General features: G+C 72.7%; 54 protein-coding genes and 4 tRNA genes (2 of these 58 cut by a window edge). 38 read left to right on the forward strand and 20 right to left on the reverse strand.

Features of this window, described 5'->3' with window-relative positions; translation table 11 throughout:
- Window positions 1-549: the final stretch of a hypothetical protein gene (locus tag CP977_RS20265; protein ID WP_062752889.1), read on the forward strand. 762 nt of this gene lie to the left of the window's left edge; only the last 549 of its 1,311 coding nucleotides appear in the window; the start codon falls outside the window, past its left edge; its stop codon occupies window positions 547-549.
- Between the two features lie 31 nt (window positions 550-580).
- On the opposite strand, the gene CP977_RS20270 is transcribed toward CP977_RS20265, so the two are convergent.
- Window positions 581-2,521, reverse strand: a complete 1,941-nt coding sequence (locus tag CP977_RS20270; RefSeq protein ID WP_062752887.1) for a CocE/NonD family hydrolase — start codon at window positions 2,519-2,521, stop codon at window positions 581-583.
- A 262-nt stretch (window positions 2,522-2,783) separates the two neighbouring features.
- Between CP977_RS20270 and CP977_RS20275 the strand changes: the two genes are divergently transcribed.
- Window positions 2,784-3,794, forward strand: a complete 1,011-nt coding sequence (locus CP977_RS20275; protein ID WP_062752885.1) for a polyprenyl synthetase family protein — start codon at window positions 2,784-2,786, stop codon at window positions 3,792-3,794.
- Here the strand turns inward: CP977_RS20275 and CP977_RS20280 are convergent.
- On the reverse strand, window positions 3,737-5,938 hold the full coding sequence (locus tag CP977_RS20280; RefSeq protein WP_229991406.1) for an FUSC family protein: 2,202 nt from the start codon (window positions 5,936-5,938) through the stop codon (window positions 3,737-3,739). The genes CP977_RS20275 and CP977_RS20280 overlap by 58 nt on opposite strands.
- Before the next feature lie 298 nt (window positions 5,939-6,236).
- Here CP977_RS20280 and CP977_RS20285 point away from each other — a divergent pair, with 298 nt between their 5' ends.
- On the forward strand, window positions 6,237-7,448 hold the full coding sequence (locus CP977_RS20285) for a LolA family protein (RefSeq protein ID WP_152370613.1): 1,212 nt from the start codon (window positions 6,237-6,239) through the stop codon (window positions 7,446-7,448).
- A gap of 80 nt (window positions 7,449-7,528) precedes the next feature.
- Here the strand turns inward: CP977_RS20285 and CP977_RS20290 are convergent, their stop codons facing one another.
- A complete protein-coding gene (locus CP977_RS20290) occupies window positions 7,529-8,845 on the reverse strand; it encodes a M28 family peptidase (protein WP_062752877.1) in 1,317 nt (438 codons plus the stop codon).
- A 360-nt stretch (window positions 8,846-9,205) separates the two neighbouring features.
- Between CP977_RS20290 and CP977_RS20295 the strand changes: the two genes are divergently transcribed.
- Entirely contained in the window at window positions 9,206-9,715 is a 510-nt protein-coding gene (locus tag CP977_RS20295; RefSeq protein ID WP_152370614.1) for a DUF1203 domain-containing protein, read from the forward strand.
- A gap of 52 nt (window positions 9,716-9,767) precedes the next feature.
- On the opposite strand, the gene CP977_RS20300 is transcribed toward CP977_RS20295, so the two are convergent.
- The 5 genes from CP977_RS20300 to CP977_RS20320 form a co-directional block, all read right to left on the reverse strand.
- Window positions 9,768-10,235, reverse strand: coding sequence for a VOC family protein (locus CP977_RS20300; RefSeq protein WP_152370615.1), 468 nt, complete (start codon window positions 10,233-10,235; stop codon window positions 9,768-9,770).
- Between the two features lie 54 nt (window positions 10,236-10,289).
- Entirely contained in the window at window positions 10,290-10,901 is a 612-nt protein-coding gene (locus CP977_RS20305; RefSeq protein ID WP_152370616.1) for a DUF4291 domain-containing protein, read from the reverse strand.
- Window positions 10,902-10,941: 40 nt separating this feature from the next.
- Window positions 10,942-11,772 (reverse strand): nucleotidyltransferase domain-containing protein, encoded by an 831-nt coding sequence (locus CP977_RS20310; RefSeq protein ID WP_109185593.1) that lies wholly within the window; start codon window positions 11,770-11,772, stop codon window positions 10,942-10,944.
- Window positions 11,773-11,844: 72 nt separating this feature from the next.
- Entirely contained in the window at window positions 11,845-12,867 is a 1,023-nt protein-coding gene (rarD, locus tag CP977_RS20315) for an EamA family transporter RarD (RefSeq protein ID WP_152370617.1), read from the reverse strand.
- Window positions 12,868-13,014: 147 nt separating this feature from the next.
- Window positions 13,015-13,899, reverse strand: a complete 885-nt coding sequence (locus tag CP977_RS20320) for an NmrA family NAD(P)-binding protein (protein WP_062752866.1) — start codon at window positions 13,897-13,899, stop codon at window positions 13,015-13,017.
- Window positions 13,900-13,995: 96 nt separating this feature from the next.
- Here CP977_RS20320 and CP977_RS20325 point away from each other — a divergent pair, with 96 nt between their 5' ends.
- From CP977_RS20325 to CP977_RS20340, 4 genes are all read left to right on the forward strand, one after another.
- On the forward strand, window positions 13,996-14,412 hold the full coding sequence (locus CP977_RS20325; protein ID WP_152370618.1) for a winged helix-turn-helix transcriptional regulator: 417 nt from the start codon (window positions 13,996-13,998) through the stop codon (window positions 14,410-14,412).
- A 141-nt stretch (window positions 14,413-14,553) separates the two neighbouring features.
- The gene (locus CP977_RS20330) at window positions 14,554-15,366 is read left to right on the forward strand and encodes a hypothetical protein (RefSeq protein ID WP_229991405.1); all 813 of its coding nucleotides are present in this window, start codon (window positions 14,554-14,556) and stop codon (window positions 15,364-15,366) included.
- Window positions 15,363-18,047: a bifunctional serine/threonine-protein kinase/ABC transporter substrate-binding protein gene (locus tag CP977_RS20335; RefSeq protein ID WP_152370619.1), complete on the forward strand. Its 2,685-nt coding sequence runs from the start codon at window positions 15,363-15,365 to the stop codon at window positions 18,045-18,047. The genes CP977_RS20330 and CP977_RS20335 overlap by 4 nt, the downstream gene beginning before the upstream one ends.
- A gap of 5 nt (window positions 18,048-18,052) precedes the next feature.
- Entirely contained in the window at window positions 18,053-20,263 is a 2,211-nt protein-coding gene (locus tag CP977_RS20340; RefSeq protein WP_062752853.1) for a bifunctional serine/threonine-protein kinase/ABC transporter substrate-binding protein, read from the forward strand.
- A 46-nt stretch (window positions 20,264-20,309) separates the two neighbouring features.
- Here the strand turns inward: CP977_RS20340 and CP977_RS20345 are convergent, their stop codons facing one another.
- The 5 genes from CP977_RS20345 to CP977_RS20365 form a co-directional block, all read right to left on the reverse strand.
- Complete coding sequence (locus CP977_RS20345) at window positions 20,310-21,386, reverse strand: 2-oxoacid:ferredoxin oxidoreductase subunit beta (RefSeq protein WP_062752851.1); 1,077 nt, start codon at window positions 21,384-21,386, stop codon at window positions 20,310-20,312.
- Complete coding sequence (locus tag CP977_RS20350) at window positions 21,379-23,316, reverse strand: 2-oxoacid:acceptor oxidoreductase subunit alpha (protein ID WP_152370620.1); 1,938 nt, start codon at window positions 23,314-23,316, stop codon at window positions 21,379-21,381. The genes CP977_RS20345 and CP977_RS20350 overlap by 8 nt, the downstream gene beginning before the upstream one ends.
- A gap of 354 nt (window positions 23,317-23,670) precedes the next feature.
- Window positions 23,671-24,330 (reverse strand): response regulator transcription factor, encoded by a 660-nt coding sequence (locus CP977_RS20355; RefSeq protein ID WP_062756928.1) that lies wholly within the window; start codon window positions 24,328-24,330, stop codon window positions 23,671-23,673.
- A gap of 102 nt (window positions 24,331-24,432) precedes the next feature.
- Window positions 24,433-25,719: a sensor histidine kinase gene (locus CP977_RS20360; RefSeq protein WP_062752847.1), complete on the reverse strand. Its 1,287-nt coding sequence runs from the start codon at window positions 25,717-25,719 to the stop codon at window positions 24,433-24,435.
- Between the two features lie 343 nt (window positions 25,720-26,062).
- Complete coding sequence (locus CP977_RS20365; protein WP_062752845.1) at window positions 26,063-27,241, reverse strand: sensor histidine kinase; 1,179 nt, start codon at window positions 27,239-27,241, stop codon at window positions 26,063-26,065.
- Between the two features lie 153 nt (window positions 27,242-27,394).
- Here CP977_RS20365 and CP977_RS20370 point away from each other — a divergent pair, with 153 nt between their 5' ends.
- The 13 genes from CP977_RS20370 to CP977_RS20430 all read left to right on the forward strand — a co-directional run bounded on the left by CP977_RS20370 (window position 27,395) and on the right by CP977_RS20430 (window position 39,382).
- Window positions 27,395-27,823 carry an NADH-quinone oxidoreductase subunit A gene (locus CP977_RS20370; protein WP_183953222.1) on the forward strand — a complete coding sequence of 143 codons (429 nt, stop codon included), beginning with the start codon at window positions 27,395-27,397 and terminating at the stop codon, window positions 27,821-27,823.
- Entirely contained in the window at window positions 27,814-28,410 is a 597-nt protein-coding gene (locus CP977_RS20375; RefSeq protein ID WP_152370621.1) for an NADH-quinone oxidoreductase subunit B, read from the forward strand. The genes CP977_RS20370 and CP977_RS20375 overlap by 10 nt, the downstream gene beginning before the upstream one ends.
- Complete coding sequence (locus CP977_RS20380) at window positions 28,407-29,846, forward strand: NADH-quinone oxidoreductase subunit C (RefSeq protein WP_152370622.1); 1,440 nt, start codon at window positions 28,407-28,409, stop codon at window positions 29,844-29,846. The genes CP977_RS20375 and CP977_RS20380 overlap by 4 nt, the downstream gene beginning before the upstream one ends.
- Window positions 29,843-30,811 carry a complex I subunit 1/NuoH family protein gene (locus CP977_RS20385; RefSeq protein ID WP_109185152.1) on the forward strand — a complete coding sequence of 323 codons (969 nt, stop codon included), beginning with the start codon at window positions 29,843-29,845 and terminating at the stop codon, window positions 30,809-30,811. The genes CP977_RS20380 and CP977_RS20385 overlap by 4 nt, the downstream gene beginning before the upstream one ends.
- Window positions 30,811-31,386, forward strand: coding sequence for a NuoI/complex I 23 kDa subunit family protein (locus CP977_RS20390; protein WP_152370623.1), 576 nt, complete (start codon window positions 30,811-30,813; stop codon window positions 31,384-31,386). The genes CP977_RS20385 and CP977_RS20390 overlap by 1 nt, the downstream gene beginning before the upstream one ends.
- Before the next feature lie 2 nt (window positions 31,387-31,388).
- A complete protein-coding gene (locus tag CP977_RS20395) occupies window positions 31,389-31,994 on the forward strand; it encodes an NADH-quinone oxidoreductase subunit J family protein (protein WP_167308946.1) in 606 nt (201 codons plus the stop codon).
- Window positions 31,994-32,374 (forward strand): NADH-quinone oxidoreductase subunit NuoK, encoded by a 381-nt coding sequence (gene nuoK, locus CP977_RS20400; protein ID WP_152370624.1) that lies wholly within the window; start codon window positions 31,994-31,996, stop codon window positions 32,372-32,374. Before CP977_RS20395 ends, nuoK begins: the two co-directional genes overlap by 1 nt.
- Entirely contained in the window at window positions 32,371-34,347 is a 1,977-nt protein-coding gene (locus CP977_RS20405) for an NADH-quinone oxidoreductase subunit 5 family protein (protein ID WP_152370625.1), read from the forward strand. Before nuoK ends, CP977_RS20405 begins: the two co-directional genes overlap by 4 nt.
- Window positions 34,348-34,374: 27 nt before the next feature.
- Window positions 34,375-35,928 (forward strand): complex I subunit 4 family protein, encoded by a 1,554-nt coding sequence (locus CP977_RS20410; RefSeq protein ID WP_104860434.1) that lies wholly within the window; start codon window positions 34,375-34,377, stop codon window positions 35,926-35,928.
- A complete protein-coding gene (locus tag CP977_RS20415) occupies window positions 35,925-37,478 on the forward strand; it encodes an NADH-quinone oxidoreductase subunit N (protein ID WP_062752827.1) in 1,554 nt (517 codons plus the stop codon). Before CP977_RS20410 ends, CP977_RS20415 begins: the two co-directional genes overlap by 4 nt.
- Window positions 37,479-37,511: 33 nt before the next feature.
- Window positions 37,512-37,967, forward strand: coding sequence for a large conductance mechanosensitive channel protein MscL (gene mscL, locus CP977_RS20420; RefSeq protein ID WP_109185156.1), 456 nt, complete (start codon window positions 37,512-37,514; stop codon window positions 37,965-37,967).
- Between the two features lie 147 nt (window positions 37,968-38,114).
- A complete protein-coding gene (htpX, locus tag CP977_RS20425) occupies window positions 38,115-38,978 on the forward strand; it encodes a zinc metalloprotease HtpX (protein WP_152370626.1) in 864 nt (287 codons plus the stop codon).
- On the forward strand, window positions 38,975-39,382 hold the full coding sequence (locus tag CP977_RS20430) for a YccF domain-containing protein (RefSeq protein ID WP_062752820.1): 408 nt from the start codon (window positions 38,975-38,977) through the stop codon (window positions 39,380-39,382). Before htpX ends, CP977_RS20430 begins: the two co-directional genes overlap by 4 nt.
- Here the strand turns inward: CP977_RS20430 and CP977_RS20435 are convergent.
- From CP977_RS20435 to CP977_RS20445, 3 genes are all read right to left on the reverse strand, one after another.
- Window positions 39,379-40,005 carry an alpha-ketoglutarate-dependent dioxygenase AlkB family protein gene (locus CP977_RS20435; RefSeq protein ID WP_062752817.1) on the reverse strand — a complete coding sequence of 209 codons (627 nt, stop codon included), beginning with the start codon at window positions 40,003-40,005 and terminating at the stop codon, window positions 39,379-39,381. The two genes, CP977_RS20430 and CP977_RS20435, sit on opposite strands and share 4 nt — an antisense overlap.
- Window positions 40,002-40,499, reverse strand: a complete 498-nt coding sequence (locus CP977_RS20440; RefSeq protein ID WP_062752815.1) for a methylated-DNA--[protein]-cysteine S-methyltransferase — start codon at window positions 40,497-40,499, stop codon at window positions 40,002-40,004. The genes CP977_RS20435 and CP977_RS20440 overlap by 4 nt, the downstream gene beginning before the upstream one ends.
- Before the next feature lie 96 nt (window positions 40,500-40,595).
- Entirely contained in the window at window positions 40,596-41,087 is a 492-nt protein-coding gene (locus CP977_RS20445; protein WP_062752813.1) for a YajQ family cyclic di-GMP-binding protein, read from the reverse strand.
- 173 nt (window positions 41,088-41,260) lie between these two features.
- Here CP977_RS20445 and CP977_RS20450 point away from each other — a divergent pair.
- Together CP977_RS20450 and CP977_RS34170 are read left to right on the forward strand one after the other, a co-directional pair.
- A tRNA-Tyr gene (locus CP977_RS20450) sits at window positions 41,261-41,342 on the forward strand.
- A gap of 93 nt (window positions 41,343-41,435) precedes the next feature.
- The gene (locus tag CP977_RS34170; protein ID WP_158708643.1) at window positions 41,436-41,603 is read left to right on the forward strand and encodes a hypothetical protein; all 168 of its coding nucleotides are present in this window, start codon (window positions 41,436-41,438) and stop codon (window positions 41,601-41,603) included.
- A 25-nt stretch (window positions 41,604-41,628) separates the two neighbouring features.
- Here the strand turns inward: CP977_RS34170 and CP977_RS20455 are convergent, their stop codons facing one another.
- Window positions 41,629-42,285, reverse strand: coding sequence for an SDR family oxidoreductase (locus CP977_RS20455; protein WP_062752811.1), 657 nt, complete (start codon window positions 42,283-42,285; stop codon window positions 41,629-41,631).
- A gap of 2 nt (window positions 42,286-42,287) precedes the next feature.
- Complete coding sequence (locus tag CP977_RS20460; protein ID WP_109185159.1) at window positions 42,288-43,586, reverse strand: amidohydrolase family protein; 1,299 nt, start codon at window positions 43,584-43,586, stop codon at window positions 42,288-42,290.
- Window positions 43,587-43,793: 207 nt separating this feature from the next.
- On the opposite strand from CP977_RS20460, the gene CP977_RS20465 reads away from it, so the two are divergent.
- The 6 genes from CP977_RS20465 (at window position 43,794) to CP977_RS20490 (ending at window position 46,325) form a co-directional block, all read left to right on the forward strand.
- Window positions 43,794-43,866, forward strand: a tRNA-Thr gene (locus CP977_RS20465).
- A gap of 43 nt (window positions 43,867-43,909) precedes the next feature.
- Window positions 43,910-43,982 (forward strand) — tRNA-Met (locus tag CP977_RS20470).
- Between the two features lie 89 nt (window positions 43,983-44,071).
- Entirely contained in the window at window positions 44,072-44,236 is a 165-nt protein-coding gene (rpmG, locus tag CP977_RS20475) for a 50S ribosomal protein L33 (protein WP_003956487.1), read from the forward strand.
- Window positions 44,237-44,319: 83 nt separating this feature from the next.
- Window positions 44,320-44,772 (forward strand): MaoC family dehydratase N-terminal domain-containing protein, encoded by a 453-nt coding sequence (locus CP977_RS20480; RefSeq protein ID WP_062752807.1) that lies wholly within the window; start codon window positions 44,320-44,322, stop codon window positions 44,770-44,772.
- A 2-nt stretch (window positions 44,773-44,774) separates the two neighbouring features.
- Window positions 44,775-45,203, forward strand: a complete 429-nt coding sequence (locus tag CP977_RS20485) for a MaoC family dehydratase (protein WP_109185160.1) — start codon at window positions 44,775-44,777, stop codon at window positions 45,201-45,203.
- A 63-nt stretch (window positions 45,204-45,266) separates the two neighbouring features.
- A complete protein-coding gene (locus tag CP977_RS20490) occupies window positions 45,267-46,325 on the forward strand; it encodes a UDP-N-acetylmuramate dehydrogenase (RefSeq protein ID WP_152370627.1) in 1,059 nt (352 codons plus the stop codon).
- Here CP977_RS20490 and CP977_RS20495 read toward each other — a convergent pair.
- The gene (locus CP977_RS20495) at window positions 46,322-47,365 is read right to left on the reverse strand and encodes an adenosine deaminase (RefSeq protein WP_062752801.1); all 1,044 of its coding nucleotides are present in this window, start codon (window positions 47,363-47,365) and stop codon (window positions 46,322-46,324) included. The two genes, CP977_RS20490 and CP977_RS20495, sit on opposite strands and share 4 nt — an antisense overlap.
- A 116-nt stretch (window positions 47,366-47,481) precedes the next feature.
- Window positions 47,482-48,708 (reverse strand): pyridoxal phosphate-dependent aminotransferase, encoded by a 1,227-nt coding sequence (locus CP977_RS20500; RefSeq protein WP_152370628.1) that lies wholly within the window; start codon window positions 48,706-48,708, stop codon window positions 47,482-47,484.
- A gap of 203 nt (window positions 48,709-48,911) precedes the next feature.
- On the opposite strand from CP977_RS20500, the gene CP977_RS20505 reads away from it, so the two are divergent.
- The 9 genes from CP977_RS20505 to rpoB form a co-directional block, all read left to right on the forward strand.
- A tRNA-Trp gene (locus tag CP977_RS20505) sits at window positions 48,912-48,984 on the forward strand.
- Between the two features lie 103 nt (window positions 48,985-49,087).
- Window positions 49,088-49,375: a preprotein translocase subunit SecE gene (secE, locus tag CP977_RS20510; protein WP_062752799.1), complete on the forward strand. Its 288-nt coding sequence runs from the start codon at window positions 49,088-49,090 to the stop codon at window positions 49,373-49,375.
- Window positions 49,376-49,419: 44 nt separating this feature from the next.
- Window positions 49,420-50,256, forward strand: coding sequence for a transcription termination/antitermination protein NusG (gene nusG, locus CP977_RS20515; RefSeq protein ID WP_152370629.1), 837 nt, complete (start codon window positions 49,420-49,422; stop codon window positions 50,254-50,256).
- A 158-nt stretch (window positions 50,257-50,414) separates the two neighbouring features.
- Window positions 50,415-50,849, forward strand: coding sequence for a 50S ribosomal protein L11 (gene rplK / locus CP977_RS20520; RefSeq protein WP_030208950.1), 435 nt, complete (start codon window positions 50,415-50,417; stop codon window positions 50,847-50,849).
- A 79-nt stretch (window positions 50,850-50,928) separates the two neighbouring features.
- A complete protein-coding gene (rplA, locus tag CP977_RS20525; protein ID WP_015035537.1) occupies window positions 50,929-51,657 on the forward strand; it encodes a 50S ribosomal protein L1 in 729 nt (242 codons plus the stop codon).
- A 126-nt stretch (window positions 51,658-51,783) separates the two neighbouring features.
- Window positions 51,784-52,758: an SCO4651 family lipoprotein gene (locus tag CP977_RS20530; protein WP_152370630.1), complete on the forward strand. Its 975-nt coding sequence runs from the start codon at window positions 51,784-51,786 to the stop codon at window positions 52,756-52,758.
- A gap of 249 nt (window positions 52,759-53,007) precedes the next feature.
- A complete protein-coding gene (gene rplJ / locus CP977_RS20535; RefSeq protein ID WP_062752794.1) occupies window positions 53,008-53,538 on the forward strand; it encodes a 50S ribosomal protein L10 in 531 nt (176 codons plus the stop codon).
- 113 nt (window positions 53,539-53,651) lie between these two features.
- Window positions 53,652-54,038, forward strand: coding sequence for a 50S ribosomal protein L7/L12 (gene rplL / locus CP977_RS20540; RefSeq protein WP_062752792.1), 387 nt, complete (start codon window positions 53,652-53,654; stop codon window positions 54,036-54,038).
- A 548-nt stretch (window positions 54,039-54,586) separates the two neighbouring features.
- Window positions 54,587-55,977, forward strand: the start of a protein-coding gene (gene rpoB, locus CP977_RS20550) for a DNA-directed RNA polymerase subunit beta (protein WP_062752790.1). Its footprint extends 2,092 nt past the window's final position; the window shows 1,391 of its 3,483 coding nt (coding positions 1-1,391); the start codon lies at window positions 54,587-54,589; its stop codon lies off the right edge, out of view.

Raw genomic sequence — 55,977 nt, forward strand, 5'->3', positions numbered from 1 at the left:
TTCGCCGCCGCGCTCCCCGACAGCATCGAGGAGGACGACTTCTTCGAGGAGTACATCACCGTCGAGTGGTCCTCCGCCGCCCACCCGAAGTGGACGGAGGTCACCGAGGAGAACGACGCCGTCCGGGTCGGCAGCCTCGTCAAGGGCGGCCACGCCGACGTGAAGCTGCGCCTCACGCTCGACAGCAAGACCCCGGCCGGCCCCGGTGTCGTCTTCGCCGTCGGCGCGTACGAGAACAACGACGGCTCCTGCGGGTTCGGCGAGGAGTTCGCGACCGCCGACTTCGAGATCCTCGCCGCCAAGGGCGACAAGCCGACGCCGGCCCCGTCGCCGTCGACCACGACGCCCGCCCCGGCGCCCACCGCCGGCAACACCGGCACCACCCAGCAGGGCGGCTCGTCCGGCACTCCGGTGACCGGCGGGACCCTCGCCGCCACCGGCTCGAACGACGTCCTGCCGCAGCTCGGCCTCGCGGCCGGTGCCGCCGTCGTCCTCGGCGCCGGCGCGGTGTTCGCCGTCCGCCGCCGCAAGGCCGGCGCGCAGGCGTAACCAGCGGTTCCGGATCCCCCGTACAGCGCGCTCAGCCCGCCGTGCGGGGGATCCGCTTCTCCCAGGTGCGGTGGAAGACGACCTCGTCGCCCTCCCGGCACACCACCTCGTTCGAGGTGTGGAAGGCCTCCGCGTCGCAGGTGATCTCCGAGCGGGTCTCCACGCCGACGTCCCAGCCCCGGTCGGGGCGGCGCAGCCGGATCGTCCAGTCCGAGCGGGTGCGGGCGGTCAGCGGGCCGCTCTCCTCGATCGTGTAGGTCTCCAGGGCGTCCTCGGTGAACTCCAGGCCGTCCGGGTACACGCGCGTGCCCCCGTACTTCGGGTCGACTTCGAGCCGCCACTCGCCCTTGGCCACGTCCCGGACCACCACCCGCTCCGGGCGCCGCTCCTCCGGGGAGGCCGGGTGCACGACCTCCAGGGGCTCGGCCTGCTCCGGCTCCTCCCACACGACCGCGTCCTCGGTGCGGCGGCGGACCGGCAGGGTGAGGGAGGAGCCCGCCGGGTCGAGCGTGAAGCCCGCCGCGTCGGGCCGGGGCCAGATCCACGGCCAGTACGTGGAGGAGACCGCGAGCCGCACCCGGTGGCCGGGCGCGAAGGCGTGCCCGATGCCGTTCAGTTCGAAGGTGAAGCCCTCCGTCTCCCCGATCCGGGCCGGTTCGGCCCGGTCGCGACCGTGGCGGGCGGAGAAGTTCAGGGCGCCCCGGGTGACCAGGGTGGAGGAGCCGTCCGGGGCGATGTCGCAGAGCCGGGCGATCACCTGCCCGGTGGGCGCGGCCGTGCGCAGGGACAGCGTCACCGACGGGCGGCCCAGGATCTCGACGGGCCCGCCGTCCTCGGGCACGGGGAAGTCGAAGCAGGCCGAGTGGGCGTCCTCCTCGCGCTGGTCGGGCGGCAGGTCGGCGTCGTTGCCGAAGGGGAAGAAGCGGCCCGCGTCGATCCCGGTCTGCTGGGGCGAGTCGACCACCACCGGGGAGCCCTGGAAGCCGTACGTGACGGGGGTGACGTGCGGGGACGGCCAGGCGGGGTCGGCGACCCAGCGGCCCGGCAGCTCCTCGTACACGGTGGCCGGCGGGTGCGAGTCGCTGATCCAGGAGCGCAGCAGCGGCTCGTCCATCACGCCGTTCGCGGCCCCCTTGAGGTGGTGGTCCCACCAGCGCAGGGTCTCCTGGAGGAAGCCGATCGCGGGCCCCGGCGGAAGCCCCCGGTCCGGGTACTGGTGCGACCAGGGCCCGACGATCCCGCGCACCCGGTCCGCCGGCAGGTGCCGGACCAGCCGCAGGACGGTGTCCCGGTACGGGTCGTGCCAGCCCCCCACGGCGAGGACGGCGGCCCCGATCGCCCCGTAGTCCTCGCAGACGCTGCCGTGCTTCCAGTACGCGTCCCGGGTCTGGTGCGAGAGCCAGGTGTCCACGAGCGGTTCCACGGCCTCCAGGCGCCGCAGCCACGTCGCGCGCCACTCGTCGCCGACGTGCTCCGGGTCCGGCGGGCGGCAGGAGAAGGCGAGCATGGCGGCGCCCCAGGCGTGCATGTCGACGCCGAGGACCGAGCCGCCCATGTAGTGCACGTCGTTGTCGTACCGGTCGTCGGTGGAGCAGACGGTGACGAGCGCCTTCAGGGGTTCGGGGGCGAGGGCGGCGACCTGGAGCGCGTTGCAGCCGCCCCAGGAGATCCCGAACATGCCGACGTTCCCCGTGCACCAGGGCTGCTCGGCCAGCCAGTTCACGACGGCGACGCCGTCCGCCAGCTCGGCCGCGTCGTACTCGTCGCCGGGCAGGCCCCCGCTGTTGCCGTGGCCGCGCACGTCCACCCGTACGGAGGCGTAGCCGTGGCCCGCGTACCAGGGGTGGCGTTGGTGGTCGCGGGGCGCGGTCCAGTCGGTCAGGCGGTACGGCAGGTACTCCAGGAGGGCCGGTACGGGCTCCTCGGTGACCGGGCGCCACACGCGCGCGTACAGCAGGACGCCGTCCGGCATCGGGATGCGGACGTCCTCGCGGCGGGTCTCGTACGGGAAGTCGGTGCGGATGCTTGTTCTAGACAAAGCGCCTACTCCTGCTCGTATCGTCTGATCACGAACATACCGGGGGTGACGGGAAGGCGCCCACGGTGATCGAAAGGTGACCGGATACGCTGGCTTGAGTGAATCCAGCGACACATCGACAATCCGCGTGATCGTCCCGTGTGATCGCTGCCGACCGTGTAGCGACAGCAGGCGTCAGCAGACAGGAGACTCCCTCGTGACCGTCGTCGGGCCGTTCGGCCTCAGCGTGCGGGACCAGGCTCTTGAGGCCGATGTCCAGACCGGTCTGGCGGCCGTGGAGGCGGGCCTCCTGGACGCCACCAAGAGCGACGTCCCCTTCATCACGGAGGCCGCGCAGCACCTCGTCCTGGCCGGCGGGAAGCGCTTCCGCCCGCTGCTCGTGATGCTCGCCGCCCAGTTCGGCGACCCCTACGCGCCCGGCATCGTGCCCGCCGCCGTGGTCGTCGAGCTGACCCACCTCGCCACGCTCTACCACGACGACGTCATGGACGAGGCCGACGTCCGGCGCGGCGTCCCCAGCGCCAACACCCGCTGGGGCAACTCGATCGCGGTCCTCACCGGCGACTTCCTCTTCGCCCGCGCCTCCCACACGCTCGCGGACCTCGGCCCGGAGGCCGTCCGCATCCAGTCCGAGGCGTTCGAGCGCCTGGTGACCGGCCAGATCCTGGAGACCGCCGGACCCACCGACGGCCGCGACCCCGTCGACCACTACCTCGACGTCCTCGGCGGCAAGACCGGCTCCCTCGTCGCCGTCGCCTGCCGCTTCGGCGCCATGATGGCCGGCGCCGACGAGAGCGTCGTGGACACCCTCACCCAGTACGGCGAGCGGCTCGGCGTCGCCTTCCAGCTCGCCGACGACGTCCTCGACATCGCCTCCGACTCCCACGAGTCCGGCAAGACCCCCGGCACCGACCTGCGCGAGGGCATCCCGACCCTGCCCGTCCTGCACCTGCGGGCCGCGGCCGCCGCGCACGGGCGCCCCGAGGACGTCGAACTGGTCGCCCTCGTGGACGGCGACCTCACCGACGACGCCCGGCACGCCGAGGTCCTGCGCCGGCTCCGCGCCCACCCGGCCCTGGAACAGGCCCGCCGGGACACCGTCCGCTACGCGGAGGAGGCCCGCGCGATGCTGGCCCCCCTCCCCGACGGCTACGCCAAGTCGGCGCTCGCGGAGCTGTGCGACGCGGTGGTGTACCGGGCGGGCTGATCCCCCGGCTCCGGGGGCGAGCCCGCCTCCAGGTCCCGGGCGAGCGCCCGGAGCCAGACCTCCACGTCCGTGAGCGGGGCCAGCAGCGGCGCGGGGACCCGCTCGGCCACCTCCGGGGGCAGGGGCGCGGGCCGGACCCGTACGCCGTCCGGGGGGAAGCCCGCCGCCCGTACGGTCGCCGCGGCCACCTCCTCGGCCGCCTCCCGCGCCCAGCGCCGGACCTCCGGCGGCAGGCCGGGCATGCCGTCCGTACGGGGCAGCCAGTAGGCGCCGACCAGCGTGCGCGACCCGTGGTCGAGCACCGCGAGCCAGTCGCGGGCGGCGTCGGGGGCGGGCTCCGTCCGGTACTGCGCGTAGGCCGCCTCGGCGATCCGGAGCCGGTGGAGGGTGAGGCGTACGCCGGGGGAGGGGGAGCCGTCCGCGGCGGTGCTCCTCCCGGCCCCGCTTCTTACGGTCCCGTTCTCCCCGGCCCCGCCCTTTCCGGACCCGGCCCCCTCCGTCACCGCCGTCGCCGTGGCCCGTACCAGTGGTGCCGCGGCCCGCAGCAGGCCCGACATCGCGTACCGGATCTCGGCGCGGGCCCCGGCCGGCCAGGCCAGGAGGCCGCACAGCAGGCCGATCGCGCTGCCGGTGAGCACGTCGACCAGACGCGCCTCCGCGAGCCGCCAGGTCACCGGCGCGATCTGCGCGAACGCCGTGGCGACGACCAGCGTGAAGAGCCCCTGGCCCCACGCCGGGCCGCCGAGCGGGCCCAGCGTGAACGCCACCAGCATCATCGGCACGAGCAGCGCCGCGTACACGGCGGAGGAGCCCCCGGCCCCCACGATCAGCAGCCCGGCCGCGAACGCCCCCGCCAGCGTCCCGGCCGCGGCCGCCCGTACGGCCGACCAGGTGGCGCCCGCCGTGGTCCGCCCCAGGGTCAGGACGGCGAGCAGCACCCAGAAGCCGTGCGACAGGTCGAGCGAACCGGCCACCAGCCGGGCCAGCGCCAGGCCGAGCGCGGTGCGCAGGGCGTTCTGGAAGACGACGGAGCGCCGGGTCAGATTGCCCCTGATCCGGACGGCCGTCAGCCGGGCCGGGCCCTCCGCCGCGTACCAGAACTGCTCGCGGGGCAGCCCGTACAGCCGCTCCCGGCCGCCGAGCGCGAGGGAGGCGGCCGTGCGGACGGTCACCGCCGACACCGCCGCCGTCAGGACCGTCGAGCGCCGGACCAGGACGCCGCGCGGGGCGGGGGCGCCGGCCCGCGACTTCAGGAAGTCCGCGACCAGCTCTTCGAGGAGCTGCGGCCCGGCGAGGACCCGCCCCGCACGCCTCCGCCGCCCCCGGCGCAGGGCCGCGGCCGTCTCCGCACAGCTCGCCGCGATGCCCCGCAGCAGCTCCGCCGAGGCCGTGTCCCCGGGCGCCGGGGCGTGCCCGGCGAGCAGGGCCAGCTGGTCGAGGAGCCGGCGGGTCGCGGCCCCCGCCTGGGCCAGGGCCCGGTCCGTCCGGCCCGCGCCCGTCGGCCGCGCCCCGGCGGGCAGCCGCGACAGGCGCAGCTCCCGCCCGGCCGCCCCGAGCCGCGCGGCGGTCCCCGGGTCCGGCCCCTCCCCGCGGACGACTCCGGAGGCGGCGCGGGCCGCCAGGTCCAGGGCGTCGGCGATCCGCGTACGGTACGGGGGCTCCGGCGCGTCCGGGAAGAGCACCGCCTCGGCCAGGGCCAGGAACGCCCCGCCGACGGCGAGTCCGACGAGCCGCTGCGGCAGCGTCCCCGGCTCGTACGGGGGGAAGCAGGCCAGGATGTAGAAGAGCTGGAGCCCGGGGGCGGCGCCCGCGATCCGGGGCCCGCACGCCGACCCGAAGGCCAGCGCGAACCCCACCGCCAGCATGCCCGCGACGGCCGGCCAGGTCCCGACCGCGAGGACGGTCCCGAGGACGACGAGCACGGCCGCGGCGGGCACCGCCCGCAGGACGGTGGCGGCCCGCTCCCGGCCCGCTCCGGGCAGCGGGGAGAGGATGCCGAAGGCGATGGGGGTGAACAGGGCGTAGATCCCGGCCACCGGCCGGTCCAGGAGGTGGAGGGCCGGGTAGAACCCGGCGGCCGTCGCGGCCGTGACGTGCGCGGCGTGGCGCCCGGTGCGCGCCATCGCGGAGAGCCCCTCGGCCATGCCGGCTCCTCTCGGACCGCCTCCCTCCAGTCTCGCCCGGGAGCCCGCGCCCCGCCTTCGCGGAACCGGGCGTTCCGGCCGCGCGGGGCCCGGTGCCGGTCCGTGCCGGTCCCTGCCCCGGGGCGTACGGGCCCCGGCGTCGGGTCGTACCGGTCTCGGGGTCGGGTCATCCCCGAGGGGTACGCGAGGTTGATCCCCCGGGCTGACGCTTCCCGTTGCCCCGTTTGGTGAGATGGAGTACATCGACCACATGGGGCCGTTCGAGGCCCCTTCAGGGCGCACGGAGGTAGCGGAGACCATGGCACCGAACGAAGTCCCCGGCGAGACCGCCGGCGAGATCCGCGGCGAGGCTCGTGGCGAGACCCGTCGCCGGGCGAGCCGGTACGTCGTCCCCGTCGCGGTGGCCGGTGTGGCCGCGGCGACCATCGGCCTGGTCCCGGCGCTCGCCGCGTCCGGCGACCCGGACCTGCCGGAGATCACGGCCCAGCAGCTCATCGAGAAGATCGCGGCCTCGGAGACCCAGACCCTCTCCGGCACCTTCAGGTTCTCCACCGACCTGGGCCTGCCGGCCCTCGACGGTCTGGCGTCCGGCCTCGGGGGCCTGGGCGGCGGGGAGGGCTCCTCCACGGCGGACCCCTCGCAGAAGCTCACCGAACTCGCCTCGGGCACCCACACGCTGCGCCTGGCGGCGGACGGCCCCGAGCGCCAGAGGCTCACCCTGCTCGACGGCTCCGACGAGTACAGCCTGATCCACAACGGCGACGACGTCTGGGCCTACGACAGCAAGTCGAACGAGGTCTTCCACGAGAAGGGCGCGTCGGAGGGGCCGAAGGCCGAGGAGAAGGAACTGCCCGCGACGCCCAAGGAGCTCGCGGACGAGGTCCTGAAGGCGGCCGGCGACACGACGTCGATCACGGTCGACGGCACGGCGAAGGTGGCGGGCCGGGACGCGTACCAGCTGGTGATCAAGCCGAAGCAGGCCGGTTCGACGGTCGCGTCGGTGAAGATCGCGGTGGACGCGGCGAACGGCACCCCGCTGAAGTTCACCCTCTCCTCGGTCGAGGGCGGCAAGCCGGTCGTGGACGCGGGCTTCACGAAGGTCGACTTCGCCCGCCCGGACGCGTCGGTCTTCGCCTTCGAGGTGCCGAAGGGCGCGAAGGTGACGGAGGGCGCGGAGGAGGCGCGGAAGTCGGAGAAGCTCCCGGAGGACTTCGAGAAGGAGTTCGGGAAGGAGTTCGGGGGCTTCGGCAAGGGCCTGAACGTCATCGGCGAGGGCTGGACGACCATCGCGAAGCTCGACACCGGCGCCCCGGCGCCGAAGACGGACGAGGCGCCGAAGGAGATCCAGGGCCTCCTGGACTCCTTCGGCGACGAGGTCACCGGCAAGTTCGGCTCGGGCACCCTCTTCAAGACGAAGCTGGTGAACGCGCTGCTCACCGACGACGGCAAGGTCTACGTCGGCGCGGTGACGAAGGACGCGCTGGTGGACGCGGCGAACGCCGGCAAGTAGGCGCCGACTCGATTGGGACCCCGGGCGGGTCGGGGGCTGTGGTCACCGACCCGCCCGGGCGTTTCTCGGGTGCGCCGGCCTTACGGGAAGGTCAGCTTGAAGCCGTTGACGTAGCCGGTGTCGTAGGTGGCCCTGTCCTGGACGCGGAGCTTCCAGGCGCCGTTGGCGACCTCCGAGGAGGCGTTCACGGTGAAGGTCTGCACGATGTTGTCGGCGCTGCCGCCCGCGCGGTTGTGCAGGTTGTAGACCGAGCCGTCGGGGGCGACGAGGTCCACGACCAGGTCGCCCTTGTAGGTGTGGACGATGTCCACGCCGACCGAGAGGTTGCTGGGGGCGTTGCCGGTGACGCCGGTGACGTTGACCGTCGAGGTGACCGCGGCGCCGTTGTCCGGGATCGAGACGTCGGCGGTGTTCTCGAAGACCTTGCCGGGGGGCGGCGTGGTGGAGCCGGCGGACAGCGTCCAGATCGCGTGCGCGACGGCGTCGCTGTTGCGGTCGAGGGCGGTGTCGTTGATGTTCGACGTGGTGTCGCAGGAGGAGTGGTAGCAGCGGTCGAACGCCGTCGCCGTACCGCCCCACTTGGAGACCTGCGCGCTGGTCTTCACGCGGCTCGCGCCGGTGAAGAGGCCGCCGACGGGGACGCCCGCGCTCTTGAAGGGGGCGTGGTCGGAGCGCCCGTCGCCCTCGGTCTCGATCTCGGTCGGGACGCCGAGGCCGGCGAAGTAGCTCTTGAAGGTCTGCTCGATCGTCGGGTCGTCGTCGTAGACGAAGTAGCCCGGGTTCGGCGAGCCGATCATGTCGAAGTTCAGGTAACCCTTGATCTTCGAACGCTCGGTCGACGGAAGGTTGTTGACGTAGTACTTGGAGCCGACGAGGCCCAGCTCCTCGGCGCCCCACCAGGCGAACCGCAGGTGCTTGGAGGGCTGGTAGCCCGCGCGGGAGACGGCGAGGGCGGTCTCCAGGATCGCGGCGGAGCCGGAGCCGTTGTCGTTGATGCCGGGGCCGGAGGAGACCGAGTCGAGGTGCGAGCCGGCCATCAGGACCTGGTTGGGGTCGCCGCCCGGCCAGTCGGCTATCAGGTTGTAGCCGGTGGCGCCGCTGGTGGTGAAGGTCTGGAGGCTGGTGGTGTATCCGGCGGCGTCCAGCTTCGCCTTCACGAAGTCGATCGAGGCCTTGTAGCCGGCGCGGCCGTGGGCCCGGTTGCCGCCGTTGGCGGTGGCGATGGACTGGAGGTCCGTCAAGTGCTGCTTGACGGCGGTGAGCGAGATGTCGGGCGCGGCGGCGGCCCCGGCGGCCTCGGCGGGCCGGGCGGTGGCGCTGGTCCCGGTGAGACCGCCGAGCGCGAGCGCCGCGAGGGCGGCGACCGCGGTGACGCGTCTGGGCACGGAGAGGTTCATGTGGGGGCTCCGGATTCCGAACGGGGATGGGACGGAACGTGCGAGACGCCCCGGGCGTGGGAGGCCGCGAGGCGTTGGAGCTGTACGAATGCGTGCGTGCTGTTCAGTTGTTGTTGCGCGAGTGTTCTGCTGTGCGTGCTGAATGTTCAGTGACAGGATGTGTCCACGTCAAGAGCGGAAACCGGTCAGGTCCGTCCGCTCAGCGGACGAACGCGTCGACCGCGGCCTTCCGCGCGCCGGAATCGGCGTTCTCCCTCAACTCCCCGAGCGGGGAGGCCACTTCGGATGTCCCGCCCCGCCCCCGACCGTCGCGTCCGAATCCCGCCGGTGCGCGGGGCGGGGAAGGGCGACGCTGGAGTCATGCGTACCGCCGAGACCTCTTACGTCCCCCGGGCCGTCGCGCCCGCCGCCCTCGCCGCACTGCGCGTCGTCGACGACGCCGGGCGCCCCTGCGTGCCCCACGAGGCCACCGGGGGAGGGGAGCCCCTCCGCTGCTGTCTGCGTCCCGCCGCCCCCGGCGAGCGGATCGCGCTCGTCTCGTACGCGCCGCTGCGCCGCTGGGCGGCGGAGACGGGGGCCGAGCCCGGCGCGTACGACGAGCAGGGCCCCGTCTTCGTGCACGCCGCGGAGTGCGGCGGGCCCGCGCCCTCGGAGGAGTACCCCTTCGCACGGCCCGGGGCCCTGCGGGCCCTCCGCCGGTACGACGCGGAGGGCCGGATCGTCGGCGGCCGGCTCCTGGAGCTCCCGGAGGTCCCGGCGGAGGGCTTCGACCGGGCCCTCGCGGAGGCCTTCGCGGATCCCGCCGTGGTCCTGGTCCACGTCCGGGCCGTCGAGTACGGCTGCTTCCACTTCGAGGTCCGCCGCCCCTGACCCCTCCTGCGGGACCCCTCCTCCTACGGGCCCCTCCTGCGGACCGCCCGCGTCACTGCACGCAGAACTCGTTCCGCTCCGGGTCCGCCATGACCACCCACGAGCCCGACGGCTCGTTCACCTCGTGCAGGACCGTCGCGCCGAGGTCGATCAGGCGGGCGACCTCCTTGTCCCGGGCGCCCTCCTCCGCGTGGAGGTCCAGGTGGATGCGGTTCTTGACGCTCTTCGCCTCCGGGACCCGCTGGAAGAGGATCCGGTGGCCCAGGCCCGCGTCGGTGGCCTCGTCGTACGGCTCGTCCGGGTGCCGCACGGCGGCGAGGTCCCGCCAGCCGAGCCGCTCGTCCTCCGTCCCGGCGTGCACGGTGGTCGTCACCTCGTCGGGGACGGCCCCCATTCCGAGGAGCCGGCGGACGAGCGGGCTGTGGTCCTCCTCCCGGTAGCGCAGGGCGGCGGCCCAGAAGGCGGCCTGCGCGTGCGGGTCCGAGGCGTCGACGACGAGCTTCCAGTGCAGGGGTTTCATGCCACCGGTTCTAGCGCCCCCTCCCCGCCCGTGCCACCGGAACGTTTCTTTCCGCTAAAGCGGGCGGTCCTGCCCGGCCCGCAGGTGGTCCAGGAGCCCCTCCGGCTCCGGGTACGGCTCCTCCCGGGGGAGCAGCTCCCGGGCGCCGTCCACGTCGCCGGCCCGGACCAGGGCGTGGACGCGGTGGGCGAGCGGGGTCACGTCGGTGATCGACACCGTCCACTCGTCCGCGTACCGGCGGGACGCCTCGCCCGCCAGACCGAGCTGGAGCGAGCGGTACGGGAGGGGGGTCAGGCGCGGGTCGCGCTCCGGGTCCCACTGGACCCGGGCCGGGGACTCCCGCAGCCGCCGCTGCCACGCGTCCCGGTCGGGGTGGAAGCCGCGCGCGTAGTGGGAGAGGCAGGCGTTCCGCAGGGCCCACTCGAACCCCTCGCGGGTGATCTCCACGGCGAGGACGGTCTCCTGCCCCTCCTTCAGGCCCCAGCCCGAGCGGTACATCATCCACAGGAACGACGGCTTGATCCACGTCATCCGGTCCCGCTTCCAGGCGGCCGGAAACCGGCCCTCCCGCGCCGCCGGGAGCCCGATCGCGGGGGTGTACGCCTGGTAGACGGTGACCGTGCGGTCCGTGTGGAGCGCGCGGACGCGGTACTTCGGTTCTTCCATGCGACCAGGGTGGGGGAGGCCCCCACCCCGTCACCACCGCTTATTCCGGGGTCGGCCGGTCCGTGAGCGCCCCGCACACCTCGGCGGTCAGGGCGTCGGCCTCGTCCAGGGCCGCCGCGAGGCCGGCCGGGTCCTCGCCGAGGGCGGAGAACAGCCCCTGGGCCCGGGACGCGAAGTCCGGCGGCGAGGAAGGGAGCTCCCCGGCCTCCCGCACCGCCCCCTTCTCGTTGAGCACCCAGCTCCCCGCGTGCGCGTGCAGCGCCTGTACGAGGAGGCCGACCGCGCGGAAGACGCAGCCCGCCACGTAGAAGGCGTCCCCGCGGGCCGCTCCCTTCCGGGCGCAGGCCAGGACGAACGGCGCCTCCCAGCGCGCGTTCTCGACGAGCGCCGTGCGCAGCGCGTCCGGGTAGGGGCGGGTCTCCTCCTGGAGGGCGCGCAGCTCGCCGGTCGGGTCGGACAGGACGCGGCCGAGCGCCAGCTCGCCCACGTAGGAGGGGGAGTAGACGCCCAGGGGGTGGCCGGCCTGGGTGCCGATCTCGAAGCGGCCCGCCTCGCACTCCTCCCGGACGCGCCGCACCCGGTCCAGGTCGCGGTAGAGCCAGTCCACGTGGTGGCCGTCGACGGTCAGCCAGCCGCCGCCGTCCACCCACGGCCCCCAGCCGCCCGGCTCGGTCACCTCCACCGGGCCGCCGGTCAGTTCGGCCGCCAGCCGGCGCAGGGCGTCGGTGTCCAGCGGCCGCCGGTAGTACAGGCCGAGGTCGTGGTCGGAGTCCGGGGTGTGCGTCCCCCGCGCCCGGCTGCCGCCCAGGCACACTCCGACGACCCCCTCGACCTCGGTCAGACGGTCCGCGATCTCCATCAGTCGTTCCATCCGGCCCATTCTCCGGACGGGGGCGCCTTCCGCGAGCGGATACGAGCGGATGCGATCAGGTGATCGTGCTGCTCAGCGGCCGGTCGTGGGCGCGGTCCCGGCCGGACCCGGGGCCCCGACCGTTTCCGCGGCCTCGCCCGGCTCGGCCGCTCCGACCGGGCCCGCCGCCTCCGCCGCTCCCGCCGCCGTCGCCGCCGCGATCGCCGCCCGGCTGCGCCGGTTCGTGCGCAGGGCGTCCCAGGTGAGGATCGTCAGGGCCAGCCAGACGAGGGAGAAGCCCGCCCACCGCTCCGGCGGCATCGCCTCGTGGAAGTAGAAGATCCCGAGGAGGAACTGGAAGGTGGGCGCGAGGTACTGGAGGAGGCCGAGCGTCGACAGCGGGACGCGGATCGCCGCCGCGCCGAAGCAGACCAGCGGGATCGCCGTGACCAGGCCGGTGGCGGCGAGCAGCGCGGTGTGGCTGGCGCCGTGCGAGCCGAACGCCAGGGTCCCCTGCCCGCCGAGCCAGACCAGGTACGCGAGGGCGGGCAGGAACTGGACGGCGGTCTCGGCGGCCAGCGACTCCAGGCCCCCGATGTTCACCTTCTTCTTCACCAGGCCGTAGAGCGCGAAGGAGAAGGCGAGGACGAGCGAGATCCACGGCGGCTGCCCGTACCCGATCGCGAGGACGAGCACGGCCGCGAAGCCGATGCCGACCGCCGCCCACTGCGCCGGGCGCAGCCGCTCCTGGAGGACGAGGACGCCGAGGGCGATGGTGACGAGCGGGTTGATGAAGTAGCCGAGGGAGGCCTCGACGACGTGGCCCGCGTTCACGGACCAGATGTAGAGGCCCCAGTTCACGGTGATGACGGCGGCGGCGAGGGTGATCAGACCGAGCTTGCGCGGGCTGCGCGCCAGCTCCCGCATCCAGCCCCAGCGGCGCAGGACGAGCAGGGCGAGGCCCACGAAGGCCAGGGACCACACCATCCGGTGGGCGAGGATCTCGATCGCCCCGGCGGGTTTGAGGAGCGGCCAGAAGAGGGGGACCAGGCCCCACATGGCGTAGGCGCCGATCCCGTAGAGCAGGCCTGCTCGTCCCTCGTTCTCCGTCTTCACCGGACCTCCCGCCCTGTACCGCGCCGTCCTGTCGGCCGTTCCGTCGACGGTAGCGCCGCACGGGGCGGGTTGTCATGCCCGTACCGCTATACGGTCATGACGGTCACGCGCTGTTCCGTGAAGGGCCCGGGAGGCGCCCTCCGGGGTTCAGGAGGCGTCCAGGGCCTCCTGGACCGAGACGCCGACCGGAGTGGTGGGGCGGCCGATCAGCCGGGTCAGGTCGCCGGTCCGCAGGGCGAGCGCGCCGTGCTCGGCGGCCCGGTCGACGTCGACCAGGATCTCGGCGAGGGGGCGCGGGAGCCCGGCGCCGGTGAGGATCTCCAGGTGCGCCTCGGCGGAGACGGGGGTGTACGTCACCTCGCGGCCGGACCGGGCGGCGACCTCGGCCGCGTACTCGGCGAAGGACCAGGCGGTGTCGCCGCTCAGCTCGTACACCCTGTTCAGGTGCTCCTCGGCCGGGCCGGTCAGGACGGCGGCCGCGGCGGCGGCGTAGTCGGCGCGGGAGGCGGAGGCGATCCGGCCCTCGCCGGCGTTGGAGACGACGGCGCCGTGGGCGAGGACGGGGGCGAGGTTGGCCGTGTAGTTCTCGCTGTACCAGCCGTTGCGGAGCAGGGTGTACGGCAGGCCGGAGGCGAGGATCAGGCGCTCGGTCTCCTTGTGCTCGGCGGCCAGCTCGAAGTCGGCGTCGTCGCCGCCGAGGACGCCGGTGTACGCGAGCTGGGCCACGCCCGCCGCCTTCGCCGCGTCGATCACGGCGGCGTGCTGGGCGACGCGCCGCCCGACCTCGCTGCCGGAGATCAGGAGCACCCGGTCGCCGGCCTCGAAGGCGTCCGCCAGGGTCTCGGGGCGGCCGTAGTCGGCGATCCGCAGCTCGACCCCGCGCTCGGCCAGGTCCGCCGCCTTCTCCTTGTCGCGGACGACGGCGACGACCCGCTCGGCGGGCGCGGTGCCCTCGGCGGGGGCGCTGTCGAGGAGGGCGTCGACGACGAGGCGGCCGAGCTGTCCGGTGGCTCCGGTGACGACGATGCTCATGGTGCTTCCTTACGCGTGGGGTGCGGTGGACGGTGCACTCACCGTACGACGGGCACTAACTTTTCGACAGTGCCCACTTTGAAGTAAGGTACTGGCATGGGAGTAAGTGAAGAGGTGGGCGCGATGCCGCCGCTGCCCGACGTGTTCGAACCGATGTGCCCCTCGCGCGCCGTCCTGGAGCACGTCACCAGCCGCTGGGGCGTCCTCGTCCTCGCGTCCCTCCTGGAGCGCCCGTACCGCTTCAGCGAGCTGCGCCGCCGCATCGGGAACGTCAGCGAGAAGATGCTCGCCCAGACCCTCCGGACCCTGGAGCGCGACGGCTTCGTCCACCGCGACGCCAAGCCCGTCATCCCGCCCCGCGTCGACTACGCCCTCACCCCGCTCGGCACCGAGGCCGCCCGCCAGGTCTGGGAGCTGGCCCACTGGAGCGAGCGGCAGGTCGCCGCCGTCCAGGAGGCCCGCGAGCGGTACGACGAGGCACGTCGCGAGAGTGCCACCGCTTTGTCCCAATGAGGTTGTGGGCGGGGTGAGTTGCCCCGGCAGGTCGTACGATCTGATCGCCGTTCGGGCAACTCGGGAAATCCGTGTGGGGACCGTGGGGGAACTGTGGCGTACGGGGATCGAAGACTGCTGCGTGCCTGCTGTGCCGTACTGGTGGGCGGACTGATCGCGACCGGGTGCTCCGACGGGCGCGAGGACGGGGCGAAACCCGACGGCGAGGGGGGTGCGAAGGGCAGTACGAGCGGGGCGTCCACCCCGGGCGGTACGGCCCCGGCCCCCACGCCCACCCCCACCCCGACCGCCCTCGACTTCACCCCCGACCCGAAGCGCGCGCCGAAGAACGCCGCCGACGCCCGCAGGCTCGCCCTCGCCGTCGTCGCCGGGCCCGACGCCTGGGGCCCGGACTACGTGAAGCGCACCCCGCACCTCAGCGACCCCGACTACTGGCCCGTGCTCGGGGACGGCTGCTCCTGGGAGACCGGGACCCGGCCCGCCACCGTCCTGCACAGCGTCACCGCCTACAGCGAGGTCCCCGCCGTCGACGGCCGGGGCACCCTCCGGGTCGCCGCCACCGTCACCGTCCACCGCACCGAGGAGGACGCGGACTGGGAGATGGCCGGCACCCTGGAGGAGGCGCTGCGCTGCCCGGACCAGAAGCTGCGCGACGGCGAGAGCATCAAGGAGCTCATCTCCCTCGGCAACCCCTTCGGCCTCGGCGGCAACTACACCGCCGCCGACTCCCTCGGCGAGCGCGGCGGCTACTACAACGACGAGTTCCGCGGGAGGCAGTTCTACGGCTGGTACCAGTCGAGGATCGGCCAGGTCACCGTCGCCACCGTCGTCAAGGGCGCCCCGGGCTACAGCGAGGAGACGACCGACACGACGATCGGCACCGTCACCGCCCAGGTCCAGGCCCTCGTCACCATGCTCGAACGCGTCAAGGACGAGCTGGAGGTCCGGTCATGAGCCCCGTGAACCCGAGGGACGACCGGGAGCCGGAGGACGGCCGTGAGCCGGGGGACGGGGCCGCACCCCGGCCGCCGCGCGACCCCCGGGTCGGCCCCCTGCCGAGCATCCCGGCCCGGCCCGGCGCCAGGCGCCGGCCCCAGGGCGCCGCTCAGCCCGGGCCCGGCCACCAGGACCCGCCCGGCGCCGGGGGCGGAGCCCACGGCGAGGCCCGGCCCGGCACCGGGCAGCCGACCCCGCGCGGGACCGGGCACCAGGGCCACCAGCCGCCCCCGCGTCCGTCCCAGCCCCCGGCAGGGGACCCGCCCGCGTACCCGCTCCGACCCCCGGCAGGGGCGTCGGCGGGGAACCCGTACCCGCCCCGGCCCCCGGCAGAGGCACCCGCAGGGAACCCGCCCCCGGCAGGGGCACCGGCCCCGGCCCCCGCAGGGCCGCCCTCCCCCACAAGACCCGCCCCCGGCGACCTCCACCCCCTCCTCCCCTCCGACCCCTCCTCCCTCGCCGGCTACCGGCTGCTCGGGCGGCTCGGGGCCGGGGGCATGGGCGTCGTCTATCTGGGCCGTACGGCCAACGGCGAGCTCGCCGCCGTCAAGGTCACCCACGCCGACCAGGCCGACCAGCCCGACTTCCGGGCCCGGTTCCGCCGGGAGGTCGAGGCCGCCCGGCGGGTCTCCAGCCCCTGGGCCGTCCCCGTCACCGGCGCCGACCCGGACGCCCCCGAGCCCTGGATGGCCACCGCCTTCGTCGCCGGGCCCTCCCTCGGCGAGGCCGTCACCGCGCACGGCGCGCTGCCCGAGCGGAGCGTCCGGCTCCTCGGCTGGGCCGTCGCCCGCGCCCTCGCCGCCGTGCACACGGCGGGCCTCGTCCACCGGGACGTGAAGCCGGGGAACGTCCTCCTCGCCGTCGACGGCCCCCGCCTCATCGACTTCGGCATCGCCCGCGCCACCGGCGAGACCGCCCTCACCGCCACCGACATGGTCGTCGGCACCCCCGGCTTCCTCGCCCCCGAGCAGGCCGAGGCCCGCGCCGACGCCATCGGCCCCGCCGCCGACGTCTTCGCCCTCGGCTGCCTCCTCGCGTACGCGGCGACCGGACGCCCGCCCTTCGGCACCGGCACCCCGGACGCCCTCCTGTACCGGACCGTCCACGACGAACCCGACCTCACCGGCGTGCCCGAGGGACTGCTCGACCTCGTCCGGGCCTGCCTCGCCAAGGACCCCGCCGCCCGGCCGACCGCCGCCGGGATCGGCGTACGGCTCGTCGAGGACGCCCCCGGCGACGCCGCCGAGTGGCTGCCCGCCCCCGTCGTCCGGACCATCGCCGAGCGCTCCGCCCGGATGCTCGCCCTGCCCGAGATCGACGCGACCGCGCCCGGCACCGACCCGGCGGAGCCGCCGAAGCGCAGCAGGCGCGGCTTCCTGCTCCTCGCCTCCGGCGCCGCCGTCCTCGCCACGGGCGGCGGAGCCCTCGCCGTCCGGTCGCTCCTCGGAGACGACGGCAAGGGGGGCGACGGCAAGAACCCCCCGCCCCGCACCTCCTGGAAGATCGGCGTCCTCGCCGACCTCTCCGGCCCCGCCCAGGAGATCGGGCGGGCCCAGGAGCGCGGCGCCCGCCTCGCCGTCGAGCAGTTCAACGCCCGCGCGGACAAGCCGTTCACCCTCGAACTCGCGGTCTCCGACGACCGGGGCGACCGGCGCACCGCCCTCGAAGCGGCCCGCAGGCTCACCACCGACCCCGGCGTCGTCGCCGTCCTCGGCCCCACCTCCGACGACACCGGACAGGCCGCGCTCCCCGCCTTCGAGGAGGCCGGCCTCCCGCTGCTCACCACCTCCGCCGGGTTCAACCTCTTCACCCTGCGGGACGAGAAGAGCCCGCCCAACGTCACGGTCCTCCGGGCCATCCCCAACCACCCCATGGGCGGCACGTACCTCGCGTACACCGTCACGCTCCTGCCCACCATCAAGAGGCCCGGGGTCCTCCAGGAGCGCACGGACGACCAGTACAGCTGGCTCCTCGTGCGCGGCGTCCAGTTCGGCTTCGGACAGGCGAAGATCACCCCGCTCTACCGGGTCGTGCCCGCCCGCGCCCGGGACTACCGCCGGATCCTCGGCGAGATGATCGACGCCGGCATGGACGCGTACGTGCACTGCGGGGTCCGCGAGACCACCGTCCTCGCCGCCCGCGCCCTCCTCGAACTCGGCTTCACCGGGCCCCGGTTCGGCGGCCAGCACGCCTTCGGCCCCGCCTTCCTGAAGGAGGCCGGGCCCGCCGCCGAGAACTGGTTCTTCGGCGCGCCCGTCCTCGACCCCCTGACCCGCGAGAAGGACACCAAGGCCAAGGCCGAGGAGCGGGCGAAGACCGTCGCGTTCGTCGCCGCGTACCGCAAGCGCTACGGCGCCCCGCCCGCGTACTACACGGGCGAGTCGTACGACGTCGTGAACATGGTCCTCGACCAGCTCACCGCGAACGCGAAGGCCGGCCGGCCGCCGGCCCGCAAGGGCCTCTGGGCCCAGCTCCGGGCGAAGAGGTACGTGGGCGCCATGGGCGGCTACTCCTTCGACAAGTACGGCGACCTCACCGGCGTCGGCACGTTCGTGCACGGCGTGCAGGACGGCGCCTACAAGTCGATCGGCGTCGCGCCCGGCGTCCCCGTCCCCCGGTCGAACGCACCGAAGGCCTGACCGCCGTGCAGCCGCTCCGCAAGGCCGACCCGTCCTCGATCGCGGGCCACCGGCTCCTCGGCCGCCTCGGCGCCGGCGGCATGGGCGTGGTCTACCTCGCCCGCACCGCCGGCGGGACGCTCGCCGCGCTGAAGCTCATCCGCGCCGAGCACGCCGCCGACCCCGGCTTCCGGGAGCGGTTCCGCCGCGAGACCCGGATCGCCGGACGGATCACCGGCCGCTGGGTGGTCCGCGTCCTCGGCGCCGACCCGGAGGCCCGCGAGCCCTGGCTGGCGACCGAGTTCGTCCCCGGGCCCTCGCTCGCCGAGGCCGTCGCGCTGCACGGCGCCCTGCCCGAGCCGACCGTACGGGCCCTGGGCGCCCGGCTCGCCGCCGCGCTCGCCGACATGCACGCGGCGGGCCTCGTCCACCGGGACGTGAAGCCGGGGAACGTCCTCCTCGCCCTCGACGGCCCCCGCCTCATCGACTTCGGCATCGCCCGCTCCGCCGGGGCCACCGCGCTGACCGCCACGGACGCGATGATCGGCACCCCCGGCTTCCTCGCCCCCGAACAGGCCCGCGTCGGCGTCGCGGACGAGGTCGGCCCGGCCGCCGACGTCTTCTCGCTCGGCTGCGTCCTCGCGTACGCCCTCACCGGCGAACGCCCCTTCGGCACGGGCGCGGTGGCCGCCGTCGTCTACCGCACCGTCCACGAGGAACCGGACCTCCGCGAGGTCCCGGACACGATCCTGCCCCTGGTCGAGGCCTGCCTGGCCAAGGACCCGGCGGCCCGCCCCACGGCCGCGCGGGTGCGGGCCGCGCTCGGGGAGGCCGAGGGGCCGGCGGGGGACTGGCTGCCGCCCGGCCTGCCCGCGCTCATCGCCCGGCGCTCCTCGCGCGTCCTCGACCTGCCCGTCGCCGAACCGACCGTGCTCACCGCCCCCGAACCCCCCGCGGGTGTCTCGCGCCGCCGCGTCCTGGCGGCCGGCTCGGCGCTGGCCGTCGCCGGGGCGGGCGGCCTGACCGCCTGGCTCCTCGGCCGCGACCCCGCCGGGGAGGGCACGGGGACGGGCAAGGGCGCCGCCCTCCCCTCGTACACGATCGGCGTCCTCACCGATCTGAGCGGACCCACCAAGGAGGCCGGGCGGGCGCAGGAGCGCGGTGCCCGGCTGGCCGTGGAGGCCTTCAACGCCCGCCCGGACCGGGCCTTCGACGTGGTCCTGCGGGCGATGGACGACGGCGGGCAGGGGCCGCGCGCCGCGGCCGCGGCCCGCGACCTGCTCGAGGACGGGAGGCTGGTCGGCGTCGTCGGCCCGACGACCGTCCCGGGCGTCGTCGCCGCCGTGGCCGAACTCGTCGACCACTCCGTCCCCCTGATCAGCGTCCTCGCCGCCGTCCCGAACGGCACCACGCTGGAGGGCCAGACCACCAAGCGCACCTACTTCGAACCCCGCCCCTCCCCGGACTCGATGATCGTCCCGTTCGCCCGCCACCTCTCCGAGCGCGGGGTCCTCAGGACCGCCGTCGTGGAGGACCGCGACGGCGGCCGGTCCACCTGGTTCGCGGTCAACAGCCTCAAGAAGACCCCGCCCTCGCAGGCCCAGGGCGGGAAGGCGACCTCCCACCCCGTCGAGGCGGACAGCGAGGACTTCGCCTCCGCCGTACGGGCCGCCCTCGCGACGGACCCGCAGGGCGTGATGTACGTGGGGACCTCGCCGCGCCGGGCCGCCCTCTGCGCGAAGGCCCTGCGCGACCAGGGCTTCCGGGGCCCCTGCGGCAGCGTCGAACAGCCCTTCACGCAGGAGTTCCTGGACCTCGCGGGCCCGGCGGCCGAAGGCTGGTACTTCGGCACGGCCCACGTCGACCCGGACGGCCTCCCGGGCGCGAAGGCCTTCGCCGCCGCGTACCGGAAGCGCTGGGGGCTGCCCGCCGCCACCCCCGTCGAGCCGTACGCCACGGAGGCGTACGACGTCGTCCACTGGACGCTCCAGGCGCTGGGCACGACGGTCGGGAACCACGCGGAGTCGGTGGCGTCCGGGGTGTCGAACGCCCTGCGGCAGACCCCGTACAAGGGCCTCGCCAAGACGTACTCCTCGGCGGGCCGGGAGAGCGTCGCCGCGAGCCTCGTCGGACTCTTCCTCTGGCGGGTGAAGGACGGGAAGCCGCACTTCCTGGGGGAGTTCGCGGACGCGGCGGTGGCGGAGGCGAAGAGGGCGGGGAAGACGGGGAGTACGTGAGGGGGGGCGGGCCCGTGAGGACCCGCCCCCGCCCCGTGCCGGTACGTCAGCCGACGACGGTCCAGGTGTCGTTGCCGGCGAGGAGCCGGGCGAGGTCGCCCTTGCCGTGCTGCTCCACGGCCGCGTCCAGCTGCTCGGCCATGAGGGTGTCGTAGACCGGGCGCTCCGCCGCCCGGAAGACCCCGATGGGAGTGTGGTGCAGGGTGTGGGGGTCGGCGAGGCGGGAGAGGGCGAAGGCGGTGGTGGGGGTGGCGGCGCGGGCGTCGTGGACGAGGACGTCGCCCTCGTTGGCGGGCGTCACCTCGACGATCTCCAGGTCGCCGGTGGCCGGGTTCCGCACGACGCCCTTGGCGAGGTCGGTGCCGAAGCGGATCGGCTGCCCGTGCTCCAGGCGGATCACCGCCTCCTGGGCCCGTTCCTTGTCCTTGAGGGTGTCGAAGGCGCCGTCGTTGAAGATGTTGCAGTTCTGGTAGATCTCCACCAGCGCCGTGCCGTCGTGGTCGGCGGCCTGGCGCAGGACCTCGGTGAGGTGCTTGCGGTCGGAGTCGACCGTGCGGGCCACGAAGGACGCCTCCGCGCCGAGCGCGAGGGAGACCGGGTTGAAGGGCGCGTCCAGGGATCCCATCGGGGTGGACTTGGTGATCTTGCCGGTCTCGCTGGTGGGGGAGTACTGGCCCTTGGTCAGGCCGTAGATCCGGTTGTTGAACAGCAGGATCTTCAGGTTGACGTTGCGGCGCAGGGCGTGGATGAGGTGGTTGCCGCCGATGGACAGCGCGTCGCCGTCACCGGTGACGACCCAGACCGACAGGTCGCGGCGCGAGGTCGCCAGGCCGGTGGCGATGGCCGGGGCGCGGCCGTGGATGGAGTGCATCCCGTAGGTGTTCATGTAGTACGGGAAGCGGGAGGAGCAGCCGATGCCGGAGACGAAGACGATGTTCTCCCTGGCCAGGCCGAGCTCGGGCATGAAGCCCTGGACGGCGGCCAGGACGGCGTAGTCGCCGCAGCCGGGGCACCAGCGCACCTCCTGGTCGGACTTGAAGTCCTTCATCGACTGGACGGCCTCGGCCTTCGGCACCAGGCTCAGCAGCGACTCCGTGTGCTCAAGCTCCGTGTGCTCAGGCATCGATGGCCTCCTTGAGGACGGCGGCGAGCTGTTCGGCCTTGAACGGCATGCCGTTGACCTGGGTGTGGCTGCGCGCGTCGACCAGGTACTTCGCCCGGAGCAGGGTGGCGAGCTGGCCGAGGTTCATCTCGGGGACGACGACCTCGTCGTAGCCCTTGAGGACGTCGCCGAGGTTGCGGGGGAAGGGGTTGAGGTGGCGCAGGTGGGCCTGGGCGACGTGCCCGCCCTCCCGGCGGATCCGCCGTACCGCCGCCGTGATCGGCCCGTACGTCGAACCCCAGCCCAGCACCAGCGTGCGGGCGCCGTCCGGGTCGTCCACGTCCAGGTCCGGGACGTCGACGCCGTCGACCTTGGCCTGGCGGACGCGGACCATGAAGTCGTGGTTGGCCGGATCGTAGGAGATGTTTCCCGTCCCGTCCTGCTTCTCGATGCCGCCGATGCGGTGTTCGAGCCCCGGGGTGCCGGGGACGGCCCAGGGGCGGGCCAGGGTCTCGGGGTCGCGCTTGTAGGGCCAGAAGACGTCGGTGCCGTCCGCGAGGGTGTGGTTCGGCCCGGTGGCGAACGCGGTCCGCAGGTCGGGCAGCTCCTCGGGGTCCGGGATGCGCCAGGGCTCGGAGCCGTTGGCGAGGTAGCCGTCGGAGAGCAGGAAGACCGGGGTGCGGTGGGTGAGTGCGATCCGGGCCGCCTCCAGGGCCGCGTCGAAGCAGTCCCCGGGCGTCCTCGGCGCGACGACGGGGACGGGTGCCTCGCCGTTGCGCCCGTACATCGCCTGGAGCAGGTCGGCCTGCTCGGTCTTGGTCGGCAGGCCGGTCGAGGGCCCGCCGCGCTGGATGTCCACGATCAGCAGCGGCAGCTCCAGGGAGACCGCCAGGCCGATCGTCTCGCTCTTGAGGGCCACGCCGGGGCCGGAGGTGGTCGTCACCGCGAGCGCGCCGCCGAAGGCCGCGCCCAGGGCGGCGCCGATGCCGGCGATCTCGTCCTCGGCCTGGAAGGTCCGCACGCCGAAGTTCTTGTGCTTCGACAGCTCGTGCAGGATGTCCGAGGCCGGGGTGATCGGGTACGAGCCCAGGTACAGCGGCAGGTCGGCCTGGCGGGCGGCGGCGATCAGGCCGTACGACAGGGCCAGGTTCCCCGAGATGTTGCGGTACGTGCCCGTGGGGAAGGCCCGGGACGCGGGGGCGACCTCGTAGGAGACGGCGAAGTCCTCGGTGGTCTCCCCGAAGTTCCAGCCGGCCCGGAACGCGGCCACGTTCGCCTCGGCGATCTGCGGCTTCCTCGCGAACTTGCGGCGCAGGAAGGCCTCGGTGCCCTCGGTCGGCCGGTGGTACATCCAGGACAGCAGCCCGAGCGCGAACATGTTCTTCGACCGCTCGGCCTCCTTCCGGGGCAGCCCGAAGTCCTTCAGGGCCTCCAGGGTCAGCGTCGTCAGCGGCACCGGATGCACCCGGTAGCCGTCGAGGGAGCCGTCCTCCAGCGGCGAGACCGCGTACCCGACCTTCGCCATCGCCCGCTTGGCGAACTCGTCGGTGTTCACGATGACCTCGCCGCCGCGCGGCACGTCGGCGATGTTCGCCTTCAGCGCGGCCGGGTTCATCGCCACCAGCACGTCCGGCGCGTCGCCGGGGGTGAGGATGTCGTGGTCGGCGAAGTGCAGCTGGAACGAGGAGACGCCCGGCAGGGTCCCGGCGGGCGCCCGGATCTCGGCCGGGAAGTTCGGCAGCGTCGACAGGTCGTTCCCGAAGGACGCCGTCTCCGAGGTGAAGCGGTCACCCGTGAGCTGCATGCCGTCGCCCGAGTCGCCCGCGAAGCGGATGATCACCCGGTCGAGACGGCGGACTTCCTTCGCGGCGCCGTCGTGGGGCACGGCCGGGGCGCCTCTCTGCTCCCCGAGCAGGGCCTCGCCGGCCTCGCTGCTGACCTGGCTGGTCACTGAACTGGACCTCCCTCGTGGCAAGGGGAACTCTCCGCCGGAGGCGGGGAGGGGCTCGCGGCGCGGTCGGCCGATCACCGTCCGTCCCGCTGCCCACCCTACGACGGCGGGGTCGAGTCTCCCCGGACTTCTTGCATCATGGACCGCTTTTCGGAAACGTTCTGTCAGGGTTCATCACGCTGTGTCGCCGCCCGGAGTGTTGCGGAAGGTCTGATTCCGGCCTTTCTGTCACTCCGGGGTCGGTCGAGTCCTCTCGGGGCCGGTCGGGACCGGTGCCGGGATCGGCCGGCATCGATCGGGATCGGCCGGTATCGGTCGGGCTGACCAGGACTGGTCAGAGGTGGCCGGGACCGGTCAGGACCTCAAGTACGTCAGCACGGCGAGTACCCGCCGATGATCGCCGTCACTCGGCGAGAGCCCCAGCTTCAGGAAGATGTTGCTGATGTGCTTCTCCACCGCGCCGTCGCTCACGACCAGCGCCTTCGCGATCGCCGAGTTCGTCCGCCCCTCCGCCATCAGCCCCAGGACCTCCCGCTCGCGCGGGGTCAGGCCCGCCAGCACGTCCTGCTGCCGGCTGCGGCCGAGGAGCTGCTGCACGACCTCCGGATCCAGGGCCGTACCGCCCCCGGCGACCCGCACGACCGCGTCCACGAACTCGCGGACCTCCGCGACCCGGTCCTTCAGGAGGTAGCCCACGCCCCGGCTGGAACCGGCCAGGAGTTCGGTGGCGTACTGCTCCTCCACGTACTGCGACAGGACGAGGACCCCGAGCCCCGGGTGGTCCCCGCGCAGCCGCACCGCCGCCCGCACGCCCTCGTCCGTGTGGGTCGGCGGCATCCGCACGTCCGCCACCACCACGTCCGGCAGCGCCCCCTCGGCCGCGAGCTTCCCCACCGTCTCCACCAGGGCCTCGCCGTCACCGACCTTGGCGACGACCTCGTGCCCCAGGTCGGTCAGGAGCCGGGTCAGCCCCTCCCGGAGCAGTACCGAGTCCTCGGCGATGACCACCCGCACCCGCTCCGCCACGTCCCGCTCTCCCACGCCCCACAGCCCCCATGATCCGGTCGTCCGGTCTTCCGTCGGAGCCCAGCATCGCACCCGGCGCCGGTGAAGGGCCTACGCGCGCCAGGGCAGTTCGACCGTCACCGTCGTCGGCCCGCCCGCCGGCGAGTCCACGGCGAGCACCCCGTCCACCGCCCCGACCCGCTCGGAGAGCGCCGCCAGGCTCCGCCCGGCCGCCGCCTCCGCGCCGCCGGCGCCGTCGTCCCGGACCTGGACCATCAGCCGGTCGGCCGTCCGCCACACCTCCACCCAGGCGCGCCGCGCCCGCGCGTGCTCGGTGACGTTCCGCAGGAGCTCCGAGACCGTGAAGTACGCGATGCCCTCGATCGCCGGGACCGGCCGCGCCGGCAGGTCCACGTCCACCGACACCGGGACCGCGCAGCGCGAGGCCACCGCCGACAGGGCCGCGTCCAGGCCCCGGTCGGTGAGGACGGCCGGGTGGATGCCCCGGGCCAGGTCCCGCAGCTCCTGGAGCGCGAGCTTCACCTCGCCGTGCGCCTCCTCCACCAGGACCGCCGCCGCCTTCGGGTCCTCCGCCAGCCGCTCCTTCGCCAGGCCCAGGTCCAGGGCGAGCGCGGAGAGCCGGGCCTGCGCGCCGTCGTGCAGCGCCCGCTCGATGCGCCGCAGGTCGGCGGCGGCGGTGTCCACGAGCACGCCCCGGTCCGACTCCAGCTCCGTCACGCGCGAGGCCGGCCGCGACGGGCCGAGCAGCCCGGCCACCAGGAACCGGTCGACGGCGACGAACCCGCGCAGCAGCCACGGCCCGGCCGTCACGAACAGCAGGCCGACCAGGCTCGTCACCGCGATCTCGAAGGGCGAGTCCAGGTAGAGGCCGTGCGTCCCGTCGCCGTACAGCTGGATCCCGTCCTGCCCGACGTACGCGGGGAAGACCCACTGCCACAGCGGATACGTGAGGAGGCTCCAGCCCCACCCCCAGAACGCCACCGTCACCGAGAAGGAGAACACCGCCCACGGCATGTGCACGAACGCGTACAGCAGGTGCCGCCACGAAGCCCCGCTCTTCAGCATGGCCCCCATCCACGAGAACGCCCCGCCGGTCCGGCCGCGCACCGGCTCCGGCGCCGCCACGTCGAGGCCGAGCAGCGCCCGCGCCCGCGCCCGCTCGACCGCGCCGAAGCCCCGGCACAGGGCGAGCGCCCCGGCCAGGACCGGCACGCCGAGGAAGGTGACGAGCAGCCCGGCGCCGGCCGAGACGAGGGAGACGGAGAGCGCGAACCAGCAGACGCTCAGCGGGAGGCCGATCAGCACGTACCCGAGGGCGCGCCAGGTGCGGCCCTCGAACGGCGCGCGGATCGCGGCGGGGAGTCGGTCGGAGGGCATGGCGGACGTCCTTCTCTGCGGGTGGGCGGGATCCGTCGGCGGCGCGACGCGGGGCGGTACGTGGTCCAGGATTCCGTTCCGGCGGGTGCCGGACCATGAGGGAGGTCGGCGTCTGCGGACGGGGGTTTTCCCCACCCCGGGACCCGGGGGCCGGGGGTCGGGACCTGGACCGGGGCCTGGCGGCCCGGGCCTCGGTCTCCCGGGCTTGGCCCGGCCCCCCGGCCCGGTTTCTCGGCCCCTGGCCCTCCGCCCGGCCCCCGGGTGGCGGCCACCGCACAAGCGCCGCCGCGGGCCCCCGCGCCCGCCGGGCCCCGGCCCCGCGCCCCCCGGCCCCGGGCGGCGGTTACCGCGCGCCCGCGCCCCGCCCCCGCCACGGCAGCTCCGCCGTGACCGTCGTCGGGCCGCCCGCCGGGGAGTCCAGGACGAGGACGCCGTCGACCGCGCCGAGGCGCTCCGCGAGCCCGGCGAGCCCCGTGCCCCCGTCGAGGCGCGCCCCGCCGGCGCCGTCGTCCCGGACCTGGAGCATCAGCCGGTCGGCCGTCCGCCACACCTCCACGGAGGCGGACCGGGCGCGGGAGTGCTTGGAGACGTTCTGGAGCAGCTCCGACACCGTGAAGTACGCGATGCCCTCGATCGCCTCCGCCGGCCGCTCGGCCAGATCCACCTCGACCCGCACCGGCACCGTGCAGCGCGCGGAGACGGAGGACAGGGCGGCGCCGAGCCCCCGGTCGGTGAGGACGGCCGGGTGGATGCCCCGGGCCAGGTCCCGCAGCTCCTGGAGCGCGAGCTTCACCTCGCCGTGCGCCTCGTCCACCATCGCGGCGGCCGCCTCCGGGTCGTCCAGGAGCTTCTCCTTGGCCAGGCCGAGGCCCATCGCGAGGGCGACGAGCCGGGCCTGCGCGCCGTCGTGCAGGTCGCGCTCGATGCGCCGCAGGTCGGCGGCGGCGGTGTCCACGACCACGCCCCGGTCCGTCTCCAGCTCGGCGATCCGCCGCTCCAGCTCGTCGGAGGGCGAGAGCAGCCCCCGGACCATGCCCCGGTCGGCGCTCGCGAGCAGCCGCGACAGGAAGGGCAGTACGGGCCAGAGGACGAAGAGCGAGACCAGGGAGACCGTGAACGTCAGGATCCCCCAGGGCAGCCGGATCAGCCCGTACAGCTGGGTCCGCCAGGCCACCGGGTCCTTCAGCGCCGACCACAGCCAGTCGAAGAAGCCGCCGTGCCGGGGCAGCGGGGACGGCTCCCGGACCGCGACGCCGAGCAGGCCCCGGGCCCGCGCCCGCTCCGAGCGGCCGAGCAGCCGGGCGCCGCCGAGGCCGAGGGCGAGCAGCGGCAGGCCGACCACGGTGACCGAGAGGCCCACGCCGAGCAGGACGCTCACCACCGCGTAGACGAAGCCGACCAGCGTCGTGAACAGGTTGGAGAGGAGGAAGACGATCTCCTTCCAGGTCTCCTTGCCGTAGGCGGTACGGGGACGCGCCGGGGCACCGGAGGGGGCGGCGGCGGAGTCGTGATCGGCACTCATGGGCCCCAGGGTGCCCGGCGCGGCTCGTGCGCCGCCATGGGGGAGGTGGGCCGACGGGAGAGGGGGTTAACCCCACCGGAACCGGCCACCGCGCCTGCTTACGGTCCCTTTAGCAGGGCCTAGACTCGCGTGCGTACAGAACAGAAGTGACCCATGGGACACCTGGAGCGAGGGGCGGACGTGCGGGAACCGACCGTTGTCGCGGCCGACGCGGCGGACTACTTCCAGACGTACTCCGTCGTCGGCCTGCTCGCCGTCGTCGGCGTGCTCTTCGTCGCCGTGGCGTTCGGCGCCGGCCGGCTGCTGCGGCCCGTCGTGCCGACGCCCGAGAAGCTCCTCACGTACGAGTGCGGTGTCGATCCCGTGGGGGAGGGCTGGGCGCACACCCAGGTCCGCTACTACGTGTACGCCTTCCTCTACGTGATCTTCGCCGTCGACTCGATCTTCCTCTTCCCCTGGGCGACGGTCTTCGCCGCGCCCGGCTACGGCGCCACGACCCTGGTCGAGATGTTCGTCTTCCTCGGCTTCCTGGCCGTGGGGCTGCTCTACGCGTACAAGAAGGGCGTCCTGACATGGACGTAACACCCGGAGTCCCCGGAACCGCCGCCGAGCCCGTGGCCCTGCCCGCTCCGAAGCTGGGGACGCTCGCGCGCCTGGCCCCGGAGCCCATGAAGGTGGTCCTGAACTGGGGCCGCCGCTACAGCCTGTGGGTCTTCAACTTCGGACTCGCCTGCTGCGCGATCGAGTTCATCGCCGCGTCGATGGCCCGGCACGACTTCATCCGCCTCGGCGTGATCCCCTTCGCGCCCGGCCCGCGCCAGGCCGACCTGATGATCGTCTCGGGCACGGTGACCGACAAGATGGCACCGGCCGTGAAGCGCCTGTACGAGCAGATGCCCGAGCCGAAGTACGTCATCTCCTTCGGCGCCTGCTCCAACTGCGGCGGCCCGTACTGGGACTCGTACTCCGTGACGAAGGGCGTCGACCAGATCATCCCGGTGGACGTGTACGTGCCGGGGTGCCCGCCCCGGCCCGAGGCGCTGCTCCAGGGCATCCTCAAGCTCCAGGAGAAGATCGCCCGGGAGAACCTGGCGGAGCGGTACGGCCGGTCGGCCTCGGTGTCCGAACTGACGAGCCCGCTGACGCCCCCGCCGGGAGGCGCGGCATGAGCGCGTACGGCGACCTCCCCGAGTCGGTGACGGAGGTCTTCGGCGAGGAGGCGACGGCGGAGCGGGCGTACGACCTGCTGACGGTCGACGTCCCGCCGTCCTCCTGGATCACCGCCCTGACCACGGCCCGCGACGAGCTGGGCTGCACCTACTTCGACTGGCTGAGCGCGGTCGACGAGCCGGGCACGGGGATCCGGGTCTGCGCCCACGTGGTGTCCCTCGGCGGGGGCGGCGCCGACGGGGGCGGCCCGCCGCGCCGCCTCCTCGTCCGTACGACGGTCCCGCACTCCGCCCCCGTCCTCCCCACGGCGGTGGAGGTGTACGCGGGCGCGGGCTGGCACGAGCGCGAGACCCACGAGATGTTCGGCGTGGACTTCACGGGCCACCCGAACCCGGCCCCGCTCCTCCTCCCCGAGAACTTCGAGGGCCACCCGCTGCGCAAGGACTTCGTCCTCGCGGCCCGGGTCGCCAAGGCGTGGCCGGGCGCGAAGGAACCGGGCGAGTCCCACGACGGCGGCCCCAAGCGCCGCCAGATGCTCCCCCCGGGCGTCCCGGACCCCAACGAATGGGGCCCCCTCAAGGGCCAACTCCCCCCGGCCCCCACCCGCCCCGAACGCCCGCCCCGCCGCCCCCGCCCGACAACGGAAACCACCCCGCCCGACCCGACACCCCGCCGCACCCGCTCGGCGTCGGAGGGCTCGACGAGCCAGGAGGGGACGGCGGCTCCGGTACGCCGCACCCGCTCGGCGTCGGAGGGTTCGGCGAGCCAGGACGCGTCGGCAGCTCCGGTACGCCGTACCCGCTCGGCGTCGGACGGCTCGGCCAGCCAGGAGACGCCGACGTCTCCGCCCCGTCGTACCCGCTCGGCCGCCGACGGCTCGGCGAGCCAGACGGCGGGGGATCCGGGCGCCCCGGCCCGCCGTACCCGTTCGGCGTCGGAGGGTTCGGCCGGCCAGGCCCCGGCGGCTCCGGCCCGTCGTACCCGCTCGGCCTCGGACGGCTCCGTCAGCCAGACGCCCGCAGGGGATGCCACGGGAGACAACCCGCCCGAGACGCCCCGCCCGCCGCGCCGCTCCCGCTCCGCGTCGGACGGCTCGGTGAGCCAGTCGACGGCACCGGACGTGACGGCGGACACCCCGCCCGAAACGTCCCGCCCCCCACGCCGCTCCCGCTCGGCGGCCGACGGCTCGGTCAGCCAGACGCCCCCACCCCCGGCGGCCCCCCGGCGCACCCGCAGCTCGGACGCCCCCTGGCACCACGCCCGCCCGGCCTTCGACGAGGAACCGGCGGAGCCGGACGCCGCACCGGCCGGGGCCGAAGGCCCCGAGGAGGACCCCGGCGCCGGCGGACCCGGCAAGGAAAAGCCCGCGGTCCCGGGCCCGGACACGGGCACCGACCCAGACCCCACCCACCCCGCCGGAGGCGATCCCGCGTGAACGACGTACTCGACGTCGCCCTCCGGCTCCTCGTCGTCTTCGCCGTCTTCCTCGTGCTGCCCCTCGTCGTCGGCCAGACCGAGCACAAGGTCATGGCCCACATGCAGGGCCGCCTCGGCCCCATGTACGCCGGCGGCTTCCACGGCTGGGCCCAGCTCGTCGCCGACGGCGTGAAGTTCGCGCAGAAGGAGGACGTGGTCCCGAAGGACGCCGACCGGCGGGTCTTCCAGCTCGCGCCGGCCGTCGCCCTCCTCCCGTACCTCCTCGTCCTCGTCGCGATCCCGGTCGGCCCGGGCGAGGGGGCCGTCGGCCAGGTCGTCGACGCGGGGATCTTCTTCGTGCTCGCCGTGATGGGCGTCGGCGTCCTCGGCAGCCTCATGGCCGGCTGGGCGTCCGCGAACAAGTTCTCGCTGCTCGGCGGCCTGCGGACCGCCGCCCAGCTCCTCGCGTACGAGCTCCCGATGCTCCTCGCCGCCGCCTCCGTCGCGATGGCCGCCGGCACCGTCTCCCTCCCCGGCATCCTGGACGCCTTCGAGTGGTGGTGGGTGCCCTGGCAGATCGTCGGCGCGCTCGTCTTCTTCGTGGCCGGGCTCGCCGAGCTCCAGCGGCCCCCGTTCGACATGCCGGTAGCCGACTCGGAGATCATCTTCGGCGCGTACACCGAGTACACCGGCCTCCGCTTCGCGCTGTTCCTGCTCGCCGAGTACGCCGGCATCGTCGTCCTCTGCGGCCTCACCACCGTCCTCTTCCTCGGCGGCTGGCACGGCCCCCTCGGCGCCGACGGCCTCGGCTGGGCCTGGACCCTCCTGAAGACCGCCGTCCTCGCCTTCGTCGTCATCTGGCTGCGGGTCAGCTACCCGCGCCTGCGCGAGGACCAGCTCCAGCGCCTCGCCTGGACGACGCTCGTCCCGCTCGCCCTCGCGCAGATCGCGCTCACCGGCATCGTGAAGGTGGCGATCAACTAATGGCCCCTCTTCTCCCGCCCTCCCGACCCGGCATCCCGGGTTCCGGCCTCGCCAAGGGCCTCGCCGTCACCCTCCGCACGATGACGAAGCGCTCGCACACCGCGCAGTACCCCGACGTGCAGCCCGAACTCCCGCCCCGCACCCGCGGGGTCATCGGCCTGTTCGAGGAGAACTGCACCGTCTGCATGCTCTGCGCCCGCGAGTGCCCCGACTGGTGCATCTACATCGACTCCCACAAGGAGACGGTGCCGCCCGCCGCCCCCGGCGGCCGCGAGCGCAGCCGGAACGTCCTCGACCGCTTCGCCATCGACTTCGCGCTCTGCATGTACTGCGGCATCTGCATCGAGGTCTGCCCCTTCGACGCGCTGTTCTGGTCGCCCGAGTTCGAGTACGCGGAGACCGACATCCACGAGCTGACGCACGAGCGCGACAAGCTCCGCGAGTGGATGTGGACGGTCCCGGAACCGCCCGCGCTCGACCCGCGCGCGGAGGAGCCGAAGGAGATCACGGCCGCCCGCAAGGCGGCGGAGAAGGCCGCGGCGGCAGCGGCGGCGGCCGAGGGGGAACAGCGGTGATCCTGACAACAGCACAGACAGCGGCACAGACAGCGGTACATACAGCAGCACAGGCGGCCCAGCAGCAGGCCGCGCAAGGCCCCGGCTTCCTCTCGCCCACCGGCGTCGAGATCGCCTTCCTCCTCGTCGGCCTCGTCACCCTCGGCGCCGCCGTCGTCACCGTCACCACCCGCCAGCTGGTGCACGCCGCCCTCTGGCTGGTCGTGGCCCTCGGCGGCCTCGCCGTCGAGTACCTGCTCCTGACCGCCGAGTTCATCGCCTGGGTCCAGGTGCTGATCTACGTCGGCTCCGTCGTCGTCCTCCTCCTCTTCGGCCTCATGCTCACCAAGGCCCCCATCGGCCGCTCCCCGGACACCGACTCGGCCAACCGCCCGGTCGCCCTCGCCGTGGCCCTGGCCGCCGCGGCCGCGCTCGTCTGGGTGGTCGTCGACGCGTTCCGCACGACCTGGATCGATCTCGACGGGGCCGTCCAGGGCTCCACCGAGGTCACCGGCTCGATCCTCTTCCGGCACTGGGTGCTGCCCTTCGAGGCCCTGTCCGTGCTCCTCCTGGCCGCCCTGGTCGGCGCGATCGTCCTCTCCCGGAAGAAGAAGGAGGGGGAACGCTGATGCACCTCGCCTACCCCGCCGTCCTCGCCGCCCTCCTCTTCTGCACCGGCCTCTACGGCGTCCTCGCCCGCCGCAACGCGATCCTCGTCCTGATGTCCGTCGAGCTGATGCTCAACGCCGTCAACCTCAACCTCGTCGCCTTCGACGTCTGGCTCCGCGACGCCCTCCACGCCGGCCAGGCCCTCACCCTCTTCACCATCGCCGTCGCCGCCGCCGAGATCGGCATCGGCCTCGCGATCGTCCTGATGGTCCACCGCAACCGCGGCACCGCGGACATCGACCGCCTCCGCGACACGGCGGAGCACCCGCACGAGGACCCGGACACAGCCCCGCACGCGCACGCGGGCCCGCACGACGAGAAGGCCGAGGCCGCCGCGTGACCACGACCACCCTCGCCGTCCTCGTCCCCCTCCTCCCCTTCCTCGGTGCCGCCGCCGGGCTCCTCCTCGGCCGCACCGCCCCCGGCTTCGTCCGCCCCCTCGCCGTCCTCCCGACCCTCGCCGCCGCCGTCCTGGCCGTGCTCGTGGCGGTCCGGCAGGGCGGCGGGAAGGCGATCGACGCCGCCACCCAGCTCACCCCCACCGGCTCGGTCCCGATCGACCTGGCCCTGCACGTCGACGGCTTCGCCGCCCTCGTCGCCGTCCTCGTCGGGGTGGTCGCGACCTGCGTGCAGATCTACTCGACCGGCTACCTCCGCGAGGACCCCCGCTACCCCTCGTACGCCGCGCTCGTCTCCCTCTTCACCGCCGCGATGCTCCTCGTCGTCTACTCCGGCGACCTGATGGTGCTCCTGGTCGGCTGGGAGATCATGGGCATCTGCTCGTACTTCCTCGTCGGCCACTACTGGGAGACCCCCGAGGCCCGGTCCGCCTCCCTCAAGGCCTTCCTCGTCACCAAGCTCGGCGACGTCCCCTTCCTCATCGGCCTCTTCGCGCTCGCCGTCGACGCCGGCACCTTCCGGATCACCGGGGTCCTCGGCGCCGTCGCGACCGGCGGCCTCGACCACCCCACCCTGATCGCGCTGCTGCTGCTCGCCGGCGTCGCGGGCAAGTCCGCCCAGTTCCCGCTGCACACCTGGCTCCCGGACGCCATGGCCGGCCCCACCCCCGTCTCGGCGCTCATCCACGCCGCCACGATGGTCGCCGCCGGCATCTACTTCACCGCCCGGCTGCTGCCCGTCTTCGCCGCCTCCGCCGCCGCGATGACCGTCCTCGCCGTGATGGCCGCGATCACGATGGTCGGCTCGGCGCTCGCCGCGCTCGCCCAGGACGACATCAAGCGGGTCCTGGCCTATTCGACGATCGGCCAGCTCGGCTACATGGCCGGCGCCCTCGCCGTCGGCGACCGGGGCGCCGCCGTCTTCCACCTCCTCTCGCACGCCGCCTTCAAGGCGCTGCTCTTCCTCGCCGCCGGCGCGGTCATCCACGCCGCCGGTACGAACTCGCTGACCGCCATGTCCCGCATGAGCGGCCTCGCCAAGCGGGTCCCGGACGCGTACTGGACGATGACCGTCGCCCTCCTCGCGCTCGCCGCGATCCCGCCCTTCGCCGGCTTCTTCTCCAAGGAGGCCGTCCTGGTGGCCGCCGAGCACACCGCGCTCGGAGACCGGACCGTCGCCCCCGCCGGAGCCGGCTGGACCGTCCTCGTCGCGGGCCTCCTGACCGCCCTCCTCACCGCCGCCTACGCCCTCCGCCTCTGGCTGCGCGCCTTCCGCGGCCGGGGCGCGGAGGCCCCGGACCACGGTCGCCAGCCGATCGCCATGACCTCCGTACTGTGGGTCCTCGCCGTTCCCTCCCTCGGCTTCGGCCTGACCGTCCGCCACCTCCCCGACTGGTTCGACGGGCACGACCTCGCCCCGACCCTCGTCACCGCCGTCCTCGGCACGGGCCTCGCCGCCGCCGGAGCGGCCGTCACCTACGCGGTCTGGCGCACCCTCGCCGCCCGGGCCCCCGTCGTCCCCACCCAGCACGTCGCCCACCCCGACGCCGACGCGGGCCTGGTCGAGGCCGAGGCGCTGCACCTGCCGCACCCCGCCGAGGACCCGGCCGACCCCGGCCGCGCCCTCCTCGGGCCGCTGCACCGCCCCGCCGCCGACGGCTTCCACCTGGACGCCGTCCACCGGGCCGCCTTCGTCCGCCCCGTACTCGCCGCCGCCTCCCTGGTCCGCTTCCTGGACCGCGAGGTCGTCGACACCTACGTCCGGGGCGCCGCCGGCTCCGCCAAGGGCCTGGGACGGCTCGTCCGCCGCGCCCAGACCGGCAACCTGCAGACCTATCTGAGCGCCCTGCTCGCCGGCTCCGTCGTCCTGGCGATCGCCGCAGTCGCCCTCGCCAACGCCGCCGCCGGAGCGTGAGCCGTGATCGATATCAGCGAATCCGTGATGCAGTTCCTTCTCGCGTCGATCGTCGCCGGTCCGCTCCTCGGCGCCGCCGCAGCCCTCCTCCCGGCCCCGCCCGGGCTGAAGGGGAAGTCACCCGACCAGGCCGTCCTGCGCCACGGCGTCACCGTCACCGGCGCGATCCTGCTCGCCACCCTCGTCCTCGCGGCCGGCTTCGACCACGACCACCCGTCGAGGATGCAGGCCACGACGGACATCAGCTGGATCAGGGCACTGGACGTGCGGATCCACCTCGGTGTCGACGGCATCTCCCTCCCCCTCCTGGTCCTGACCGCGCTCCTGTGCTTCCTCTGCGCGCTCCACTCCTACTTCAAGCCCCCCGCCGGCCCCGCCCCCAAGGCCTTCGTCGCCCTCCTGCTCGTCCTGGAGTCCGGCACCCTCGCCACCTTCGCCGTCCTCGACCTCGTCCTGTTCTTCCTGGCCTTCGAGACGGTCCTCATCCCGATGTACTTCCTCATCGCCCGCTGGGGCGGCGAGGGCAGGCGTGCCGCCGCCACCAAGTTCGTCCTCTACACGCTCCTCGGCTCCGTCGTCATGCTGCTCGGACTCCTCCTCATCGGTGTGAAGTCGGGCACATTCGACATGGTGGCACTCGCCACTGACAACGGCCGGGGACTGACCGCGTCCGTGCAGGTCATCGCCGTCCTGGCGATCGGGATCGGGCTCGCCGTGAAGACCCCGATGTGGCCGCTGCACAGCTGGCTCCCGGACGCCCACACCGCCGCCCCCACCGTCGGCTCCGTCCTCCTCGCCGGCGTCCTGCTCAAGATGGGCACGTACGGCTTCGTCCGGATCGTCCTGCCGATCGCGCCCGACGGCATGCGGACCTTCGCCCCGTACCTCGCCGCCTTCGCCGTCGCCGGGATCGTCTACGGCTCGCTCGCCTGCCTCGCCCTCGCGCGCCCCGGCGCCAAGGGCGACCTCAAGCGCCTCATCGCGTACTCCTCCGTCGGCCACATGGGCTTCGTGCTCCTCGGCATCGCCAGCATGACCCCCACCGGGGTCAACGGCGCCCTCTTCGCCAACGTCGCCCACGGCCTCGTCACCGGCCTGCTCTTCTTCCTGGTCGGCGCGGTCAAGGACCGGTACGGCACCGCCGACCTCGACACCCTCGCCGGAGCCACCGGCGCCGCCCTCTACGGCCGCGCCCCCCGCCTCGGCGCCCTCCTCGCCTTCGCCGCCGTCGCCTCCCTCGGCCTGCCGGGCCTCGCCGGCTTCTGGGGCGAGATGCTGGCCCTCTTCGGCGCCTTCGACCCGGCCGAGGGCCTCAGCCGCCCCGCCTTCCTCACCTTCACGGCGATCGGCGCCTTCGGCACCCTGCTCACCGCCGCGTACCTCCTGATCGTCGTCCGCCGCGTCTGCATGGGCGGCCCCCGGCCCGCCGGGGAGACCCCGATCCCCGACGTCCAGGGGTACGAGTTCGCCGCCTGGACCCCGCTCGTCGCCCTCACCGTCCTCGCCGGACTCTGGCCCGCCGTCCTCCTCGGCCTCACCGACCCGGCCGTCCAGAAGCTCCTCGCCGGAGGCACCCAGTGACGTCGCAGCTCGTCCAGTCCGTCGACTGGCTCACGATCGCGCCCCCCGTCCTCACGGCCGCGGTCGCCCTCGCCGTCCTCGTCGCCGACCTCTTCCTCCCCCCGGAGCGCAAGCAGGTCCTCGGCTGGACCGCGATCGGCGGCCTCACCGCCGCCCTCGCCCTCCTCGTCCCGCTGCGGGCCGGCGACCGCTCCACCTTCTGCCTCACCCCCGACACGCGGGTCACGGCCTGCAGCTACACCGCCGACCACTTCACCCTGGTCGTCCAGCTCCTCGTCCTCGGCGGGGCGCTCCTCACCGCGCTGCTCTCCCTGGACGAGACCCGCGAGAGGCTCCCGGCCGGCGAGTACTGGTTCCTGCTGCTCTCCTCCGCCGCCGGAGCCGCCCTGCTGCCCGCCTCCCGGGACCTCGCGACCCTCGTCGTCGCCCTGGAGGTGGCCTCCCTGCCCGCCTTCGCGCTCGTCGGCCTCAAGCGCGGCGACCGCAGGTCCGGCGAGGCCGCCCTCAAGTTCTTCCTCTCCTCCGTCACCGCGACCGCCGTCACCCTGCTCGGCGCGAGCTTCGTGTACGCGGCGACCGGCACCCTCCACCTCACGGAGATCGCCCAGCGCCTCGACGACGTCCCCGGGCAGCTCCAGACCCTCGCCGAGGCGGGCGTCGCCCTCACCCTCGTCGGCTTCGCCTTCAAGACGGCCGCCGTCCCCTTCCACTTCTGGGTCCCCGACACCTACGTCGGCGCCCCGCTGCCCGTCGCCGCCTACCTCTCCGTGGTCGGCAAGGCCGTCGGCTTCACCGGCCTGATCCTGGTGACCGTCGTCGCCTTCCCCTCGTACGCGGACGTGTGGGGCCCGGCGCTCGCCGTCCTCGCCGCGCTCACCATGACCGCCGGGAACGTCGCCGCCCTGCGCCAGTCCTCCACGCGCGCGTGGAGCGCGGTCCGGCTCCTCGCCTGGTCCTCCGTGGCCCAGGCCGGCTACCTCCTGGTGCCGATCGCGGCCGCCGCGTACTCCAGCGACGACCAGATCGGCGCCACCGTCGCGTACGCCCTGATGTACGCCGTCGTGAACCTCGGCGCCTTCGCCGTCGTCGTCCTCGTCGCGCGCGTGCGCCCCCGGAACCGGATCGAGGACCACCGGGGCCTGTACGCGGCGAGCCCCGCCGCCGCCCTCGCGCTCGCCTTCTTCCTCCTGAATCTGGCCGGTCTGCCCCCGGGTATCATCGGCCTCTTCGCCAAGGTGACCGTCTTCTCGGCGGCCGTCGACGCGGGCCTGGGCTGGCTGGCCGTGGTCATGGCGCTCAACGTCGTGATCGCGCTGTACTACTACCTCCGCTGGACGGCCCTGCTCTTCCGCACCCCGGAAGGAGCGCCGGAGGCAGCACCGGGAGAAGCCCCGACAGCGGCCCCCGAAGGCACCGGGAAGGGCAGCGCCGCCCTCCACCGGCCCTCCGCGCCGGTCACCCTGGCGATCGCGCTGACCGCCGCGGCCGGAGCCGTCCTGTCGGGCTACCCGCAGTTCGCCCTCCGCTTCGCGACGACGTCGCTCTTCTGACCCCACCCGAGCAGAACCCAGGAGCAGGGCCCCGTGCTGAACGGATTCAAGGACTTCATACTTCGCGGGAACGTCATCTCGATGGCCATCGGCCTGGCCGTCGGGACGGCGTTCACCTCCGTCGTCACGGGCTTCAGCAAGGCCTTCATCACCCCGCTCATCGGCCTCGCCACCGGCTCCGTGGGCAACTTCAACGACGCGACGTTCCACGTCGGCAGGACCGTCTTCCCCTACGGCCTGGCCATCTCCGCGACCATCGCCTTCGTCATCACCGCCGCGGTCCTCTACTTCCTGATCGTCGTCCCCATGACGAAGATCCAGCACAAGTTCGCCAAGGAGGAGGCGGCCGACCCCAAGTCGGAGAAGCGCGACTGCCCCCACTGCTACAGCGAGATCCCGGCCATCGCCTCCCGCTGCGCCTTCTGCACCGGCGAGGTCGAGCCCGTCGGCACCCTCCTGGAGAAGGTCGAGGTCCCGGCGCCCCGCTGATCACCCGAACGGCCCACGGCCGCCCCCGGCACGGCCGGGGGAACCCGAGCCTCCCGCCTGGCGTTGACCAGTACGGGAGGGTCCACTGAATGAGTGGACCACCACGAAGAAAAGGGTTCCCCTGCCGCACCACCTGGAGGGCGTACCGTGCACCGCCGGCACAACGGGCTGAGGACCGCCGTACTCCTCGGAGGGCTCTCGGCCCTCATCATCGTCATCGGCAGCTTCTTCGGGCGTACGGGACTGATCGTCGCGCTCGTCGTGGCGCTCGGCACCAACGCGTACGCGTACTGGAACAGCGACAAGCTGGCGCTGCGGGCCATGCGCGCCCGCCCGGTCAGCGAGTTCGAGGCGCCCGCGCTCTACCGGATGGTGCGCGAGCTCTCCACGCAGGCGCGCCAGCCCATGCCCCGGCTCTACATCTCGCCGACCCAGGCGCCCAACGCCTTCGCCACCGGCCGCAACCCGCGCAACGCCGCCGTCTGCTGCACCGAGGGCATCCTCACCCTCCTGGACGAGCGCGAGCTGCGCGGGGTCATCGGCCACGAGCTGAGCCACGTCTACAACCGGGACATCCTCATCTCCTCGGTGGCCGGCGCGCTCGCCTCCGTGATCATGTTCCTGGTGAACTTCGCCTGGCTGATCCCGGTCGGCCGCTCCAGCGACGACGACGGCCCCGGACTCCTCGGCATGCTGCTGATCATGATCCTCGGCCCGGTCGCCGCCTCGGTCATCCAGCTCGCCATCTCCCGATCCCGGGAGTACGAGGCCGACGCCTCCGGCGCCCAGCTCACCGGCGACCCGCTCGCCCTCGCGGGCGCCCTGCGGAAGCTGGAGGCGGGCACCAAGCAGCTGCCGCTGCCGCCCGAGCCCCGGATCGAGACCGCGAGCCACATGATGATCGCGAACCCGTTCCGGCCCGGCCAGGGCCTCTCCAGGATGTTCTCCACCCACCCGCCGATGGCCGAACGCATCGCCCGGCTCGAACAGATGGCAGGTCGACGCCCGTGAAGACGATCCTGAACGTCATTTGGCTGATCCTGTGCGGCTTCTGGATGTTCCTCGGCTACATGCTCGCGGGGCTCCTGCTCTGCATCACGATCATCGGCATCCCCTTCGGGCTCGCCGCCTTCCGGATCGGCCTCTACGCCCTGTGGCCCTTCGGCAAGACGGTCGTCGACCGCCGCGACGCGGGCGCGCCCTCCTGCGTGGGCAACGTCCTGTGGCTGGTCCTCGCCGGCTGGTGGCTGGCCCTCGGCCACATCACCACCGGCATCGCCCTCTGCATCACGATCATCGGCATCCCGCTGGGCATCGCGAACTTCAAGCTGATCCCGGTCTCGCTGCTGCCGCTCGGCAAGGAGATCGTCTCCACGGACAGGGCCGCGGGCGTCCACGTCCCGCAGGGCTACTAGGGGAGCCCGGTCTCCCGCAGGGTGATGTTGAGCCGCCCCCGCAGCCCGAGGGCGGGCTCGGCGGTCCCGGGAAACACCCGGGGCACGCCGTGGTGCGCCCACCGCGAGGGCCCGCCGAAGACGAACAGGTCCCCGGAGACCAGCTCGACGTCCCGGTACGGCCGCCCCCGGCCCTCCTCGTTCCCGAACCGGAACACGCACCGGTCCCCGAGACTCAGCGACACCACCGGCGCCCCGGAGCGCTCCTCCCGGTCCTGGTGCATGCCCATCCGCGCCTCGGGCGCGTAGAAGTTCACCAGCGCGGTGTCGGGCGCGAAACCGCCGTGCTCCCCGTACGCCTCGGCAACGGCCTCCCGCCCGAGCGAGACGAGCCACCCCGGCAACGGAACGCCCACGGCATCGAGATACCGGTACGGCACCCACTGCCGCCCCAGACACAGCGACCGCACCGACATGACGCCCCCGCCCGGCAGAACGGTCCGCCGGTACGGAAAGGGCCCGCGCCCCCACTCCCGGCAGGCGTCCACCAGCTCCCGCTGCCGCGAAAACGGGAGCCACGCGGGCACGTGCACGGCCCCGGGCGCGACGAGGACCCGCTCCCGGGGAAAGAGCCCCTCGCTCACACCAGGACCCCCTCCAGGCCCAACAAGCGCTCCTTGCGCTCGATCCCGGCGGCATACCCGCGCAGGGCCCCGTCGGCCCCGATCACCCGGTGGCAGGGCCGCACCACGAGCAGCGGGTTGCGCCCGATCGCGGTCCCCACGGCCCGCACCCCGGCCCCGGCCGAACCGACCCGCCGGGCGATCTCCCCGTACGAGACGGTGGAGCCGTACGGCACCTCCTCAAGGGCCCGCCAGACGCGCCGCTGGAACTCCGTCCCGGCGTCACCGTCGACCGACAGCTCGAACCGCTCCCGCTCCCCGGCGAAGTACTCCCGCAACTGCCCGGCGACCTCCTCGAAGGCCCCGGGCGCGAGCGTCCACCCGTCCTCGACCGCGACGGCCCCCTTCTGCCCCGGCAGGGACAGCGAGCGCAACACGACACGACCCCCCGGCGCGAGCCGCCCGACGAGCAGCATCTCGCCCAGGGGGCCGTCGACGTACGCGTACACGGTCATGACTGCTTCCTCTCCCGCACGGTCCTTCCACGACCCAGTGTGCGGGCCCGCCGACCCAGAGGCTGGCGGGATTCGGACACGACCTTCGGCGTGGGACTAGCGGTAGTTCACGAACTGGATCGCGAAGTCGAAGTCCTTGCCCTTGAGGAGCGCCTGGACGGCCTGGAGGTCGTCCCGGCTCTTCGAGCTGACCCGCAGCTCGTCGCCCTGCACCTGGGCCTTGACGCCCTTGGGGCCCTCGTCGCGGATGGTCTTCGCGACCTTCTTGGCGTTCTCCTGGGAGATGCCCTCGGTGACCGAGGCGAAGAGCTTGTACTCCTTGCCGGAGAGCTGCGGCTCGCCCTCGACGTCCAGCGACTTCAGCGAGATCCCGCGCTTGATCAGCTTGGACTGGAAGATGTCGAGGATCGCGTTGACCCGCTCCTCGCCGTTCGCCTGCATGAGGATCTTCTCGCCCGACCAGGAGATCGAGGCGTTGGTCCCCTTGAAGTCGTAGCGCTGCGAGATCTCCTTGACGGCCTGGTTGAGGGCGTTGTCGACCTCCTGCCGATCGACCTTGGAGACGATGTCGAAACTGGAGTCGGCCATGGCTCGTGGCTCCTTGCTCGGGTGCTGTGGATACAGCGCAAAGCCTAGGGGGCGAGCCACGGCCCAAACCGCTGATCAATCCGGTGGCGGACCACCCCCGGGGATCAGGTATTGTTTACGTCGTTGCCACGGAGCACCGCCGGAAGGCGGATCTGCAAGGCAGCAAATCCCATGGCGGTGTGCCCGAGTGGCCAATGGGAGCGGACTGTAAATCCGTCGGCTTAGCCTACCCAGGTTCGAATCCTGGCGCCGCCACGCGATGAAGAAGGTCCCCGGTACTCGTACCGGGGACCTTCTCTCGTTGTGCGGGCTCCCGTCGTACGGGGCGGGCCGCTAGGGTCCCGGTCCATGGGGGCGATCGAGATCGAAGTGGGGCCGCTGGCGTGCAAGTGGTGCAAGCGGCCGGTTCCGCAGCGCCGGTGGTGGCGGAGGCGGCGGTACTGCAACGGTTGGCACCGGGTGAAGAAGTGGGTGGCCCGGATCTTCGAGTTCGTCGGGGAGGTCCTCTCCTCCTGACCTCCCCGGGGACGCCCCCGCCGGGTCAGTTTCCGGCCACCGCCTTCACCGCCACCGAGAGCGGCGTCGAGCCCGAGGTCAGCTCCAGGGTGAGGCCGGCCGTCGCCGGGGTCTCCAGGAGTTCCGCGACGACCGCCGCCACGTCGTCGCGGGGGACCGGGCCCCGGCCCGTGCGGGCCTCCAGGCGGACCAGGCCCGTGCCCGCGTCGTTCGTGAGGGAGCCCGGGCGCAGGATCGTCCAGTCCAGGGCCGTACGCGAGCGGATCTCGTCGTCGGCCGCGCCCTTGGCCCGCAGGTAGGTGTCGAAGACCTCCTCGCCCGGGTGGGCCGCGTCCGCGCCCATCGAGGAGACGACCACGTACCGCCGCACCCCCGCCCGTTCCGCCGCGTCCGCGAGGAGCACCGCGGCCCTCCGGTCCACCGTGTCCTTGCGGTCCGCGCCGCTGCCCGGGCCCGCGCCCGCGGCGAAGACCACCGCGTCGGCGCCCCGCAGGGCGTCGGCGACCATGTGGGACGACGCCGTCTCCAGGTCCAGGACGACGGGTTCGGCACCCGCCTCCCTCAGGTCCGCCGCCTGCTCCGGCCGGCGGATGAGCCCCACCGGCTCGTGCCCGCCCGCCGAGAGCAGCCTCTCCAGGCGCAGGGCGATCTGTCCGTGTCCTCCAGCGATGACGATGCGCATACTCACGACCGTACGACGGGACCGGCCTGCGGGCCCCCCGGCTCGGGCGGCCGCTTCGTCCGCGCCTGCCGCGGCAGGTCGAGCGCCGCCGCCGAGTCGCAGTACTCCCGCACCGCGCTCGTCCGCGCCACCACCCGCCCCCGGTGCACCACGATCCGGCTGTACGCCAGGGACAGCACGCCCGCCAGCCGCTCGCCCCGCACCGCCAGGAGCTCCGCCGGGAAGCCCGCCTCCACCCGCACCTCCGGAAGCCCGAGGACCGCCCGCGCCTCCGCGCTCACCGCCCCGTACGCCTCCTCCGGCGCGAGCCCGCCCTGCGACGCCAGCAGGTACGCCGCCTCCAGCGGGTCCCCGCGCCCCACCGGGTTCGCCGCGTCCCGCAGCGCCCCGCTCCCGGCCGCCACCCGCACCCCCGCCGCCCGCAGCAGCCCCACCGGCGCCACGCCCCGCGACCCCGCCTCCCCGCACCCGCCCTGCGGCAGGCACACCACCGCCACGCCCGCCGCCGCCAGCCGCTCCGCCGCCCGCCCCGCCACCTCGGACGGAAGCCGGGCGAGCCCCGCGCACGGCCCGATCGTCACCCCGGCCCCCAGCTCCCCGGCCATCGCCGCCAACCGCGCCAGCCACACCGGGTCGTCCCCCTCCGTGTGCAGGTCAGCCGGTACGCCGTGCTCCGCCGCCACCGTCAGCACCGTCTCCAGGTGCCCGGCCGGGTCGGGGTCCCCGTCCGGGCGGCCGCCGGCCACGACCCCGCCCCTCCGCACCGCGTCCCGCAGCAGCGCCCGCTCCTCCGCGCCCGCCACCCCCGTGAGGAGCCGGGGCACGGCCACGGGCGTCAGCTCGCCGAGGCCGTGCAGCGAACGCCGGGTCCGGAGCACCGCGTCCAGCGACGTCAGACCCCGGCCGGCCGCGATCCGCACGTGCGCGCGCAGCGCGGTCGCGCCGTGCCCGAGCTGGAGCAGCGCCGCCTCCGTGGCCCGCCGTTGTACTTCCTCTCCGTCGCACGGGACGTCGTACGGCGCGGGGCCGGGGGAGTCGGCGGAGAGCGCGGTGTCGGCGTGCGCGTGCGGCTCGGCGGGCGCGGGCAGCAGCAGATGACCGGTGAGGTCCACCCGGGCGCCCCCGGCCACGGGCCCGAGGCTGCCCGCCGTGCCGACGGCCTCGATCCGGTCGCCCACGAGCCGTACGTCCACGGCCCGCCCGTCGGCGAGCCGCGCGTGCGAGAGCAGGAGCGAGGTCGCGCCGGCGCCGGTCGCGGCCCCGTCCTCGGGCGGTTGGGGCTGCTTCCTGTCGGCTGACATCCGGCTCCTCGGGCCTCCTCGGCATCGGGTACCACCCGGCGTGCGCCCGAGCCTAGGGGCGCCCGCGGTGACCTGCGGGGAAGGGCGCGGCGGGCGTACCGATGAGCGCACGTGTGGCGTACGTGACGCCTGGTGGAAGGGGCCGGACCGGCTCCGGGAAACGGATTTGGGAGATGGGCCGGAGACCGTGTAATGTCTTCCTCGCTCGCCCCAATAGCTCAGTCGGTAGAGCGTCTCCATGGTAAGGAGAAGGTCTACGGTTCGATTCCGTATTGGGGCTCTGGTGAGAAGGACCCGCCTTCGGGCGGGATCCGGATCATCAAAGCGGTGTAGCTCAGTCGGTAGAGCAAGCGGCTCATAATCGCTGTGTCACCGGTTCAAGTCCGGTCACCGCTACACACGGTAGCCGATTGCGGGGTCGGTCCTTCGATCGGCTACCCTTTTATGCGTTCATCCGTCCAACCGTCCGTCCAAGGAGCACTCACGTGGCTGCCACCGACGTCCGCCCGAAGATCACGCTGGCCTGCGTGGAGTGCAAGGAGCGGAACTACATCACCAAGAAGAACCGGCGTAACAACCCGGACCGTCTTGAGATGAAGAAGCACTGCCCTCGCTGCAACTCGCACACCGCGCACCGCGAGACGCGTTAATCAGGCTCGTACACGAGGCCGTCCCCTTTCCGGGGGCGGCCTCGTGTCGTTTGTCGGCAACAGATCCAGGAGGTATCGAGTCCATGGCGCTCGACCAGTCCTTCGTGGGCCGGACCTATCCGCCCACCCCGCCCTACGAGGTCGGCCGCGAGAAGATCCGCGAATTCGCCGAGGCGATCGGGGACGCCAACCCCGCGTACACCGACGCCGAGGCGGCCAAGGCGCTCGGCCACCCCGACGTGATCGCCCCGCCCACCTTCGTGTTCGCCATCACGTTCAAGGCGGCCGGACAGGTCGTCGAGGACCCGCAGCTCGGCCTCGACTACAGCCGGGTCGTCCACGGCGACCAGAAGTTCGTCTACGCCCGCCCCGTACGCGCCGGCGACCGCCTCTCGGTCACCTCCACCATCGAGGCGATCAAGTCCCTCGCGGGCAACGACATCCTGGACATCCGCGGCGAGGTCCACGACGAGACCGGCGAGCACGTCGTCACCGCCTGGACCAAGCTCGTCTCCCGAGCGCCCGAGGAGGCCTGACCATGACCGCGAAGATCGCCTACGACGAGGTCGAGGTCGGCACCGAGCTGCCCGCGCAGACCTTCCCCGTGACCCGCGCCACCCTCGTCCGGTACGCCGGGGCCTCCGGGGACTTCAACCCCATCCACTGGAACGAGAAGTTCGCGGTCGAGGTCGGCCTGCCCGACGTCATCGCCCACGGCATGTTCACCATGGCCGAGGCGATCCGCGTCGTCACCGACTGGGCCGGCGACCCCGCCGCCGTAGTCGAGTACGGCGTCCGCTTCACCAAGCCCGTCGTCGTCCCCAACGACGACACCGGCGCCCTGATCGAGGTCGCCGCCAAGGTCGCGGCCAAGCTGGACGACGGCCTGGTACGCGTGGACCTCACGGCGACCAGCGGGGGTCAGAAGGTCCTGGGGATGAGCCGGGCCGTGGTGCGGCTCGCCTGATCGAGTCGTTTTGGTTCGCCCGTGGATGGACGGTTCGTCCACGGGTGAACGTAACCTTGGCCCGTGCAGCTCCTCAACGACGCCCCCCTCGCCCCCCTCACCACCTTCCGCCTCGGCGGCCCCGCCTCCCGGCTCGTCACCGCCACCACCGACGACGAGGTGATCGCGGCCGTCCGCGAGGCCGACGACGCCGGGACGCCGCTGCTGATCATCGGCGGCGGGTCCAACCTGGTCATCGGGGACAAGGGCTTCGACGGCACCGCGCTGCGGATCGCCACCACCGGCTTCTCCCTCGACGGGACCCGCCTGGAGCTGGCCGCCGGAGAGGTCTGGACGGACGCCGTCGCGCGGACCGTCGAGGCCGGGCTCGCCGGGATCGAGTGCCTGGCCGGGATCCCCGGCTCGGCCGGGGCCACCCCGATCCAGAACGTCGGCGCGTACGGACAGGACGTCTCCGCCACCGTCACCGAGGTCGTCGCGTACGACCGGACCACGCGCGAGACGGTCACGCTCACCAACGCCGAGTGCGCCTTCTCGTACCGGCACAGCCGCTTCAAGGAGCACCCCGAGCGGTACGTCGTGCTGCGCGTCCGCTTCGCGCTGGAGGACGCCGACGGGCTCTCCGCGCCCATCAAGTACGCCGAGACCGCCCGCGCCCTCGGCGTCGAGGCCGGCGACCGCGTCCCGCTCGCCGCCGCCCGCGAGACCGTCCTGAAGCTGCGCGCCGGGAAGGGCATGGTCCTGGACCCGGAGGACCACGACACCTGGTCGGCCGGCTCCTTCTTCACCAACCCGATCCTCACGGCGGAGCAGTACGAGGCCTTCCTCGCGCGCGTGGCCGAGCGCCTCGGCCCCGACGTCGTCCCGCCCGCCTTCCCCGCCGGGGAGGAGGGCGCGGTGAAGACCTCGGCGGCCTGGCTGATCGACCGGGCCGGGTTCACCAAGGGGTACGGCTCCGGGCCCGCCCGGATCTCCACCAAGCACACCCTCGCGCTCACCAACCGGGGCGAGGCGACCACCGAGGACCTGCTCGCCCTCGCCCGCGAGGTCGTCGCCGGGGTCGGGGACGCCTTCGGCATCATCCTCGTCAACGAGCCCGTCACGGTGGGCGTCGAGCTCTAGGACAGGCCCCGGGCGGGATCGGCGCCGATCCAGTCGTCGATCCCCGCCAGCAGCTTCTCCCGTACGCCCTCCGGCGCCGCCGAGCCCCGTACCGACTGCCGGGCCAGCTCCGCCAGTTCCGCGTCCGTGAAGCCGTGGTGCCGGCGGGCGATCTCGTACTGGGCCGCCAGGCGGGAGCCGAAGAGCAGCGGGTCGTCCGCGCCGAGCGCCATCGGCACCCCCGCGTCGAAGAGGGTCCGCAGCGGTACGTCCTCGTGCCGCTCGTACACCCCGAGGGCCACGTTCGACGCGGGGCAGACCTCGCAGGTCACCCCGCGCTCGGCGAGCCTGCGCAGCAGCCGCGGGTCCTCCGCCGCCCGCACCCCGTGGCCGATCCGCGCCGCCCGCAGGTCGTCCAGGCAGTCCCGTACGGACGCCGGGCCCGTCAGCTCGCCGCCGTGCGGGGCCGCGAGCAGGCCGCCGTCCCGGGCGATCGAGAACGCCCGGTCGAAGTCCCGGGCCATGCCCCGGCGCTCGTCGTTGGAGAGCCCGAAGCCCACCACGCCCCGGTCCGCGAACCGCACCGCGAGCCGGGCCAGGGTGCGCGCCTCCAGGGGGTGCTTCATCCGGTTCGCCGCCACCAGGACCCGCATCCCGAGCCCGGTGTCCCGGGACGCCGACTCGACCGCGTCCAGGATGATCTCCAGGGCCGGGATGAGCCCGCCGAGGTGCGGGGCGTACGAGGTGGGATCGACCTGGATCTCCAGCCACCCCGAGCCGTCCCTGACGTCCTCCTCGGCCGCCTCCCGGACGAGCCGCCGGATGTCCTCCGGGGCGCGCAGGCAGGAGCGGGCGATGTCGTAGAGGCGCTGGAAGCGGAACCAGCCGCGTTCGTCGGTCGCCCGCAGCTTCGGGGGCGTACCGCTGCTCAGCGCTTCGGGGAGGTGCACGCCGTACTTGTCGGCCAGCTCGATCAGCGTCGTGGGCCGCATCGAGCCGGTGAAGTGCAGGTGCAGATGGGCCTTGGGCAACAGGGTGAGGTCGCGGGAATCGTGCTCCATCGACCGATCCTGCCGCACCCGGACGGGCGAAGACAGCCCCTTTCCCCGATCGGGGCCCTCCCGAACGCAGAAACGGGCCCCGGTTCCTCGGAACCGGGGCCCGTGCACGGCTGCGATCAGTCCGTCGCCTCCGCGAGGAGCTTCTGGATCCGGGACACGCCCTCCACCAGGTCCTCGTCGCCGAGCGCGTACGACAGGCGCAGGTAGCCGGGGGTGCCGAAGGCCTCGCCCGGGACGACCGCGACCTCGACCTCGTCCAGGATCAGGGCGGCCAGCTCGACCGAGCTCTGCGGGCGCTTGCCGCGGATCTCCTTGCCGAGGAGGCCCTTCACCGAGGGGTACACGTAGAACGCGCCCTCCGGGGTCGGGCAGACGACGCCGTCGATCTCGTTCAGCATCCGCACGATCGTCTGGCGGCGCCGGTCGAAGGCGGTGCGCATCTCCGCGACCGCGTCCAGGTCCCCGGAGACGGCGGCGAGCGCGGCGACCTGCGCGACGTTGCTCACGTTGGACGTGGCGTGCGACTGGAGGTTCGTGGCGGCCTTCACGACGTCCTTCGGGCCGACGATCCACCCGACGCGCCAGCCCGTCATCGCGTACGTCTTCGCCACGCCGTTGACCACGATGCACTTGTCGCGCAGCTCGGGCACGAGGGCCGGCAGCGAGGTGAACTTCGCGTCGCCGTAGACCAGGTGCTCGTAGATCTCGTCCGTCAGGACCCACAGGCCGTGCTCGACGGCCCAGCGGCCGATCGCCTCGGCGTCGGCCTCGCTGTAGACGGCGCCGGTCGGGTTCGAGGGGGAGACGAAGAGGACGACCTTGGTCTTCTCCGTGCGGGCCGCCTCCAGCTGCTCCACCGAGACCCGGTAGCCGGTCGTCTCGTCGGCCACGACCTCCACCGGCACGCCGCCCGCGAGACGGATCGACTCGGGGTACGTCGTCCAGTACGGCGCCGGGACGATGACCTTGTCGCCCGGGTCGAGGATCGCGGCGAAGGCCTCGTAGATCGCCTGCTTGCCGCCGTTGGTCACCAGGATCTGGGACGGGTCGACCTCGTAGCCGGAGTCGCGCAGCGTCTTGGCGGCGATGGCGGACTTCAGCTCGGGCAGGCCGCCGGCCGGGGTGTAGCGGTGGTACTTGGGGTTCTTGCAGGCCTCCACGGCCGCCTCGACGATGTAGTCGGGGGTCGGGAAGTCGGGCTCGCCCGCGCCGAAACCGATCACCGGGCGGCCGGCGGCCTTGAGGGCCTTGGCCTTGGCGTCTACGGCGAGGGTGGCGGACTCGGAGATCGCACCGATCCGGGCGGAGACCCGACGCTCGGTGGGAGGGGTAGCAGCGCTCATGCGGCCATCGTCCCAGACCGTCTCGGCGGCGGGCACACAGGTTTCACGGAGCGGACAGGAACGGTCATTCCCGGTCGTACGCGCGCCCGTCGGCAGGCGGGCGCCGTTTCTGTTCGACGTAGGGGCCCATGACCACGTATGCTCACTCCTCGTTGGTCCGCACCGGCCGCGTCTCGCGATGCGGTAGGTTGGGTAACTGACAAAGGGTCGTAGCTCAATTGGTAGAGCACCGGTCTCCAAAACCGGCGGTTGGGGGTTCAAGTCCCTCCGGCCCTGCTACACACACCGCCAGGTGTTGTGCGCATGTACGTACTTCATTGCACCGCCGTGCGGCTCCACCCGGGCGCGGCACGGCCGACCCGGAATCAGGTGAGACATCGTGACGGACGCCGTAGGCTCCATCGACACGCCTGATGCCGACGACGAGACGGCAGAGTCGAAGAAGAAGTCCCGCAAGGGCGGGAAGCGCGGGAAGAAGGGCCCTCTGGGCCGCCTCGCACTCTTCTACCGCCAGATCGTCGCCGAGCTCCGCAAGGTCGTCTGGCCCACGCGCAGTCAGCTGTCGACGTACACCACTGTGGTGATCATCTTCGTTGTCATCATGATCGGCCTCGTCACCGTGATTGACTATGGCTTCCAGGAAGCAGTCAAGTACGTCTTCGGCTGACTTTTTGTTCCACCCCATCTGTATCGCAGGAAGAAGCAGCCACCGTGTCTGACGCGAACCTGAACGACGCCTTCGAGTCCGAGCCCGTCGAGGACGAGCTGGACATCGTCGAGGCCGCCGACGAGGACCGGGCCGACGCTGCTGACGACGCTGCGGACGAGGCCGCCACCGACGAGACCGTTGAGGACGAGCTCGCCGAGGACGAGGCCGACGCCGACGAGGTCGAGGAAGAGACCGAGGAGGAGGCCGAGGAGGCCGCTCCGGTCGACCCGGTCGCCGCGCTCCGCGAGGAGCTGCGCACCCTTCCCGGCGAGTGGTACGTCATCCACACCTACGCGGGCTACGAGAAGCGCGTGAAGGCCAACCTGGAGCAGCGCGCCGTCTCGCTCAACGTCGAGGACTTCATCTACCAGGCCGAGGTCCCCGAGGAAGAGATCGTCCAGATCAAGGGCGGCGAGCGGAAGAACGTCAAGCAGAACAAGCTCCCCGGCTACGTGCTCGTCCGCATGGACCTCACCAACGAGTCCTGGGGCGTCGTCCGCAACACCCCCGGCGTCACCGGCTTCGTGGGCAACGCCTACGACCCGTACCCGCTGACCCTGGACGAGATCGTCAAGATGCTCGCCCCGGAGGCCGAGGAGAAGGCCGCACGCGAGGCCGCCGAGGCCGAGGGCAAGCCGGCTCCGGCCCGCAAGCTGGAGGTCCAGGTCCTGGACTTCGAGGTCGGCGACTCGGTCACCGTCACCGACGGCCCCTTCGCCACCCTCCAGGCCACGATCAACGAGATCAACGCCGACTCGAAGAAGGTCAAGGGCCTCGTCGAGATCTTCGGCCGCGAGACCCCGGTCGAGCTCAGCTTCGACCAGATCCAGAAGAACTGATCCCACGGTTTTCCGACCAGGTCAGAGCGGCTGTCGCAGCCGCTCTGACCTGCTCGGTTTTCAGCCGCACCTGTATACCCGTTATCGTGGTGCGGTATGCCTCCATCCGGATGTCCGGATGGCGGGCTGAACACTCTCACTAGGACCCGGAGAGAGCAATGCCTCCCAAGAAGAAGAAGGTCACGGGGCTTATCAAGCTCCAGATCAACGCCGGTGCGGCCAACCCGGCCCCGCCGGTCGGCCCCGCGCTGGGTCAGCACGGCGTCAACATCATGGAATTCTGCAAGGCCTACAACGCCGCGACCGAGTCGCAGCGTGGCATGGTCGTGCCGGTGGAGATCACGGTCTACGAGGACCGTTCCTTCACCTTCATCACCAAGACCCCGCCGGCCGCGAAGCTGATCCTCAAGGCCGCTGGTGTGGACAAGGGCTCCGGCGAGCCCCACAAGACCAAGGTCGCCAAGCTCACGGCCGCCCAGGTCCGCGAGATCGCCTCGGTCAAGCTCCCCGACCTGAACGCCAACGACCTCGACGCCGCGTCGAAGATCATCGCCGGCACCGCCCGCTCCATGGGCATCACGGTCGAGGGCTGATCACCCCCCTTGTGATCCAGTGGTAGGACCAAGCGCTGGTCCGCACCACGACTCCACACCTGAACCAACAGGAGAAGAAGTGAAGCGCAGCAAGGCTCTCCGCGGCGCGGACGCCAAGGTCGACCGCGAGCGGAACTACGCTCCCCTCGAGGCCGTCCGTCTCGCCAAGGACACCGCCACCACGAAGTTCGACGGCACCGTCGAGGTCGCCTTCCGCCTGGGTGTCGACCCGCGCAAGGCCGACCAGATGGTCCGTGGCACCGTGAACCTCCCGCACGGCACCGGTAAGACCGCCCGGGTCCTGGTCTTCGCGACCGGTGACCGTGCCGAGGCCGCGATCGCCGCCGGCGCCGACATCGTCGGCTCCGACGAGCTCATCGACGAGATCTCCAAGGGCAACCGCCTGAACGAGTTCGACGCCGTGGTGGCCACCCCGGACCTCATGGGCAAGGTCGGCCGCCTCGGCCGCGTCCTCGGCCCGCGTGGTCTCATGCCGAACCCCAAGGTCGGCACCGTCACCCCCGATGTCGCCAAGGCTGTCAACGACATCAAGGGCGGCAAGATCGAGTTCCGCGTCGACAAGCACTCGAACCTGCACTTCATCATCGGCAAGGTCTCCTTCGACGAGACGAAGCTGGTCGAGAACTACGCCGCGGCCCTGGAGGAGATCCTCCGTCTGAAGCCGTCCGCCGCCAAGGGCCGCTACATCAAGAAGGCGACCCTGACGACGACGATGGGCCCCGGCATCCCGCTGGACTCCAACCGCACCCGCAACCTCCTCGTCGAGGAGGACCCGGCCGCGGTCTGAGCCCCATCGGCTCGCTGAAGTGGTCAGCCGGCCCCGCATCTCTCCGGAGGTGCGGGGCCGGCTCTTTGTTACGGTCCAGAAGATCGTGAAGAAGTGAAGAACGTGAACGACCAGGGGTGGGGAACCATGAGCAAGTCCGCATGGAAGCGCGCGGGCGTCGTCCTGACGGCCGCCGCCGTCGTGACGGGCCTCGCGGGCTGTCAGGACGACGGCGGGGGCGGGGGGAAGAAGAAGGCGGCGGCTCCGGCCCCCGCCGCGCCGCGGACGCAGACCCTCGGCGAGGCCACGAAGGTCATCCGGGCCGCGTACACGAAGACCGCCGGGGCCAAGTCCGCCAAGGTGAGGATGAGCATGAGCGTGACCGGTCTCGGGGCGGAGTCCGGCACCGCCGAGATGACCGGCGTCCAGGGCTGGAACCCCGCGGTGATGGACATCACCATGAAGGGCTCCCTGTTCACCGCGGGCGACCCGGAGGCCCCCGAGCAGACCCGCATGATCGTCCTCGGCGACGTCACGTACCTGGACATGGGCACCGAGAAGGCCGCCGAGCGGGACGGCAAGCGCTGGATGAAGCTGGACATGAAGGCCGCCGCCGAGGCCTCCGACGACCCGACGGCGAAGCACCGGATGACCGGCGGCCTGGGGAACATGAACCAGGACCCGGCACAGCAGCTCGCCCTGCTGCTCGACTCCCCGGACCTCAAGCACGTGGGGGCCGAGAAGATCAACGGCATGGAGACGCAGCACTACAAGGGCACGCTCAGCTTCGAGCAGATGCTCAAGGCCAACAAGACGTCCGAGGTCCTCCCCGAGAAGGAGTACGACGCCCTCATCGCCGCCGTGAAGCTGGCCGGGCTCAAGGGCTACGACACCGAGGTCTGGGTCGACGAGGACGGCTACCCGGCCCGCATGGACGTCGACATGAACATGGGCATCGGCTCGATGGAGCTCCGCGCCGACTACAGCGACTACGGCGCCGCGACCACCGTCAAGGCCCCGCCCGCCGAGGACACCTTCGACCTCCTCGGGATGCTGGAGGAGCTGGAAGGACTGGAGGGGCTGGAGGGCTTGGAGGGCCTGGAGGAGCCGACGGAGGGCTGATTTGCCCCTGGCCGACCCGGTCACGTACTCTTCCACAGAAGCCAAAGACCGCTGGTCGTCTCTGTGCCCGCTCGGGCGCGGTGGCCGAAGGATTCGCTGAGAGATGCGAACGACCCGCGCAGGTGACTGTGGAGAGTTCCCGATTCCTCGTGAAACGGTCGAGCTGTGCCCCGTGCGCCTGCGCCCGGGGCGTTTTTGTTGTTCAGCCCCTTCCGAGCGGTCCCATCACCCGGAAGGAGGCCGACGCTTATGGCAAGGCCCGACAAGGCTGCCTCGGTGGCCGAGCTGGAGGACCAGTTCCGCAGCTCGAACGCCGCTGTGCTGACCGAGTACCGGGGTCTCACCGTCGCGCAGCTCAAGACGCTGCGTCGTTCGCTCGGTGAGAACGCCCAGTACGCCGTGGTGAAGAACACGCTGACCAAGATTGCGGCCAACCAGGCCGGGATCACCGCGCTGGACGAGCACTTCGCTGGTCCGACCGCGGTCGCCTTCGTCACCGGTGACCCGGTGGAGTCGGCGAAGGCCCTGCGTGACTTCGCCAAGGAGAACCCGAACCTCATCATCAAGGGCGGTGTCCTTGACGGTAAGGCACTCTCCGCCGATGAGATCAAGAAGCTCGCGGACCTCGAGTCCCGCGAGGTTCTGCTCAGCAAGCTGGCCGGCGCGTTCAAGGGCAAGCAGTCCCAGGCTGCCTCGCTCTTCCAGGCGCTGCCGTCGAAGTTCGTCCGCACCGCGGAGGCGCTTCGCGTCAAGCTCGCCGAGCAGGGCGGTGCCGAGTAACTCGGCTCGCGCATTGACCGGCTCCCGCTAGGGGGACGGTCGCAGCGGGCCGACAGTACGCCCGCCTCTACATACATCCGGCACCTGCCGAATTAGTGGAAGGATCGCCCATCATGGCGAAGCTCTCTCAGGACGACCTCCTCGCCCAGTTCGAGGAGATGACCCTCATCGAGCTCTCCGAGTTCGTGAAGGCCTTCGAGGAGAAGTTCGACGTCACCGCCGCCGCGGCCGTCGCCGCCGTCGCCCCGGCCGGTGCCGGTGGTGGCGAGGCCGCCGCCGCCGAGGAGCAGGACGAGTTCGACGTCATCCTCGAGGGTGCCGGCGACAAGAAGATCCAGGTCATCAAGGTCGTGCGCGAGCTCACCTCCCTGGGCCTCAAGGAGGCCAAGGACCTCGTCGACGGCACCCCGAAGCCGGTCCTCGAGAAGGTCGCGAAGGAGGCCGCTGACAAGGCCGCCGAGGCCCTCAAGGCCGCCGGTGCCTCCGTCACGGTCAAGTAAGGCCGTTTCGGTTCGCTGAGCCGACTCTCGCCCCCGTGTAACGCGGGAGCCCCGAAGGGCGATCATCCACATGGGTGGTCGCCTTTCGGCGTTCCCGGGTACGGGCGTGGCGGGCGTCCGGAGGGGCGCCGGAAGCGGAGTATGGTGATCTTCGCCGTGCGCCCCGCGGGACGGGGCCCCTTGACGAACCGCACGCAGCGCGCAATTCTCAGGACGCGTCGTCACAACGATCCGTATCCGAGGCATGGATCGACGGCGGAACGGGCAGTATCGAGGTGCGCCGCACGGCGCGAGGTAGCGCGGAGTTGAGAGCAACGAGGGTCGCGAAGAACTCGCCCTGGACATCAGTGAGCCAAGTGGCTACACTGACCCTTTGCGCTGCCTGTTAGCTGCCTCCTGCCCGTCACCAGGGGCATACCTTCGCATCCGCTTCATCGGCCGACCCCTTCTGACCTGGCCTTTCGGTCATCTCAGGAAACGTCTGCCCTGGAGCTCTGCTGGGGACCGGTACGCGCGTAGTGAGTCCGAGCCCTCGGAAGGACCCCCTCTTGGCCGCCTCGCGCAACGCCTCGACCAATACGAACAACGGCGCAAGCACCGCCCCGCTGCGCATCTCCTTTGCAAAGATCAAGGAGCCCCTCGAGGTTCCGAACCTCCTCGCGCTGCAGACCGAGAGCTTTGACTGGCTGCTCGGCAACGCCGCCTGGAAGGCTCGCGTCGAGGCTGCCCTTGAGTCGGGACAGGACGTCCCCACGAAGTCCGGTCTGGAGGAGATCTTCGAGGAGATCTCCCCGATCGAGGACTTCTCCGGGTCGATGTCGCTGACCTTCCGCGACCACCGCTTCGAGCCGCCGAAGAACTCGATCGACGAGTGCAAGGACCGTGACTTCACGTACGGCGCCCCGCTCTTCGTCACCGCCGAGTTCACCAACAACGAGACCGGCGAGATCAAGTCCCAGACGGTCTTCATGGGCGACTTCCCGCTCATGACCAACAAGGGCACCTTCGTCATCAACGGCACCGAGCGTGTCGTGGTGTCGCAGCTGGTCCGCTCCCCGGGCGTCTACTTCGACTCGTCGATCGACAAGACCTCCGACAAGGACATCTTCTCCGCCAAGATCATCCCGTCCCGGGGTGCCTGGCTGGAGATGGAGATCGACAAGCGCGACCTGGTCGGCGTCCGCATCGACCGCAAGCGCAAGCAGTCCGTCACCGTCCTCCTGAAGGCCCTCGGCTGGACCACCGAGCAGATCCTCCAGGAGTTCGGCGAGTACGAGTCCATGCGCGCCACCCTGGAGAAGGACCACACCCAGGGCCAGGACGACGCGCTGCTCGACATCTACCGCAAGCTCCGTCCGGGCGAGCCGCCGACCCGTGAGGCCGCTCAGACGCTGCTCGAGAACCTCTACTTCAACCCGAAGCGCTACGACCTCGCGAAGGTCGGCCGCTACAAGGTGAACAAGAAGCTCGGCGCGGACGAGCCGCTGGACGCCGGCGTCCTCACCACGGATGACATCATCGCCACGATCAAGTACCTCGTGAAGCTCCACGCGGGCGAGACCGAGACGATCGGCGAGAACGGCAACGAGATCGTCGTCGAGACCGACGACATCGACCACTTCGGCAACCGCCGCCTGCGCAACGTCGGCGAGCTGATCCAGAACCAGGTCCGTACGGGTCTCGCCCGTATGGAGCGCGTCGTGCGCGAGCGCATGACCACCCAGGACGTCGAGGCGATCACGCCGCAGACCCTGATCAACATCCGGCCGGTCGTCGCCTCCATCAAGGAGTTCTTCGGCACCAGCCAGCTGTCGCAGTTCATGGACCAGAACAACCCGCTGTCGGGTCTGACGCACAAGCGTCGTCTCTCGGCGCTGGGTCCCGGCGGTCTGTCCCGTGAGCGGGCCGGCTTCGAGGTCCGAGACGTGCACCCGTCCCA

This window comes from Streptomyces cinereoruber, assembly GCF_009299385.1.
Lineage (GTDB): Bacteria > Actinomycetota > Actinomycetes > Streptomycetales > Streptomycetaceae > Streptomyces > Streptomyces bikiniensis.

Bases quoted from the DNA above. Each gene is read 5' to 3' on its own strand.
- CP977_RS20455 (WP_062752811.1), bottom strand. From the start codon at position 42,285: ATGCGCATCGTCATCGCTGGAGGACACGGACAGATCGCCCTGCGCCTG.
- CP977_RS20440 (WP_062752815.1), bottom strand. From the start codon at position 40,499: ATGACCGTGTACGCGTACGTCGACGGCCCCCTGGGCGAGATGCTGCTC.
- CP977_RS20295 (WP_152370614.1), top strand. From the start codon at position 9,206: ATGCGTACCGCCGAGACCTCTTACGTCCCCCGGGCCGTCGCGCCCGCC.
- CP977_RS20485 (WP_109185160.1), top strand. From the start codon at position 44,775: ATGACCGCGAAGATCGCCTACGACGAGGTCGAGGTCGGCACCGAGCTG.
- CP977_RS20480 (WP_062752807.1), top strand. From the start codon at position 44,320: ATGGCGCTCGACCAGTCCTTCGTGGGCCGGACCTATCCGCCCACCCCG.
- CP977_RS20290 (WP_062752877.1), bottom strand. From the start codon at position 8,845: ATGAACCTCTCCGTGCCCAGACGCGTCACCGCGGTCGCCGCCCTCGCG.
- rplJ (WP_062752794.1), top strand. From the start codon at position 53,008: ATGGCAAGGCCCGACAAGGCTGCCTCGGTGGCCGAGCTGGAGGACCAG.
- CP977_RS34170 (WP_158708643.1), top strand. From the start codon at position 41,436: ATGGGGGCGATCGAGATCGAAGTGGGGCCGCTGGCGTGCAAGTGGTGC.
- CP977_RS20460 (WP_109185159.1), bottom strand. From the start codon at position 43,586: ATGTCAGCCGACAGGAAGCAGCCCCAACCGCCCGAGGACGGGGCCGCG.
- CP977_RS20300 (WP_152370615.1), bottom strand. From the start codon at position 10,235: ATGAAACCCCTGCACTGGAAGCTCGTCGTCGACGCCTCGGACCCGCAC.
- CP977_RS20270 (WP_062752887.1), bottom strand. From the start codon at position 2,521: ATGCCGGACGGCGTCCTGCTGTACGCGCGCGTGTGGCGCCCGGTCACC.
- CP977_RS20370 (WP_183953222.1), top strand. From the start codon at position 27,395: ATGGGACACCTGGAGCGAGGGGCGGACGTGCGGGAACCGACCGTTGTC.
- CP977_RS20380 (WP_152370622.1), top strand. From the start codon at position 28,407: ATGAGCGCGTACGGCGACCTCCCCGAGTCGGTGACGGAGGTCTTCGGC.
- CP977_RS20530 (WP_152370630.1), top strand. From the start codon at position 51,784: ATGAGCAAGTCCGCATGGAAGCGCGCGGGCGTCGTCCTGACGGCCGCC.
- CP977_RS20410 (WP_104860434.1), top strand. From the start codon at position 34,375: ATGCAGTTCCTTCTCGCGTCGATCGTCGCCGGTCCGCTCCTCGGCGCC.
- CP977_RS20305 (WP_152370616.1), bottom strand. From the start codon at position 10,901: ATGGAAGAACCGAAGTACCGCGTCCGCGCGCTCCACACGGACCGCACG.
- CP977_RS20445 (WP_062752813.1), bottom strand. From the start codon at position 41,087: ATGGCCGACTCCAGTTTCGACATCGTCTCCAAGGTCGATCGGCAGGAG.
- rplL (WP_062752792.1), top strand. From the start codon at position 53,652: ATGGCGAAGCTCTCTCAGGACGACCTCCTCGCCCAGTTCGAGGAGATG.
- CP977_RS20345 (WP_062752851.1), bottom strand. From the start codon at position 21,386: ATGCCTGAGCACACGGAGCTTGAGCACACGGAGTCGCTGCTGAGCCTG.
- CP977_RS20360 (WP_062752847.1), bottom strand. From the start codon at position 25,719: ATGCCCTCCGACCGACTCCCCGCCGCGATCCGCGCGCCGTTCGAGGGC.
- rplK (WP_030208950.1), top strand. From the start codon at position 50,415: ATGCCTCCCAAGAAGAAGAAGGTCACGGGGCTTATCAAGCTCCAGATC.
- CP977_RS20375 (WP_152370621.1), top strand. From the start codon at position 27,814: ATGGACGTAACACCCGGAGTCCCCGGAACCGCCGCCGAGCCCGTGGCC.
- CP977_RS20495 (WP_062752801.1), bottom strand. From the start codon at position 47,365: ATGGAGCACGATTCCCGCGACCTCACCCTGTTGCCCAAGGCCCATCTG.
- CP977_RS20310 (WP_109185593.1), bottom strand. From the start codon at position 11,772: ATGGAACGACTGATGGAGATCGCGGACCGTCTGACCGAGGTCGAGGGG.
- nuoK (WP_152370624.1), top strand. From the start codon at position 31,994: ATGCACCTCGCCTACCCCGCCGTCCTCGCCGCCCTCCTCTTCTGCACC.
- CP977_RS20320 (WP_062752866.1), bottom strand. From the start codon at position 13,899: ATGAGCATCGTCGTCACCGGAGCCACCGGACAGCTCGGCCGCCTCGTC.
- CP977_RS20285 (WP_152370613.1), top strand. From the start codon at position 6,237: ATGGCACCGAACGAAGTCCCCGGCGAGACCGCCGGCGAGATCCGCGGC.
- CP977_RS20390 (WP_152370623.1), top strand. From the start codon at position 30,811: ATGGCCCCTCTTCTCCCGCCCTCCCGACCCGGCATCCCGGGTTCCGGC.
- CP977_RS20280 (WP_229991406.1), bottom strand. From the start codon at position 5,938: ATGGCCGAGGGGCTCTCCGCGATGGCGCGCACCGGGCGCCACGCCGCG.
- CP977_RS20325 (WP_152370618.1), top strand. From the start codon at position 13,996: ATGGGAGTAAGTGAAGAGGTGGGCGCGATGCCGCCGCTGCCCGACGTG.
- CP977_RS20500 (WP_152370628.1), bottom strand. From the start codon at position 48,708: ATGAGCGCTGCTACCCCTCCCACCGAGCGTCGGGTCTCCGCCCGGATC.
- CP977_RS20335 (WP_152370619.1), top strand. From the start codon at position 15,363: ATGAGCCCCGTGAACCCGAGGGACGACCGGGAGCCGGAGGACGGCCGT.
- CP977_RS20365 (WP_062752845.1), bottom strand. From the start codon at position 27,241: ATGAGTGCCGATCACGACTCCGCCGCCGCCCCCTCCGGTGCCCCGGCG.